This window comes from Streptococcus parasanguinis, assembly GCF_901875555.1.
GTDB classification, from domain to species: Bacteria; Bacillota; Bacilli; order Lactobacillales; family Streptococcaceae; genus Streptococcus; species Streptococcus parasanguinis_H.
Genome location: NZ_CABFMD010000034.1, coordinates 1 through 57671, shown reverse-complemented (window position 1 = coordinate 57671; position 57671 = coordinate 1). Strand labels below are relative to the sequence as shown.

The 57671-nt window shown below is 44.1% G+C and carries 50 protein-coding genes, 1 pseudogene and 1 riboswitch (1 of these 52 running past the window's edge); of the genes and pseudogenes, 20 read left to right on the top strand and 31 right to left on the bottom strand.

What is annotated here, in order from left to right:
- On the top strand, positions 1–419 hold the 3' portion of the coding sequence (locus JX304_RS08760) for an ABC transporter permease (protein WP_205012142.1). 334 nt of this gene lie to the left of the window's left edge; the window shows 419 of its 753 coding nt (coding positions 335–753); its start codon lies off the left edge, out of view; the stop codon is at positions 417–419.
- 19 nt (positions 420–438) lie between these two features.
- On the opposite strand, the gene JX304_RS08755 is transcribed toward JX304_RS08760, so the two are convergent.
- Both JX304_RS08755 and JX304_RS08750 read right to left on the bottom strand, forming a co-directional pair.
- Complete coding sequence (locus tag JX304_RS08755) at positions 439–1326, bottom strand: sensor histidine kinase (RefSeq protein WP_205012140.1); 888 nt, start codon at positions 1324–1326, stop codon at positions 439–441.
- Positions 1326–2015: a response regulator transcription factor gene (locus JX304_RS08750; RefSeq protein ID WP_205012139.1), complete on the bottom strand. Its 690-nt coding sequence runs from the start codon at positions 2013–2015 to the stop codon at positions 1326–1328. Before JX304_RS08750 ends, JX304_RS08755 begins: the two co-directional genes overlap by 1 nt.
- 204 nt (positions 2016–2219) lie before the next feature.
- Between JX304_RS08750 and JX304_RS08745 the strand changes: the two genes are divergently transcribed.
- Positions 2220–2753 carry a hypothetical protein gene (locus JX304_RS08745; protein WP_205012137.1) on the top strand — a complete coding sequence of 178 codons (534 nt, stop codon included), beginning with the start codon at positions 2220–2222 and terminating at the stop codon, positions 2751–2753.
- 126 nt (positions 2754–2879) lie between these two features.
- Here the strand turns inward: JX304_RS08745 and JX304_RS08740 are convergent, their stop codons facing one another.
- The 6 genes from JX304_RS08740 to JX304_RS08715 all read right to left on the bottom strand — a co-directional run bounded on the left by JX304_RS08740 (position 2880) and on the right by JX304_RS08715 (position 10283).
- Complete coding sequence (locus tag JX304_RS08740; protein ID WP_205012134.1) at positions 2880–4319, bottom strand: 6-phospho-beta-glucosidase; 1440 nt, start codon at positions 4317–4319, stop codon at positions 2880–2882.
- A 207-nt stretch (positions 4320–4526) separates the two neighbouring features.
- Entirely contained in the window at positions 4527–4874 is a 348-nt protein-coding gene (locus JX304_RS08735; protein WP_205012133.1) for a VOC family protein, read from the bottom strand.
- 253 nt (positions 4875–5127) lie between these two features.
- Positions 5128–6903 (bottom strand): pyruvate oxidase, encoded by a 1776-nt coding sequence (gene spxB, locus JX304_RS08730; RefSeq protein ID WP_205012132.1) that lies wholly within the window; start codon positions 6901–6903, stop codon positions 5128–5130.
- Between the two features lie 361 nt (positions 6904–7264).
- Complete coding sequence (locus JX304_RS08725; RefSeq protein WP_239649427.1) at positions 7265–9487, bottom strand: heavy metal translocating P-type ATPase; 2223 nt, start codon at positions 9485–9487, stop codon at positions 7265–7267.
- 10 nt (positions 9488–9497) lie between these two features.
- On the bottom strand, positions 9498–9869 hold the full coding sequence (locus JX304_RS08720; protein WP_187538784.1) for a cupredoxin domain-containing protein: 372 nt from the start codon (positions 9867–9869) through the stop codon (positions 9498–9500).
- A gap of 18 nt (positions 9870–9887) precedes the next feature.
- Entirely contained in the window at positions 9888–10283 is a 396-nt protein-coding gene (locus JX304_RS08715) for a CopY/TcrY family copper transport repressor (RefSeq protein ID WP_205012130.1), read from the bottom strand.
- Between the two features lie 325 nt (positions 10284–10608).
- On the opposite strand from JX304_RS08715, the gene JX304_RS08710 reads away from it, so the two are divergent.
- Positions 10609–11130, top strand: coding sequence for a hypothetical protein (locus JX304_RS08710; protein ID WP_205012129.1), 522 nt, complete (start codon positions 10609–10611; stop codon positions 11128–11130).
- A gap of 51 nt (positions 11131–11181) precedes the next feature.
- Positions 11182–11814 carry a TipC family immunity protein gene (locus JX304_RS08705; RefSeq protein WP_205012128.1) on the top strand — a complete coding sequence of 211 codons (633 nt, stop codon included), beginning with the start codon at positions 11182–11184 and terminating at the stop codon, positions 11812–11814.
- 163 nt (positions 11815–11977) lie between these two features.
- Here JX304_RS08705 and JX304_RS08700 read toward each other — a convergent pair whose 3' ends face one another.
- The 8 genes from JX304_RS08700 to JX304_RS08665 all read right to left on the bottom strand — a co-directional run bounded on the left by JX304_RS08700 (position 11978) and on the right by JX304_RS08665 (position 20754).
- Complete coding sequence (locus JX304_RS08700) at positions 11978–12595, bottom strand: SGNH/GDSL hydrolase family protein (protein ID WP_205012126.1); 618 nt, start codon at positions 12593–12595, stop codon at positions 11978–11980.
- Positions 12596–13444 carry a Cof-type HAD-IIB family hydrolase gene (locus JX304_RS08695; RefSeq protein WP_205012125.1) on the bottom strand — a complete coding sequence of 283 codons (849 nt, stop codon included), beginning with the start codon at positions 13442–13444 and terminating at the stop codon, positions 12596–12598. It lies immediately after the preceding gene.
- Between the two features lie 136 nt (positions 13445–13580).
- Complete coding sequence (locus tag JX304_RS08690; RefSeq protein WP_205012219.1) at positions 13581–14159, bottom strand: HD domain-containing protein; 579 nt, start codon at positions 14157–14159, stop codon at positions 13581–13583.
- Positions 14160–14493: 334 nt separating this feature from the next.
- A complete protein-coding gene (locus JX304_RS08685) occupies positions 14494–15210 on the bottom strand; it encodes a DUF554 domain-containing protein (protein ID WP_205012123.1) in 717 nt (238 codons plus the stop codon).
- 23 nt (positions 15211–15233) lie between these two features.
- Positions 15234–16898, bottom strand: coding sequence for a MutS-related protein (locus JX304_RS08680; protein WP_205012121.1), 1665 nt, complete (start codon positions 16896–16898; stop codon positions 15234–15236).
- 3 nt (positions 16899–16901) lie between these two features.
- Positions 16902–18245, bottom strand: coding sequence for a CapA family protein (locus tag JX304_RS08675; RefSeq protein ID WP_205012119.1), 1344 nt, complete (start codon positions 18243–18245; stop codon positions 16902–16904).
- A gap of 515 nt (positions 18246–18760) precedes the next feature.
- On the bottom strand, positions 18761–19696 hold the full coding sequence (gene msrB, locus JX304_RS08670) for a peptide-methionine (R)-S-oxide reductase MsrB (RefSeq protein WP_205012117.1): 936 nt from the start codon (positions 19694–19696) through the stop codon (positions 18761–18763).
- A 122-nt stretch (positions 19697–19818) separates the two neighbouring features.
- Complete coding sequence (locus tag JX304_RS08665) at positions 19819–20754, bottom strand: dihydroorotate oxidase (RefSeq protein WP_205012115.1); 936 nt, start codon at positions 20752–20754, stop codon at positions 19819–19821.
- 306 nt (positions 20755–21060) lie between these two features.
- On the opposite strand from JX304_RS08665, the gene gdhA reads away from it, so the two are divergent.
- Positions 21061–22407: an NADP-specific glutamate dehydrogenase gene (gene gdhA, locus JX304_RS08660; RefSeq protein WP_187538757.1), complete on the top strand. Its 1347-nt coding sequence runs from the start codon at positions 21061–21063 to the stop codon at positions 22405–22407.
- A 266-nt stretch (positions 22408–22673) separates the two neighbouring features.
- A complete protein-coding gene (locus tag JX304_RS08655; RefSeq protein ID WP_205012112.1) occupies positions 22674–22991 on the top strand; it encodes a hypothetical protein in 318 nt (105 codons plus the stop codon).
- Positions 22992–23060: 69 nt separating this feature from the next.
- Here the strand turns inward: JX304_RS08655 and JX304_RS08650 are convergent, their stop codons facing one another.
- A complete protein-coding gene (locus JX304_RS08650; protein ID WP_205012111.1) occupies positions 23061–23909 on the bottom strand; it encodes a mechanosensitive ion channel family protein in 849 nt (282 codons plus the stop codon).
- A 138-nt stretch (positions 23910–24047) separates the two neighbouring features.
- Here JX304_RS08650 and sstT point away from each other — a divergent pair, with 138 nt between their 5' ends.
- Entirely contained in the window at positions 24048–25265 is a 1218-nt protein-coding gene (sstT, locus tag JX304_RS08645; protein WP_187538751.1) for a serine/threonine transporter SstT, read from the top strand.
- A 42-nt stretch (positions 25266–25307) separates the two neighbouring features.
- Here the strand turns inward: sstT and JX304_RS08640 are convergent, their stop codons facing one another.
- The 5 genes from JX304_RS08640 to JX304_RS08620 all read right to left on the bottom strand — a co-directional run bounded on the left by JX304_RS08640 (position 25308) and on the right by JX304_RS08620 (position 32249).
- Positions 25308–26639 (bottom strand): alanine/glycine:cation symporter family protein, encoded by a 1332-nt coding sequence (locus JX304_RS08640; protein ID WP_205012109.1) that lies wholly within the window; start codon positions 26637–26639, stop codon positions 25308–25310.
- 98 nt (positions 26640–26737) lie between these two features.
- Positions 26738–26832: riboswitch (glycine riboswitch) on the bottom strand.
- A gap of 130 nt (positions 26833–26962) precedes the next feature.
- On the bottom strand, positions 26963–28381 hold the full coding sequence (locus JX304_RS08635) for a C69 family dipeptidase (protein WP_205012107.1): 1419 nt from the start codon (positions 28379–28381) through the stop codon (positions 26963–26965).
- 598 nt (positions 28382–28979) lie between these two features.
- On the bottom strand, positions 28980–31319 hold the full coding sequence (locus JX304_RS08630) for an endonuclease MutS2 (RefSeq protein ID WP_205012106.1): 2340 nt from the start codon (positions 31317–31319) through the stop codon (positions 28980–28982).
- A 74-nt stretch (positions 31320–31393) separates the two neighbouring features.
- The gene (locus tag JX304_RS08625; RefSeq protein WP_205012104.1) at positions 31394–31948 is read right to left on the bottom strand and encodes a CvpA family protein; all 555 of its coding nucleotides are present in this window, start codon (positions 31946–31948) and stop codon (positions 31394–31396) included.
- A gap of 10 nt (positions 31949–31958) precedes the next feature.
- The gene (locus JX304_RS08620) at positions 31959–32249 is read right to left on the bottom strand and encodes a hypothetical protein (RefSeq protein WP_200772738.1); all 291 of its coding nucleotides are present in this window, start codon (positions 32247–32249) and stop codon (positions 31959–31961) included.
- Positions 32250–32384: 135 nt separating this feature from the next.
- On the opposite strand from JX304_RS08620, the gene rnhC reads away from it, so the two are divergent.
- The 3 genes from rnhC (at position 32385) to recD2 (ending at position 36437) form a co-directional block, all read left to right on the top strand.
- Entirely contained in the window at positions 32385–33284 is a 900-nt protein-coding gene (gene rnhC, locus JX304_RS08615; protein ID WP_205012102.1) for a ribonuclease HIII, read from the top strand.
- A 3-nt stretch (positions 33285–33287) separates the two neighbouring features.
- On the top strand, positions 33288–33938 hold the full coding sequence (gene lepB, locus JX304_RS08610) for a signal peptidase I (protein ID WP_205012100.1): 651 nt from the start codon (positions 33288–33290) through the stop codon (positions 33936–33938).
- Between the two features lie 66 nt (positions 33939–34004).
- Complete coding sequence (recD2, locus tag JX304_RS08605) at positions 34005–36437, top strand: SF1B family DNA helicase RecD2 (RefSeq protein ID WP_205012099.1); 2433 nt, start codon at positions 34005–34007, stop codon at positions 36435–36437.
- An 8-nt stretch (positions 36438–36445) separates the two neighbouring features.
- Here the strand turns inward: recD2 and dinB are convergent, their stop codons facing one another.
- Positions 36446–37552 carry a DNA polymerase IV gene (gene dinB / locus JX304_RS08600; protein ID WP_205012097.1) on the bottom strand — a complete coding sequence of 369 codons (1107 nt, stop codon included), beginning with the start codon at positions 37550–37552 and terminating at the stop codon, positions 36446–36448.
- Positions 37553–37813: 261 nt separating this feature from the next.
- Between dinB and pflB the strand changes: the two genes are divergently transcribed.
- The 6 genes from pflB to JX304_RS08570 all read left to right on the top strand — a co-directional run bounded on the left by pflB (position 37814) and on the right by JX304_RS08570 (position 44733).
- Positions 37814–40129: a formate C-acetyltransferase gene (gene pflB, locus JX304_RS08595; protein ID WP_205012096.1), complete on the top strand. Its 2316-nt coding sequence runs from the start codon at positions 37814–37816 to the stop codon at positions 40127–40129.
- A gap of 417 nt (positions 40130–40546) precedes the next feature.
- On the top strand, positions 40547–41305 hold the full coding sequence (locus tag JX304_RS08590) for a threonine/serine exporter family protein (protein WP_205012094.1): 759 nt from the start codon (positions 40547–40549) through the stop codon (positions 41303–41305).
- Positions 41306–41309: 4 nt separating this feature from the next.
- A complete protein-coding gene (locus JX304_RS08585; RefSeq protein WP_205012218.1) occupies positions 41310–41777 on the top strand; it encodes a threonine/serine exporter family protein in 468 nt (155 codons plus the stop codon).
- A 104-nt stretch (positions 41778–41881) separates the two neighbouring features.
- Positions 41882–42112: a hypothetical protein gene (locus JX304_RS08580; RefSeq protein ID WP_205012093.1), complete on the top strand. Its 231-nt coding sequence runs from the start codon at positions 41882–41884 to the stop codon at positions 42110–42112.
- A 186-nt stretch (positions 42113–42298) separates the two neighbouring features.
- Complete coding sequence (locus JX304_RS08575; RefSeq protein WP_205012092.1) at positions 42299–43471, top strand: hydroxymethylglutaryl-CoA synthase; 1173 nt, start codon at positions 42299–42301, stop codon at positions 43469–43471.
- The gene (locus tag JX304_RS08570; protein ID WP_205012090.1) at positions 43471–44733 is read left to right on the top strand and encodes a hydroxymethylglutaryl-CoA reductase, degradative; all 1263 of its coding nucleotides are present in this window, start codon (positions 43471–43473) and stop codon (positions 44731–44733) included. The genes JX304_RS08575 and JX304_RS08570 overlap by 1 nt, the downstream gene beginning before the upstream one ends.
- Positions 44734–45004: 271 nt before the next feature.
- Here JX304_RS08570 and JX304_RS08565 read toward each other — a convergent pair whose 3' ends face one another.
- The 8 genes from JX304_RS08565 to JX304_RS08530 form a co-directional block, all read right to left on the bottom strand.
- Positions 45005–45832, bottom strand: a complete 828-nt coding sequence (locus JX304_RS08565) for a PrsW family glutamic-type intramembrane protease (protein WP_187538724.1) — start codon at positions 45830–45832, stop codon at positions 45005–45007.
- Complete coding sequence (locus tag JX304_RS08560; protein WP_200772747.1) at positions 45825–47486, bottom strand: C69 family dipeptidase; 1662 nt, start codon at positions 47484–47486, stop codon at positions 45825–45827. Before JX304_RS08560 ends, JX304_RS08565 begins: the two co-directional genes overlap by 8 nt.
- Before the next feature lie 435 nt (positions 47487–47921).
- Complete coding sequence (gene fni, locus JX304_RS08555) at positions 47922–48926, bottom strand: type 2 isopentenyl-diphosphate Delta-isomerase (RefSeq protein WP_205012089.1); 1005 nt, start codon at positions 48924–48926, stop codon at positions 47922–47924.
- Positions 48923–49930 (bottom strand): phosphomevalonate kinase, encoded by a 1008-nt coding sequence (locus JX304_RS08550; protein WP_205012088.1) that lies wholly within the window; start codon positions 49928–49930, stop codon positions 48923–48925. Before JX304_RS08550 ends, fni begins: the two co-directional genes overlap by 4 nt.
- Positions 49920–50870: a diphosphomevalonate decarboxylase gene (gene mvaD, locus JX304_RS08545; RefSeq protein ID WP_205012087.1), complete on the bottom strand. Its 951-nt coding sequence runs from the start codon at positions 50868–50870 to the stop codon at positions 49920–49922. Before mvaD ends, JX304_RS08550 begins: the two co-directional genes overlap by 11 nt.
- Positions 50852–51730: a mevalonate kinase gene (mvk, locus tag JX304_RS08540; RefSeq protein WP_205012086.1), complete on the bottom strand. Its 879-nt coding sequence runs from the start codon at positions 51728–51730 to the stop codon at positions 50852–50854. Before mvk ends, mvaD begins: the two co-directional genes overlap by 19 nt.
- 172 nt (positions 51731–51902) lie before the next feature.
- Entirely contained in the window at positions 51903–52844 is a 942-nt protein-coding gene (locus JX304_RS08535; RefSeq protein ID WP_205012085.1) for a serine hydrolase domain-containing protein, read from the bottom strand.
- Positions 52845–52854: 10 nt separating this feature from the next.
- Positions 52855–53622: a CppA N-terminal domain-containing protein gene (locus JX304_RS08530; RefSeq protein WP_205012084.1), complete on the bottom strand. Its 768-nt coding sequence runs from the start codon at positions 53620–53622 to the stop codon at positions 52855–52857.
- A gap of 221 nt (positions 53623–53843) precedes the next feature.
- On the opposite strand from JX304_RS08530, the gene JX304_RS08525 reads away from it, so the two are divergent.
- From JX304_RS08525 to JX304_RS10970, 4 genes and pseudogenes are all read left to right on the top strand, one after another.
- Positions 53844–56132, top strand: coding sequence for a Xaa-Pro dipeptidyl-peptidase (locus JX304_RS08525; protein ID WP_205012083.1), 2289 nt, complete (start codon positions 53844–53846; stop codon positions 56130–56132).
- Between the two features lie 104 nt (positions 56133–56236).
- The gene (locus JX304_RS08520; RefSeq protein WP_003008835.1) at positions 56237–56731 is read left to right on the top strand and encodes a DUF536 domain-containing protein; all 495 of its coding nucleotides are present in this window, start codon (positions 56237–56239) and stop codon (positions 56729–56731) included.
- Between the two features lie 54 nt (positions 56732–56785).
- On the top strand, positions 56786–57379 hold the full coding sequence (locus tag JX304_RS08515) for a 3'-5' exonuclease (RefSeq protein WP_205012082.1): 594 nt from the start codon (positions 56786–56788) through the stop codon (positions 57377–57379).
- Positions 57380–57468: 89 nt separating this feature from the next.
- Positions 57469–57608 (top strand): annotated as a pseudogene (locus tag JX304_RS10970) (helix-turn-helix domain-containing protein); the annotation flags it as partial.
- Between the last annotated feature and the right edge of the window lie 63 nt (positions 57609–57671).

The following is a 57671-nucleotide window of genomic DNA, read 5'->3' as shown; positions in this document are numbered from 1 at the left end:
CCGTTGTTCTGACCATTGCTCTTTTCCAATTTCTTGTTTCTTATGGTCTCGTCTTCTTGATTGCGACCCTCTACAATGGACTTGGCACCATGCCAGAACACTTCTTCGCTCATTTTGGACTGACCCTTCTGATTCAGTTCCTCTCCACCTTGGCTTGGGTCAGCATTATTTCCTTCCTCCTTTACGCCAGCCAATCCATCACCTTGGCCTTCGTTGGCTACTTCGTTGGAAATATCTTCTTAAGCCTTCCTGCGCTCTTCTTTAAAGACATCGATATTTTCCACTATCTAAACTTGGAATTCCAATATTCCATGGTCCAAAGTACGACAGCAACAACCAACACCCTCTCGATTGCCCTTGGCTTCATCCTTGTTTTCGGCTTCTTGGGACTCGCTACCTTTAAACACAAAGATTTATAAAAAAAGGCTTGAGCACTGCTTAAGCCTTTTTTCTTAGTGTAATGGTTAAGATAAACCAGTCTGCCTCTGTCGCCAGTTGCAAGTCGCCCCCTAAGATCTCTACAAAATTTTGAATGATGTAGAGCCCCAAGCCAGAAGACTCTTCTGTATCCGATAGATTTTCTGAGTAGAATCGACTAGCCAGTTGGTCTAAGTGCTGAATCGGTTGTTGCACAATATTGCGCAGCTCGACCCGAATCTTCTCCTCATCAGAAGTCAGGATCAACCGCGCCTGATCCTTTCCATGCTTGAGAACATTGCTGAGCATATTTTGCAAGAGGCGCTCCCAAAGCTCCGGATCGGTAGCATAATGGAGATGTTCTTCTAACTCTACCTCTAAGGCAATCCCCGCCTCAGACAAGCTATCATAATACTGGAACAACTGCTGGGTTAGGACTTGGCTGAGATTAACGTCTGAAAGCCGAGGCTGAATGGCTCCCTCCATCAAGCGTCTGTATTCCAAGAGAGATTCCAAGCGTTTTGAGACGACTTGGAGATTGGAAGCAATTTTCTTCAGTTTTTCCTCTTCTTGCGTCCCGCTCTTGATAATTTGTTGGGTATAGCCCGAAGCAATGGTCAAAGGCGTCCGAATATCGTGAGCAATATTACTGATGGCCATATCCAAGGTCTTCTTCTCTTGAAAGGCAATCCGATTGGTCCGCTCGATTTGGTCAAAGAGATCACTGACCTGCTTGGTCAAGGCGACCAATTCTTTTTTTGAAACACGAGACGTTAACCTTACCCCACTCCCATTTTGGAGCTTCTTTTGGATTTGTTCTTGCAAATCCTCTAAGGAAGAAAGCAAGCGAACATAGCCCAGTCCCAAGAGAAGGACAAGGACGACTAAAACTAGAACCAATCCCCACATTACTGGTATCCTTTCAAGCGAACTCCCAAGCCCCAGACGGTTTCAATATAGTCCTCATCTGGATCAAGCTGAGCAATTTTCTTTCGGAGGTTGCTCAACTGGGCATTGAGCGTATTGTCTCCAGGCAGATATACTTCTTCCCAGACCGCCTCATACAATTCTTCTTTGGTAAAAATCTTCTTTGGATGCGCCAATAAAGTTTCAAAAATTTGAAATTCTTTTTTGCCCAATCGAAGTGTTTTTGCTCCAGACTCCAGTTCAAAGCTTTCTGGATTCAGGACTAGATTTTTAAAGGAAAGCTTTTGCGACGCTTGAGCTTCCTGTGCTACCGTCATTTGATTTCGCAGCTGCACCGTCACCCGAGCTGCCACTTCGTCCAGATTAAAGGGCTTGACGATATAATCATTGGCACCTGCAAGGAGATACTGACTAATGAGGTGTTTGTCTCCAAGAGCGGTCATCATGATGATCGGCACTTGACTCTGCAAACGGATCTCCTCCAGAACCTGATCGCCATTTTTCCCAGGAAGCATGATATCGAGAAGAACCAAATCAATGGCTTCTTGCTGGAAAAGCCGCAGCCCTTCTGTACCTGAAAAAGCCTGAAGGACTTCATGGTCTTCACTTAAGAGACTATACAAAATTTCTTGGATATCACTATTATCCTCAATTAATAAAACCCGTGCCACTTGCCTCACTCCTTTTTTCCTTTGAACTCCAAATCATTTCTATTCCTCTAGCCTATCAAATAAAGGGACCTTCGTCAATGAAAATCTGATAAAATCCTATAGTACCCCTACAATTCTGCATGTTAGGTCACCACAAGATGAACTTGACTATCCTTTCTTTCAAAGGGTATAATAGGACCAATGACAAAATAGGGAGACCAGTTTATGAAAAATAATGCTAAAACTAAAATCAGCCTTGTATCCATCCTCGTCATCCTGGGCGTTGCTGCAAGAATGATGCGAGTCATCCACCACCAGCAAATCAGGGAGCAAAACAGACAAACCATTCAAACGACTAAAAAGGTTGCAGAGTTTCAGAAAACACTAGACGAGGAAGAAACGAAGAAACGGAACGAAAACTTCAACAAGATTTATAATGAATCCCTTGTTCAGAATAAGTTTGAGCAGTGGCAAAAAGTCGATGAACTTCATGGTTTGGGACAAAGAACTGGGCAATTTTATATCTATAACTTTGAAAAAAAAGAAGAGATTCTCTTAGAGAATACTGATCAAGCATTTGTTCTACCTATTCGAGACAAGAGTCATAACGTCACATTTCAGGCTATCTTTGCCCACAAGGACGGTCAGTGGCACATCATGAAACCAGACGGAAGTTCGCAGTTGCAACTAGGAGAAGCTAGCATTACCGCTGAATCTAAGTTTGTCATCGAAAACAATGTCTTAGATTACGACCAGTAAATCAGTAAGGACTTGCCTTAACTACATACAAAAAGCTTAGGACCCCAACTTGTGGTTGGAATTCTAAGCTTTTTAGTTTGCTGCCAGAGAGTCATCCAGAAGATGGTTTAGCTCTAGAGGAGACTTTTAATTAACAGAAGCTCCATTGGTCGCAATGACTTCTTTGTACCAATAGAAGGATTTCTTGCGCGACCGGGCTAAGGTTCCTTTTCCTTCATTGTCCCGATCAACATAGATGAAGCCGTAGCGCTTCTTCATTTCTCCAGTCCCGGCAGAGACCAGGTCAATACAGCCCCAAGTCGTATAGCCCCAGAGGACGACGCCGTCTTCATAGATGGCATCTCTCATGGCCTTGACATGGGCGGCCAGGTAGTCAATCCGGTAATCATCAGCTACATAGCCATTTTCATCTGGAGTATCCACTGCTCCAAGCCCATTTTCCACGATAAACATTGGCTTTTGATAACGATCCCAGATGGTATTGAGGGTAATGCGGAGACCAAGAGGGTCAATCTGCCAGCCCCATTCCGAGCTTTCTAGGTAGGGATTTTTCAGAGAGGCAAAGATATTGCCCGCTGTTTTTTCGTTTTCAGCTGGATCACCCGAAGCGACCCGACTAGCATAGTAGGAGAAGGAAATAAAGTCCACCGTATGTTCTTTCAACAACTGCAGATCCTGTTCGGTCATCTCAACTGTGATTCCCTGACGCTCCCACTCTTTCTTGGCATAGTTTGGGTATTCCCCACGCGCCTGCACATCGATGAAGAAATAGTTCTTACGGTCTTCTTCTAGACCAGCCCAGACATCTCGCGGAGCACAGGTATGGGGATAGTTTTGCCCTGCTGCCAGCATACAGCCAACCTTGTTGTTCGGATCAATCTCATGGGCCAGCTTAGTGGCAATGGCTGAAGCAACCAACTCATGGTGAGCCGCCTGGTATTTGACTTGTTCCTCATTCTCCCCTTCTTCAAAGCAGAGGCCCGCTCCCATAAAAGGTGCATGAAGGATCATATTGATCTCATTAAAGGTCAGCCAGTAGTTGACCAAGCCCTTGTAACGAGTGAAGAGCGTTCTGCAGAGACGTTCATAAAAGTCCAACATCTTGCGGTTACGCCAGCCTCCATACTCAGTAATCAAATGCATGGGGCAGTCAAAGTGGGTAATGGTCACCAAGGGCTCAATGCCATACTTGTGACATTCCTTAAAGAGATCTTCATAGAACTGGAGACCCGCTTCGTTTGGTTCCAATTCATCTCCTTGTGGGAAAATCCGTGACCAGGCAATGGACAAGCGATAGGTTTTAAAGCCCATTTCTCCAAAGAGCGCAATATCTTCCTTGTAGCGGTGGTACATATCAATACCATCTTGAGCCGGGTAAAAATAGCCCTCTTCAAAGTCGAACATCTTTTTCTGACCCGTAATAATCGCATGACGATCAGGCCCAATCGGTACCACATCCACATTGGCCAAGCCACGGCCATCTTCCTTATAAGCCCCCTCACACTGGTTGGCAGCCGTCGCCCCACCCCAAAGGAAACCATCTGGAAATTGAAGTTTATCGGTCATCTCTCTACCTCACTTGATTTGATAGTTCTATTATATCCCTCTTTAACCCGAAAGTCTTACAAGATCCTAGGAAAAACTGATACTATTCTAAGAAAACTCCTATACATGCGCAACAGAAAAAGACCGGATGGCTCCGATCTTTTAATAGTTCATATTCTCATATTCTGTTTTAAGAATCATTATGGTTAACTTCAAATGACTAGCGTCCTATTTCATACGATAAAAATCAATGACTAGACCAGCAGGGCCTTCAACTAATAGGGATTCGGTTCCCCAATCAGTTACAACTGGCCCATGTAAAATCTCAATCCCTAATTCTTTCAAACGCTTTTGATTCTGTTCCAAATCTTCAACTTCAATGTGTAGGATGATTCCTGACTGAAAATTTTCCAGAGGTATCAAATGGCTTTGTGAGAACATAAGACAGTGACTGCCAATCGTGAACTGAGCAAAACCATCATCAACATAGTCCGCCTTTTTATCCAAGATATGCTCCAATTCAGCACAGACTTGAGGAACATTTGAAACGATGATATCCAATTGATTTAAATTCATTTACTATCCTCCAGAAAAAGACCGAATAACTCCGGTCTTTTATGTTTCTCTCTAAGAAAATCAAAGAATAAACAAGGCGGAACCAAGTTTGATGGCAAATCCTTGCTCATCAAACTACGAAAAATCCTTTGGGACTTTTTCTAGGCTCCGCACTAGATTCCATCATTGAAAATTACAGTTTCAATGATGGAATCGTCGGCAGCAACCTAATAAAGAAGTCTACAAATTTATCTTTGATTTTCGACGAGAGGAATTATTTGATTGCGCGTGATTGCAATCCTTCTTCTTCCAAGAAGAGGCGGAATGGTACGAGTTCTTCTGCTTCGTATTTTTCCTTGAAGGCTTTGATGGCTTCTTCTGAGTGTTGTTTTGGATCCAACTCAAGTACTTCTACTGGAAGTGGACGGTGTTGTGTGATGCGAGCATCGATCACAACTGTCTTACCTTCTTTGTTGAGTTTCACAGCTTCTGCAACGACTGCATCGATATCTTCGATACGGTCAACTGTAAATCCAACAGCTCCTTGAGCTTCAGCGATTTTCGCATAGTCAGCATTTGTGAAGTCACAACCAAACAAGTGTTTGTTTGTGTCTTCGTATTTGTCCTTGATGAAGGCATATTTACCATTTGAGAAGACAACGTTGATAACTGGAAGGTCGTATTGAACGTTTGTGATCACGTCTGGGTAGCACATGTTGAATGCACCGTCACCCATGATGTTCCATACTTGGCGATCTGGATTGTCTTTCTTAGCAGCGATACCACCAGGAAGGGCAATACCCATTGTCGCAAAGAGTGGAGATGTACGCCACATGTTCTTAGGTGTCATGTGAAGGTGACGAGTAGATGTTTGAGTAGTGTCACCTACGTCGATTGAATAGATAGCGTCTTGATCAGCATGTTTGTTGATTGCATTGTAAACTTGATACAATTGCAATTCACCCTCAGTTTTACCTTCGAGTTTGTTCATGTAATCACGCCAGTTTTGGTTGTTCTTCACGTTTGCACGCCACCATGGAGTAGATTCAACTGGGTTCACTTTGTCGAGGATCGCTTGTGCTGCTTGACCTGCGTCACCAAGGATTGAAGCGTCAAGGGCGTGACGTTTACCAAGTTTGTAAGGGTCAATATCCACTTGGATGAATTTTTCAGTGTTCTTGAAGGCTTCGTAAACTTCAGCAAATGGGAAGTTTGAACCAAGGAAAAGAACTGTGTCTGCTTCAAAGACCACTTCGTTGGCTGGCTTCCAACCAACACGGTAAGCAGAACCTGTCAACCCTTCGTAGTTCCATTCGAAAGCTTCGAAGTTTTTACCAGTCGTAATGATTGGTGCTTTGATTTTACGAGACAATTCAGTGATGACATCACCAGCACCAACTCCACCGAAACCAGCATAGATCACTGGGCGTTCCGCATTGTTCAAGATTTCAACTGCTTTGTCAATTTCAGTTTCGTTCAAAGCAGGAGCGATGAAGCGGCGTTCGTATGAACCTGAACCGTAGTATGAGTTTTCGTCGATTTCTTGGAAACCGAAGTTTACTGGGATTTCAACAACAGCTGGACCTTTTTTAGAAACGGCAGCACGGCAAGCTTCGTCAATGACTTTTGGCAATTGTTCTGCGTAAGCTACACGTTTGTTGTAAACAGCGATACCGTTGTACATTGGGTTTTGGTTCAATTCTTGGAAGGCATCCAAGTTCAACTCATTCACTGGACGTGATCCAAGAATCGCAAGGAATGGAGTGTTATCCATCGCTGCATCGTAAACACCATTGATCAAGTGAGTCGCACCAGGTCCACCTGAACCAACTGCAACCCCGATAGAGCCGCCAAATTTAGCTTGCATAACCGCTGCAAGAGCACCAGTTTCTTCGTGACGAACTTGCAAGAAGCGGATATCTTTGTCTTCAGCCAAAGCATCCATCAATGAGCTAAGTGTTCCTGATGGGATTCCGTAGATCGTGTCTACGCCCCATGTTTTCAATACGTTCAACATTGCTGCAGATGCAGTAATTTTCCCTTGAGTCATTCTAACTCTCCTTTATTTCTAATTTGATCCTGAAAAATGAAGCACAGCGCTTCTACTTCATCTTTGCGATCAAAGCTCGTCTTGAAAATGAATTTATTCTGACTATTCTCATGAAAACGATTTACAAAACGATTACAGTACTAATTTATCACAAAGAGATTCACATGTATAAGGATCTGCTCAGAGATGCTCAATCCCTATTACATAACAGATGCCGAATTTGATAAATTTTCACAAACTATCTTATAATAGGATATTTTGTTATAAAATATATGCTTCCGTTTTCCCTTGTGGCTGTAAGAAAAGATAAAAAAGTGGTACAGAATCTTAAATGAATTCTGTACCACTTTTTTTGTTGAGTCTAATCAATTTTCACAACATTGAGAAGCAGAGAGCTAGTCAAAACAGACAAAGAACTAAGGGCCATGGCAAGACCTGCTAGTTCTGGATTGAGGGTCAATCCCAGTCCTACAAAGACTCCGGCAGCAATTGGAAGCCCAAGAATATTGTAGATAGAGGCCCAGAAGAGATTGAGTAAGATCCTGCGGAAGGTCTTTTGACTCATGTCAAAGGCGCGCACAACGCCAAGCAAATCATTTTGCGTGAGCACGATGCCACCGGACTCGATCGCAATATCCGTTCCAGATCCCATAGCGATCCCCACATCTGCGATCGAAAGAGCAGGAGCATCATTGATACCATCTCCAACGAAGGCTACCTTACTGCTTTCTTGCAGTTTTTGGATGGCGCTAGCTTTTTCTTGAGGAAGGACATCAGCAATGACGGTGTCAATTCCCACTTGCTTAGCAATAGCTTGGGCCACCCGTTCATTATCCCCCGTTAACATGACCGTTTTCAAGCCCCGTTCTTTGAGCTTTTTGATCGCTTCTTTTGAGCTGGCCTTCGGAGCATCTTGAATGGCAATCAAGCCAATCACTTGCCCATCCACAGACAAACTGATAACAGTTTTGGCCTGCTCTTGCAACTCTACCATCCGTTTTTCAAGCTCCGGATCCATCGCTGTCCCGTCATGAAGTTTGCCATTTCCCAAGGTCACCAACTGCTGGTCGATCTGACCTTGGACCCCTTTTCCTTCAATCGCTTGGAAGTTTTCCACAGGGGATAACACCAAACCTTTTTCTTCTGCTTGGGATAACACCGCTTGGGCTAGTGGATGTTCTGAAAAAGTTTCAAGACTAGCAGCCAGTGTCAAGACACGCGCTTCATCTCCTACAACATCGGTTACAAGTGGTTGGCCAATGGTAATAGTCCCTGTCTTATCAAACACAACGGTTTGAATCTTTTGCACTTCTTGAAGAACTGTTCCATTTTTAATCAGAACCCCCATCTTGGCACTACGGCCGGTTCCGACCATCAGAGCTGTTGGGGTTGCTAAACCAAGGGCACAAGGACAGGCAATAATGAGGACAGAGACTGCATAGAGCATGGCCTCTTGAAGCGATGCGCCCAGAAGCACGGACCAAACCCAGAAAGTCGCAATGGCCAAAATCGTCACCACTGGAACAAAGATACCTGAAATCTTATCCGTCAAATCTTGAATAGGAGCACGACTGGATTGGGCCATTTTGACAAAGTCCACAATTTGAGATAAGAGGGTCTCACTACCGACTTTTTCAGCCTTAAAGAGAATGGTCCCATTGCTGTTGATAGTGGAGCCGATAACTGCATCACCAACTGATTTTTCCACAGGCAAGCTTTCACCTGTCACCATCGACTCATCAATGGTCGTACTTCCTTCTACAATCGTCCCATCAACCGCAATCTTTTCCCCAGGACGGACACGAATCAAGTCATCAATTTGGATATCTTCTGCCGCCACCTCGACATAGTTCCCATCACGGAGAACTTGAGCCGTTTTTGCCTGCAAATCCAACAACTTTTCCACAGCCTCGGAGGCATTGTTACGCATCCGTTCTTCAAAGATTTGCCCTAAGAGGATAAAGAAGATGATAAAACCCGCAGCCTCAAAGTATACTGGCTGACCAGTAAAAAGTGCAAATACACTATAGACATAGGCTACCAGGGTTCCAAGAGCTACCAAGGTATCCATATTGGAATGGTGCTTCTTAAATGAGGCCCAGGCACTCTTGATAAAAGGTACTCCTGCTACCAACATGATCGGCGTTGTCGCTATAAAGTTTCCCCAGCGATTGACTGGATGGGATACAAGTCCTGCCCACATCCCGATCATCAAGATCAATAAAGGAAGGGTAAAGATACTAGTAATCCAAAAGCGACCCAGTAAACTTAAGACACGACGGCGTTTTTCCACAACCGTGTAGGAACCCTTTTGCATCTTCATTCCACATGAAAACTCAAAGTCCCCTGTTTCTGTCGGGGTAAAGGATATCACCTTATCCACACCGACTTCCAAAGGCTCTAAAATCCCTTGATCTTCAAATAAAATCTCCTTGTAACAGCCGGATGGATTGATCCGATGGAAGGTGATTTCAGCAGGGATCCCTTTTTGAAGTTGAAATTCTTTGGGACTATAGCCCTTTTCTGCTGTAATACGGATCTTTTGCACTCCGTTTTCCACAACTGCTTTTTGTTTTTCTACCATACCTACTCCTTTATTCCACAATCATTTGACCATGCATCATGTTCATTCCACATGAAAACCCATATTCGCCCGCTTTTTCTGGCGTAATTTCAATGACATGTTTTTCACCTAAAGGCAAATCTTCATGAACGCCAAAATCCGGAAAGATCACTTGAGCCAGACATGAAGATGGATCCTTGCGATGAAAGATGATCCGAGCTGGAACATTCTTTTTCAGGACAATGGTTTCAGGCGAATAGCCCCCCATGACTTCGACTTCAATTTCTTGATAACCTGATTTCTGACGAGCTTGGCCGCTGACCTTTTCATGCTCTGCAAAGAACCACCAAGCAATAAAAGCAACCCCAAGTAAACAAACAATACTAATTAACAATCCAAACATTGAAATTCCTTCTTTCTATTACATACAATTGCAAGGGACTGTTTCAACAGCCTCTGCTTTCTTTTCTTCCAGGACCTGCTGCAGCTGATTAAGATCTGCAAGCGTAAAGTCACTCGCCTGAATCAAGTTTTCAAGCACCTGGACAATTCTTTTTGAGCAAACCTTGTCTTTCACCTCCTCAACCACCAAGTCTAAACTCTGGTTCTGCTTCAACAAAGCCGAGTAGACAAAGGCTTTGCCAGATTTTTCTCTGGTCAGACAGCCTTTCTCCACCAAGCGCGTCAAGAGGGTCTTGATGGTCGACTTCGACCAGTCAAAGCGCTCGGACAAGACGGCGATCAAATCCGTGCTGGTCTGCTTGCCTTCCATCCAGATAATCTTCATGATGCGCCATTCCGCATTGGAAATTTGCATGACCTCTCCTTTCTAAATCTACATTTGTAAATCTTATGATGCTATTTTACACCTGAGATTTACATTTGTCAACAAAAAGTTTTAAAAAAAACAAATCTTCAAAGGAAGATTTGTCTGGTTGGGCTTTTTGCTATATCATTCGTATCTCTTCTACATGGAATTTAGAAGGGATTTTCGGAAGATTCTTGAAGTGAATACAAATATAATTATTTCAAAATGGGACAAATTATGATATAAGTTTATTAATGGGCAATATGGAGACAATGAAGGTGATGCGGTGGCAATTCAAGATGGTATGGATGATTATAAGAAAGAAAACAATTAAATGATAACACCATTGATATTTATAGTAACACTCATTCTACTTCTACGTCGTTTTAAAAGCAAGCGTTCTAGAATGATCATTGGATTATTATATGCTTCATTTGCGGTTTGGTTTGTTTATTCGATCCTTACTTATGGGAGCTATACACTCCAGCCTGGTCAAAGTGTTCAATTGAAAGTTTATCCTAATACGGACCAGGTAGAGTATAGCTCGGAATTGATTTTAGAAAAGAAGGATGATCAAAAAATCAAATTATCTGGAATGACTGTTTGGTCTGAACAATTTGGTGATGTGTTATTTGAAGTAGAAGGACATAAGGTCGTGAAGATAGGTGATACTGAAAATGGTTCTAAGGAGATTCCTAACAATCAGCAGGATATTCAATTGGTAGAAGATGGGATTGTGGTTACCTACCTAGGTGAAAAAGTTTTTGATGTCACGAATAATAAGAAATTCACCATCACCATCACCAATGTAGACGATAAGCCATCCCACTTTAAAGCGCGAGTAGTGGATCGGTAAACGGAGAGATCCGTAATTTGCCAGAACAGTTGACACGTGAGATAAGAAAAAATGAAGAAGAAATTACTAATTTCACTGTTTATAGTCTTGTGCCTATCCTTTTCTGGTTTTCAGTACTATAAGCATCAGCGGATTCACAATATTTTTGATGAAATATACTATGAAGAAAGTGATTATCATAATTATACTTTTCTCTGGAATGGTCGAGCTTTTTATCAGTTAAAAGGTTTAAAAATTGTCGATAATGGATCTCAAGAAATTTCCATTCATTCTATTGATTATGAAAGTGAAGATTTACCAAATGATATTCAATTTCTAGGTTATTATTTTTATTTTGGATTTCAAAGGATGACGAAAGTTGGGGTAGAAATGCGTTTGAGAATTCCAGATACAGAGACAACTATAAATGTAGAGTACCTGTACGATGTAAACAATCAACAATTAGAACGCTTTATGTGGTATCAGGATGAGAAACATGTGAGATATTATCATCAGTCTCAAGTGGAAGCATTTCTTACGAAACATGGAAAGACTGTTGAAGACATTCGCAAGGAAGCAGATGACGTACTCCGTAATAAAGTCCTGAAAGATTGGACCTCCATCTACTCTAGTCGCTTTAGCCCAAAGAACTGGGGCGATGTGACTGTCAAGGATATTTGGAGAGAGGATTTATCTAGAAACTAGAAAATAAGTTATTTCTTTCATAACAGAAAAAGCGAGCTTTGTCATGAAGCTCGCTTTTTTGTATGCATAAAAAATTGGGTTAACTCTAATTATAGACAAGGCAAAAACCATGTAAACCATGGCTTTTACTGTTAACGCTAGTTGCCCGTTACAGAGCCTATCTCTATACTATCTCCTGCAGAGCTTGAGCTAGGATGCGGTAACCGGCCACACTTAAGTGGAGGCCATCTGTCGTATAGGCTTCTGCTAACTGCCCCACTTCATCCAATAAAGACGAATACACATCGACATAGCTGACCTGGTGGTAGGCTTGGGCCAATTCTCTGTAGGCCTGATTGAGGGCCTGAATTTTTTCATTGGACCGGATAGAGACTTTCTGCTTGTAGCGCTCTTCTTGACTGACTGGTAGAACCGAGATCAGGTTGATTTTCGTCAATGGAAAATCCCGCATGATCGCTTGTAAGACCGCTTCTACATTGTCCAAGGTTTCCTTTTGAGGGATTTCTTTTCCAATATCATTGGTCCCAATCAAGAGAAAGATCTGCTCCAACTCCGTTCCAAAGACATGGGCGTCTAGATGCGTTCGAAGGAGTTCTGTCCGATAGCCACGCACCCCACGATTGACCATGTATTTCGGACTTTGGAGTAGTTCATGGATAGGGAAATACTCTACAATAGAGTCTCCGAGGAAAATCAAGCCTGGCTCCTTCAAAGGAGCTTGATTGAGCTTTCGGTAAGTCATTAAAATATTCTCTTGCTCTTTTGAGAGTTGTGGAAGCATCTAGTTCTTTCCTTTCACTTGTTCCCAGGGCGTCAATCCCAGATACTCTTCAATCACCTGGTAGACACCGCCTTCTTGATGGCTCGGTGCTAGGTGTTTGGCAACAGCCTTGACAGCTTCTTCTGCATTGGCCACAGCATAGGAGTGACCCACCATTTCAAGCATTTCGATGTCGTTTCCGCTATCCCCAAAGGCCATAACTTGACTAGCATCAAGCTGCCATTTCTCCATTAATTGAGCCAGTCCCCAGGCCTTGTGAATGCCTGCTTGTAAGAGATCCATGCTCCCAAAACCGCTCGAAACCGCCATGAGCTGATCTCCAAAAGCCTGCTGGACTTCCTGACTCACATGATCAATACGATCCAAGCCAACCACCAAGCTCATTTTAAGCACCTGGTCAAACAAATCGGCTGTCAATTCCGGAACAAACTTCATTCGCTTGTACAAGGCTTCAATCACTTCCGGCTGCATGAATTTTTCGACTTCTGTAAAGACCGTTCCTTCCTTGGCAAAGCCCCCATTAACAGCTGATACGACCAACTGATCTGAAATTTCCCGGCCCTTAAAATAAGCAAGAACCGCCTCCACCAATTCTCGATCCCAGAATTTTCCTAAAACCATCTGGTCATTCTCAAAAATCCGAGCTCCGTTGGCAACGACCAAGGTCACCCGCTTGACCAAGGGGCCTAAAAGCTGGCGCATGCGATGGATTTCATTTCCCGTCGCAATGACAAAGCGAATCCCTTTTTGATCCAAGCGGTCCAAAAGCCTTTCCAGACGCGGAAGGTCCACCTCTCCTCGTTCATCTAATAAGGTTCCATCCATATCTGTTGCAATCAACTTAATCATACAATCTAACCTTTTCCCTTTCATAGGGTGCAAACTATCTGTTCCCATTATACCACAGATCAAGCAAGTCAAAACCACCCGTGAAAACAGGTGGTTTACTTTTAGTCTAAAAGTTGCTACTAAAGACTAAGGGATATCATGAATATAATCCCTTTTCTACACTTTCCTGAACCAACTCTTCCGTCAGTTTCCACAACTCTTTGGACTCACTTTTTATAAATTTTTTCTTTTCTAATACCATCTCTGAACGAATGTGATCGGGATTATAATTTACTTCTGATACTTCCAAGTGATTGATCAGTGGTACCAATGCATCAATCACTCTTGCATATCTTGCCTCAGGACTCTGACCTTTTTCAAATTCCAACCAAGAATTTTTTATTTGTAAATATTTTTCTTCTGGAAGGATACTCATTGTTTTTTCTATAGATTCTAGCTCTCTATCATGAGCATGAAGCTTTTTTTCATCATCAAACACCCAAGTATCTCCAGCATAAATCTCACCTAAATCATGAATCAGTAACATAGAAATCACTTTTTCCATATTCAATTTTTCAGGATAATAATCTTGAAGAACCATCGCAGCTATGGCACCCTGCCAGGAATGCTCGGCACTATTTTCAAACCGTCCATCAAGGGTTCTATTAAACCTTGTTACCGACTTTAATTTCTCGATTTCTTTAATAAATTCAACTGTCTGATTCAAATCACTCATGGCAACTCCAACCTCCCTATTCGAAATTACGACTATCATACCAAAAATCAGGGTTTCCATAAATGAATTCCCATATTTGCAAAAAGAAAACTCCCTCCTTTTTCGGAGCATCTTCATTTTTCTAACAAGACTACAAGGGCAAGTAAAAAAGAGAGTGGGACAGAAATCGGTCATTCGTTAGAATTCGATTTCGTCGTCCCACCTCCGCACAGTTGAGTAGGGCTGTAAAAGCTGATGAAATCAGCGCAGTAGAGCCCACTCAACCACTGCGTCTTGCTCGACAATTCAAAGACAATTGAGAGGCTAGGACTTTTGTCCCAGCCTCTTCTATTTTTCACCCAACAAAAGCCCAAATAATGGCAATCAGCACTGCTGGCAGGAGATTGGCGACCTTGATTCGTTTACCCCAGATGAGATTGATCCCGACACAGAGAATGAGGCTGGAGCCGACTAGTGATAGATTCGATAGGGCTTGTGGAGTCATGATCGGTGCGATCAAATGGGCTAACAGCGTAATCGCACCCTGAAAGATCACTAGTGGGACCACCGCAAAGATGGCACCCTTTCCTTTCGAAACAGTCAAGACCAGAACAATGACCATATCCAGAATAGCCTTGGCCAACAAGGTCGAAGTGTCACCTGTCAAGCCATCCTGGACAGCTCCGACTACCGCCATAGCCCCGATACAGATGGTCAGGGCCGTGGTCATAAAGGCATCGACAAAACTGGTATCCCCTTGATTGCCCGTCTTTTCCTTCAGCCAGGTTCCCAGGCGCTCAAAGCCTTCCTCAATCTTCAAGAGTTCCCCGATAACGGTCCCGATTACTAGACTCAGAATCAACATCATACTGCCGTGACTCTCCACATGACTTCCATGCACCACCAGCATCTTTTCCAAGGTCCCTGCAATACCCAAGACAAAAACAGCAACTCCTGTCACTTTCAGAAGGGTCTCATGAAAATCTTCTGATAAACGTTGACCAATGAGCAATCCTAAAAGCCCACCAAATACAACCCCTAAGGCATTATAGAAGGTCCCTAAACCAAGCATTCACAAACTCCTTCGTTCATTTTTCATTCTTTTTCAATTTCTTTCAAAGACCAGTGACCCGTCTCTTCATACTGGTCAATCAAGTCCTTGGCTGTTTGCGTAATCTCCTCTGGATAATGCAAGCTTTCTAGAGTATTGACCGCATTCTTGGTTACGGCCGATCCTGGCTTGATCTGGTAGTCAAAGACGATCTTGCCATCCACATAGCGACTGTCAAAATGGTAATTATCATTGACCTCACCAGAGGCTGCGACCAGCTCAATATCATGACTGGAGATCATGTAGAGACAATTTTGGGCAGCCAACCAGCGGACAATTCCAAGGCCTGATCCGATCCGCTCGATGGTATTGGTCCCCTTAAAGAGCTCGTCAATAAAGAAATAGTGAAAACCAGGCTCGTTCAAATGCTGAATCATACGCAAAATAGCTTTACTTTCGGTGATGAAGTAGCTATCTCCAACTTCAATATCGTCGCTCACATCCATAGCCGTTAGGACATGACCGTAAGGCAGAACCAAGCTTTCTCCATAGGCAAAGCCCAGCCCTTGAGCCAGAATGGCATTGATGGCGACGGTTTTCAAATAAGTCGATTTCCCGGACGCATTGTCCCCACTGATGACCATATTTTTTTGGAAATGCACATCATTGGCAATCGGATTAGAAAGTAAGGGGTGATAAAGTGTCTCGCCCTCAATCCCACCCGTCTCCGTAAAGACGGGCTGACAGACTACTTCTAGGTCCCGTTTGTGGCGCAAGAGACTAATAGCAACTTCCATCTCTCCAAGCAGGTCCAGAAGTTTTTGGGCCTCTTTTTGATGAGCCTTCACCTGATTGTAAATATAAACCTGAGCGATCTGCGGGAGTAAAAAGAGGACGTTGAGGTAGAGGAGAATAATTTCCATCTCAGAGGTCCCCGTTGGACTCTGCAAGACACTGGCAAGGATCCGCGTTTTCTTAAAGGATTTGACTACCTGCTTGAGTTCTTCTTGTTGTGGCAAGGTTAGATGGCTCAAGCGTTCTGCCGAAGCAAAGATGCGGACCAGATAGCTAACATTGTCCAGACGGATTTTATTGGACCAATTGCGCAAACTTGAAAAGACGATATTAAAGACCACACTGATCACCAAGAGGGTGATCGCCCCAACTGGCTCAAAGGGGATGGCAAAGAGACAGAGGATTGGAAGACAGGCCAGAGCTATATAAAGAGGCAAACCTGCATAATGCTTGCCAGGATTTGCGACAATGCTTCGTGCCATGTTGTGATTTTTCTTGCCCAGTTGGTTGAAAATGACCTGGACCTTGAGCCGCACGTCAGGATGTTCTTCAAAGAAGGTTTCTAAGTCATGAAGCTGGTCCTGGGGCTGGAATTCCAGCAGGCGCATCTTTTGATAGAGGGCTTCTGCCCCAAGGCTCGATTGGGTGTAATTGAGCTGATCAAAGACAGCATCCAAAGCCAAATCATGCCAGGTCTGATCATCCACTTGGCTATCGATCGTCCTTCCCTTAGCTGGATAAGCCAGACTGTCGGTCAAACTTTCTTCCGTGTCTTTCTTACGAAAGAAAGGCGCTCCATCCCAAGCTTTTTTCAGCTTTTGCTTGAGGCGGATAGCCGTTAGAAATTTGGTTGCCCAAATCACCACCATCAATCCTAGGATCCCAAGCGGGATCCAGTTCACATTTCCTTCCATACTTTATTCCTTTCCACTCTGAGGCCAGTCCAAGTGAACGTGTTCCTTCATTTCTCGGTAAGCTATATCCACTCTCTCCTTGGTCTCTTCATCTAGCTTATCGCGGTATTTGCCACCTTTGATAAAATCTTCCAAAATATAGGTCTGGTACTTGTACAAGTCATAGCCTTCAGGAGAATAGGTCCCCTTTGGAGTTCGACTAACCCAGGTTGGATGAGCAGTAGCCGTCTTAATTCGTGTCTTGCGTCCAACCTTTTCGATGGTCACATCCATCAAGACCCCTCGCTCTGTCCACTGGGCAGTCTCCACGTCCCCCATGGTTTCCAGACGCTGATTGGAGAGAAAATTCCCCATCGAGTAAATGATCAGCTTGTTTTGGCCATCTTTATTGACCACTTCAGCAGGCTCTACAACATGAGGATGCCCGCCAAAGATAATATCAGCTCCCCATGAAATCATCTTATGGTAGAGCTCTTTTTGCTCTTCTGTCGGCTCCAACTGGTACTCAACTCCCATCTGGGGCATAACAATAGTGATATCAGCCTCTTGCTCCGCCTTTTGGATCTCCGCCTTCATCCGTTCTTCATCCAGGTCAGACAAGACATTTGCTTGCTCCTCTGGAGTGAGCGTCGTTTCCATCCCATTAAAGCCGTAAGCATAGGCTAGAATAGCAATCTTGATGCCATTGACTTCCTTGATCACCAAGGGGGCTTGCCCTCTCTTTTCATGCGTGTAGACACCGACAGGTGTGATGCCTGCATCTTCAAAGGCCTTGGCTGTTGAATAGACCCCATCTAGGCCTGAATCCAAGATATGATTGTGCCCCAAATCCATGACATCATAGCCCGCATCCTTGATGGCTGGCACAACTTCACTTGGTGCATTAAAAAGGGGATAACCTGCTAAATAATAGTTGGGATCGATCGTTCCTTCAAAATCGCCCAAGGCCAGATCCGCCTTTTGTAGCCAAGGTTTAACATACTCATAATTTTCATGAAAATCATAGCTTCCATCTTCTTTTTGTGCACTCATATAGACCAGATCATGGTAGAGTTGGTCTCCATTCGCCATGATCCGAGCTGTATGAGGAATCTGATCAGCCGGTGTTGTTGCCTTGTACACAACTTCCGGTCGTTTCGTCGCAGTGATCGGAAAGCCTTGGAACTTTTGTACCCAAAGGACGGCGTTTGCAGCCATAAAAACGACGGTCAAGAGTACATAGACAAACTGTTCATTGGTCAGCTGGATCCTTGAAAAGAGACGATCAAAAACCCAATCAAAGGCAGCCGATAGCTCTTTCCCTATTCTTTTGATGGTTTGCTTCACTTTCTCCCACTTCTCTAGCATGCCTACCTCTTCTTCGCATTTGGTTTTTCCAATGATCCGCTAACAGATTAAGCTGTCATTGAACTACTTTCTCTTCATTGTATCACAATTTTTAAGAAGAGAAAAAAGAGAGTGGGACAGAAATCGGTCATTCGTTAGTATTCGATTTCGTCGTCCCACCTCCGCACAGTTGAGTAGGGCTGTAAAAGCTGATGAAATCAGCGTAGTAGAGCCCACTCAACCACTGCGTCTTGCTCGACAATCCAACATCAAAAAGAGGCTAGGACTTTTGTCCCAGCCTCTTAAATCATTGGATGGTAAAACAATAGCTTCGTCACACCAAAAAACATCATAATTCTCTATACTGATGCAAGTATCTACTGAAACTTTCCGCTGTGAGAAAAGTGCCTGAAACAATACAGTTTCAGGCACTCGGAATTATTGAGACCTTAGGCTCAATAATTAGTCATGGAACTTCTTCGAAGTTCGTTGACGTCCGTACTCACCTAAGGAAAGTTTCTAAGATGCTTTTTCTCTTATTTCAAAGCTTTTAACAAATAACCATAACCTTCTTGTTCCATCTCTTCTTTTGGAATAAAGCGCAGAGAGGCCGAATTGATACAATAGCGAAGACCACCCTGGTCTTTTGGACCATCGGTAAAGACATGGCCGAGATGGGCATTGCCGGAACGGGAACGAACTTCGATCCGCTCCATCCCGTGGCTATGGTCCTGGTAATAGTGGACGACGTCTTTGGCAATGGGACGGGAGAAACTTGGCCATCCACAGCCAGACGCAAACTTATCCTTGGCAAAAAAGAGAGGTTCCCCCGTCGTAATATCCACATAGATCCCCTCTTCAAAGGTCTGATCATAGACATTGTGGAAAGGACGTTCCGTCGCGCTTTCTTGAGTGACTTGGTACTGCTCTGCTGTCAGTTTCGCCTTTAGGATTTCTTGATCTGGCTTCTGATAAGCTGCTGGATCAATCAAGGGCTGCTCAGCATCTGTCACATCGATATGGCAATAACCCCCTGGATTCTTCTTGAGGTAGTCTTGGTGGTAGTCCTCAGCTAGGATGTAGTGGCGCAAGGGTTCCAACTCAACCGCGATTTTGCGGCCCAGTTGCTTCTCTTCTTCCGCAAACACTTGGGTGATCACTTCACGATCTGCCTCGTCTGTATAATAGATACCCGTCCGATATTGGCGGCCTCGATCATTTCCCTGTTTGTTAACGGACAAGGGATCAATCACACGGAAATAGTAGAGCAGAATCGCACGGAGAGTGATCTTGTCTGGATCGTAGACGACCTGAACGGTCTCTGCATGATCCGTTTCCTTAATCAGTTGGTAATTGGTCGTTTCTACCTGGCCATTGGCATAGCCCACTGTCGTTTGTTCTACACCAGGGATCCGTGAAAAATACTCCTCCAAGCCCCAAAAACAGCCACCTGCTAGATAAATTTCTGCCATCTTTTTTCCTCGCTTCCTGCATTCCCTACAAGGAACGCTTGACATTTATTAGCTCCATCATAATCCAAGAGCCTCAGATTTTCAAGGATTCTGCCTGCCCCCTCCATGAAAACAGCTAAGATTTAGTCAATGTAGTGCAATTTCCCACGGAAATCTTCCAAGCTTTGGTAGCCTTTTTCTTCCATGATAGCTTTGAGCTCAGCAGTGATGCGTTCAAAAGCTCCCACTCCTTCTTTATGAAGCGTGGTTCCGATTTGCACCATACTAGCCCCACATAGAATATGTTCAAAGGCATCACGACCGGTCAAGACACCACCAGTCCCTATAATTTGAATTTCTGGTTTTAAGCGTTGGTAGAAGGCATGGACGTTAGCAAGGGCAGTTGGTTTGACATACTCTCCACCAATTCCTCCAAAACCATTTTTTGGTCGAATCACAACGGTTTCATCCTCAATGTAGAGACCATTCCCTACGGAATTGACACAGTTGACAAACTTGAGCGGGTATTTGTTAAAAATCGCTGAAGCTTGATCGAAATGAACGATATCAAAATAAGGGGATAATTTGATACCAAGCGGTTTGGTGAAATAGTCAAAGACTTCTGACAAGATGCGAGCGGTCGTATCAAAGTCATAAGCAATCTGAGGTTTTCCAGGGACATTAGGGCAAGAAAGGTTCAGTTCTGTCAAGCCTTTAAAGTCGCTGTCTTGCACCTTTTTCAAGATGGTATGGGTCTCTTCAGGAGACATGCCGACAAGAGATAAGAAGAAAGTCCGGTCTGGGTCGGTTTCTTGCAACTCTAATAGGTAATCCAAATAATAATCTAAGCCTTGGTTAGGAAGACCCATGGAATTGATCGAGCCAAGCGGCACATCATGGTAGCGTGGTTCGGGGTTTCCAGCACGGAATTCCAAGGTCGCTGTCTTGGTCACAAAGGTCCCAGCAGCCGAATTCTTCACTTCCTCCAACTCTTCCTTGGTCATACAGGCCACTCCTGCCGCATTCATCAGGCAGTTGTCAAATTCAAAACCAGCAATTTGTGTCTTTGTCGATACCATCTTGTACTCCTTTATGCTCCCCCAAAACAGAGATGTTTGGGAGGTTGATTTTCTTTCTTTCATTATACCATTCCTCGGGAAAGTCTGGAAAATCAAAGCCAACATTTCTGTTAAACATTCGGACTTTCCAGCACTTCTAAAGAAGCTAACAAAATTTTCAGAAAATTCAACTTTTTTCTTTACAAGCTGAAAAAAGTCTGTTATAATGATCCACGTAATAAAACATGACATTGTTTGTCAACTGTCTCAAAGCCACTCCCTTCAAGAGGTTGCTGGTTTTCGTTTCATTCACAAAGGAGAATTAACATGACAACTGCTAAAGAATATATCCAAAGCACTTTTGAAACTGTAAAAGCTCGTAACGGCCATGAAGCTGAATTCCTTCAAGCTGTTGAAGAATTTCTTGGTACCTTGGAACCTGTATTTGAAAAACATCCTGAATACATCGAAGAAAATATCTTGGCTCGTATCACTGAGCCCGAACGCGTGATTTCTTTCCGTGTTCCTTGGGTAGACCGTGAAGGAAAGATCCAAGTTAACCGTGGATACCGTGTTCAATTCAACTCTGCTGTAGGTCCATATAAAGGTGGTCTTCGTTTCCACCCAACTGTTAACCAAGGGATCTTGAAATTCCTCGGTTTCGAACAAATCTTCAAAAACGTCTTGACTGGCCTTCCTATCGGTGGTGGTAAAGGTGGATCTGACTTCGATCCTAAAGGAAAAACAGACGCTGAAGTGATGCGTTTCTGCCAAAGCTTCATGACTGAATTGCAAAAACACATCGGACCTTCTCTTGATGTCCCAGCTGGTGATATCGGTGTGGGTGGACGTGAAATTGGTTACCTTTATGGTCAATACAAACGCCTTCGCCAATTCGATGCTGGTGTCTTGACTGGTAAACCTCTTGGTTTCGGTGGTAGCTTGATCCGTCCAGAAGCAACTGGTTATGGTTTGGTCTACTACACAGAAGAAATGCTCAAAGCAAATGGCGACAGCTTTGCTGGTAAGAAAGTCGTTGTCTCTGGTTCTGGTAACGTTGCTCAATATGCAGTTCAAAAAGCAACTGAGCTTGGTGCAACTGTTATCTCAGTATCTGACTCAAACGGTTATGTAATCGACGAAAACGGAATCGACTTCGATCTTTTGACAGATGTGAAGAACAACCGTCGTGCTCGTTTGACTGAGTACGCAGCTGAAAAAGCAACAGCTACTTACCATGAAGGTTCTGTATGGACTTACGCTGGTAACTACGATATTGCCCTTCCATGTGCGACTCAAAACGAAATTGATGGCGATGCTGCAAAACGTTTGGTCGCTCAAGGCGTGAAAGTTGTCTCTGAAGGGGCAAATATGCCAAGTAACTTGGAAGCCATCCATGTTTACAAAGAAAATGGTGTTCTTTACGGACCTGCCAAAGCTGCCAATGCCGGTGGTGTTGCCGTATCTGCTCTTGAAATGAGCCAAAATAGTCAACGCCTTTCATGGACACGTGAAGAAGTGGACGGCCGTTTGAAAGACATCATGACCAACATCTTCAACACAGCAAAAACAACTGCAGAAGCATACGGACTTGGCAAAGATTACTTGGCCGGTGCCAATATCGCTGCCTTTGAAAATGTCGCAGATGCGATGATTGCCCAAGGTCTTGTATAATTATTAGATAATTTCTTTCCGGCCTTCGGGTCAAAAGCTTCCTAACTCCTGAAATCTTGCCTTTCAGGAGTTTTTTTGTAGCTACTGATTTCTGTTAGGGCAATCGGTCCCAAGCGAGGAAAGCCATTGTTAAAGAAGGAAATCTTGACCATCATTCGTGATAAGATTTGAGCCCTGAATTTTTTTTAAAAAATTTTATTTTTTTACTTTACCCCCTTGCATTTTGAATAGATTAGTATTAAACTATAGCACAAGGAGGTGCGCTTATGTTTCTAATCTCTCAAAACGAATATTATTCCATTGAACATACCAAATCGGAACTGATCAAATTGCTGTCTCAAATGCGGCAAGAAATCGCAGCGAGTCGCCAATCTCAAACAAGCATGGCTTGTAGCCATATTGAATATTGTTTAGAGCATTTACGCAATGCCAGAAGCACTATCGCTGTCAGCCTCCCGGTCAAATCACTTGACCTTGAGATCACCTCCATGCTTGTAAAGCACATCCTGGTCCTACCACCAGAAGCGCGCAAAAGCTGGGATCAAGTCAAAACATTGACCCATCAGTATGGTTATTTTAAATAGAAAAACTAGCAAAAAAAGGGAATGCGACAAAACGAATCTTCTACAACATTCGTTCTGTCACACTCCCTTTTAGTTTAGGCCATTTTTACCAGTTGGCAAATTGATGCCTGCTTCCATAAGAGCATCGTGATAGAGTTTATAATAAGTGTGGTAGACAGTGGTTTGGGTACCATTTTGAGCGGTCATGGCAATGCGGAAAGAATAACGACCATTTTTTTCGATCTGCGGTCCAATAATAGTCGGACCTATCAATACTTCTGGATGGTTTTCTTGCTCTGCTTGATTGACCTGAGTGATGACTTGGTAAATCTTGTCAAGATCTGTATTGGCATCCAGTGGAATATCGACCAGCACTCGCATATCCCCGCGCGAAAGATTGCTGACGACGGTAATATTCCGATTCGGAACAAAGTGGAGTGTCCCATCAAAATCACGAACCTGGGTCGTCCGAATCCCAACACTGCTGACAATCCCAGCAATTTTGATAGAACCGTTGGTCAGGCGAACATTATCTCCTACATCTAGCTGCCTTTCCAAAAGGATGAAAAATCCATTGACCAAATCTGAAAGAAAACCCTGGGCTCCCATCCCAATAGCAACCCCAGCGATCCCCGCACCGGCAAGCAAACTCGAGACTGGAAGACCTAAAATCGACAAAATCCAGTAGATCAAGATGAAATACAGACAGTAGTTTAACAGGCTCTCCACCAACCGTAGAATGGTTTTTTGGCGTGCTTCATCCTGCCCAGCATATCTAAAGGAAGGAGCTAAAATCCTCTTGACCAGGCTGTGAATCACCTTTTTGGCGATATAAAATAAAAAAAGGAGAAAAAGGAGTGAAATGCACTTAGAAATCACCTCATCAGCGATTCTTGTCCAGTCGATGTTTTGAAAATACCGTTGAAATACTTGACTCATGAATACCGTTCTCTTTCTATTTCTGAATACTTTGATTATACCAAATATTCGGATTTTAAGCCATTTTTTCTAAAACACATTGCTTTTACACCCTTTCTAATGTATAATATTTCTTAATATTTGCATAGGAGGTCCTTTATGATTCATCATTTACTAGCTACTTGGAATAAAACCAACCTCATGAAGCGGATTGCGATTGGGATCGTCGTCGGGGTTATTCTGGCACTGGTTTTCCCTCAAGCATCTGGAATTGGTATTTTAGGAGAGTTCTTTGTTGGAGGTCTTCGTGCGATTGCTCCCCTCTTGGTCTTTGCTCTTGTTGCAAACTCCCTCTCCCAACACCAAAAAGGAACCCAGACCAATATGAAGAAGGTCATCATTCTCTATCTCTTGGGAACCTTTGCCGCAGCCTTTGTCGCCGTTATGGTGAATTACCTCTTCCCAGTGACAATTGATCTGAATACAAAAGCCGCGAAAGGGACTGGACCAAATGGAATTGGCGAAGTGATCAGTAACCTCTTACTTAAAGTGGTCGACAACCCTGTTAACGCCCTGCAACAGGCCAATTACATTGGGATCCTTTCTTGGGCGACTGTCTTTGGGATTGCCATGAGAGAGGCGAGCGACCATAGTAAGGAACTCCTTCAAACACTAGCGGATATCACTTCTAAGATCGTAGAATGGATTATTAATCTGGCACCTTTTGGAATTTTAGGCTTGGTCTACACGACCATCTCAGGAAAAGGCCTCAGCGCCCTCAGTAACTACGGTCTCCTTCTCGTCATTTTGATTGGGACCATGGCTTTTGTAGCCCTTGTTGTCAACCCATTGATCGTCTTTGTGATGATTCGCAAGAATCCTTACCCACTTGTCTTTAAATGCCTCCGTGTCAGCGGAGTAACGGCCTTCTTCACCCGAAGCTCTGCCGCTAACATCCCTGTGAATATGCGTCTTTGTGAAGAATTGGGGCTCAATCCAGACACCTACTCTGTCTCTATTCCGCTTGGTTCAACTGTGAATATGGCTGGAGCCGCTGTCACCATCAATATCTTAACACTTGCTGCAGCGGATACCTTACACATTCATGTTGACTTTGCAACTGCACTTGTCCTTAGTGTCGTAGCTGCGATCTCAGCTTGTGGAGCATCTGGAGTGGCTGGTGGATCTCTCCTTCTCATCCCCGTTGCATGTAGCCTTTTTGGAATTACCAATGATTTGGCCATGCAAGTCGTCAGCGTCGGATTTGTCATCGGTGTCCTCCAAGACTCCTGTGAAACAGCCCTCAATTCATCGACCGACGTACTCTTCACCGCCATTGCCGAAATGAGCAGTTGGCCCAAGGAAAAAAGATATTAAACCAATAGACAAGAAAACCCAGACCTCGCGATCTGGGTTTTCTCATTTCTTAAAGTAACGTTTGCTTTCTTTGATGATAATCGGTGAGAGAGCAAGTAAGGCGATCAGATTTGGCAGAGCCATCAGTCCATTTACGATATCGGCGATGACCCAGACAAGATCCAACTTAAGAAAACCTCCAAGTCCTACCATCAATACAAAGAAGATCCGATAGAGATTGATATGTCTGACGCCAAAGAGGAATTCGAAACACCGTTCTCCGTAATAAGACCAGCCAAGGATGGTGGTCGTGGCAAAAAGCACTAGACAAAGGGTCAAGATAATCCCTCCTATCGGTCCAAAAACACCTGTAAAGGTATCATGCGTCAGCGTATTGGAATTGCCACTTGCCATCCATTCACCGGATACCAAGATCGAAAGTCCTGTCAAACTACAAATAATAATCGTATCAATAAAGGTCCCTGTCATTGAGATTAATCCCTGCTCGACCGGTTCATTGGTCTTCGCTGCAGCTGCAGCAATCGGAGCAGATCCAAGACCTGATTCATTAGAGAAGACCCCACGCGCCACCCCTTTTTGGATGGCCATCTTGACCGTAGCACCAGCAAATCCTCCCATGGCCGCTGTCCCTGTAAAGGCTCCTGAAAAGACAGCTTTTAAAGCAGGAAGCAATTGATCCCCATGAAGGGAAATAATGATCACGGTGACCAGAATATAGGCTGCAGCCATAAAGGGAACCACTTTTTCTGAGACTTTTGAAATCCAGTGAATCCCACCAAAAATGATGGCAGAAACAATCAAAGCAATCACAACACTAGCAACTTCAGGGGCGGTACCAAAACTGGCTTTTAAAGAAGCTGTAATGGAATTGACCTGGGTCATAGTCCCAATCCCAAAGAGGGCTACGAGAACACCTGCTACGGCAAAGAAACTTGCAAGCGGGCGCCATTTTTCACCCATTCCATTCAAGATGTAATACATAGGACCACCTGAAATATAGCCCTTATCATCCTTGGTCCGATATTTAATGGCTAAGAGACCTTCTGCATACTTAGTGGCCATCCCAAAGAAAGCAGCCATCCACATCCAAAAGAGGGCACCTGGTCCACCCGTCTGGATAGCGGTCGCGACCCCGACGATATTTCCTGTCCCGACAGTTGCTGCTAGAGCGGTCGCAAGAGCTCCAAAGCTTGAAATATCCCCATGCCCTTTATCTTCCGTAAAGATTAACCGGAAAGCCTTGGGCAAATAGCGAATCTGAAGCAGGCTCAAACGGAGAGTCAGGTAAATCCCCGTCCCCACCAGAAGCACCAAAAGCGGAGCTCCCCATACCAGATTGTCTAGATTTTGAAAAAACTGCAATGCATGATCCATTTTCTATCTCCTTTTTCATCGACCGATCGACTGAAAAGTGAAAAAGAAAGAGCACATGTCAAACATGTACTCTGGTTTGCTAAAATAGGGGCCCTCCCCATTTTCGCTCTGTCCTTTTACCTGAGAGTTTGAGTAGCTGTTCCATCTACCTTGCCCCTTCGGTGCCATGACTGGTCTCTCCAGAGTTCCGTCCATTCACAGTTATAGATATTCCTGCAAACTTCATTCGGTCGTATTGAATTGTCCTTATTTTATGTCTTTTTCATGAAAATGTCAACTATTTTCCGAAAATAAATGACTTTTTCATGAAAAAGATTCGTTTTTTAATCACTCAAGGAGAAGTGATTGGTCATGAGGTTGCTAGCATCGAGCAAAATCTTGTCCAAGAGTTGATCTGTCGCTTCCTGGATTTGATCACTCATAGCTTGGTTTTCCGCTTCAAAATCAACGGTTTCACCTGCTGCAAGGGCACGATCGACTTTATTGATGCGTGCATGTCCCCAAGCCATTGTCGATTCTTGGTAGTCATCTAGATCCCCAACATGATGAGCATAGTGAGGGTCAGCTAGTCCTGCAATCAATCGGTTGGCCCAATAGAAGGAATCCGTTGTCACCTTAGCCGTAGTATTGGCAAAGTAGTCCGGTGTTGTATCCACTTGGGTAAAGAAAGGAACGGCTGTATTGTATGGCATGGAGCCATAAGAAATCCATTGAATCCCTGTCGTTTCTTGTGGTTTATTGGGACGCAATTGCAGAATCGCTGTCTGGCTGGTCCGGTTGATCCCGATCGTTCGGAAGGTCCGCTGACTCACCTGATCTCCTTCCGGTCCATAAGGATCGTAGAGGGTATCTTGGTAGTGATTACTCAAGACATATTTGACATCTTCAATCGTCACCTTGCGATAGGGCTTTTGACACCAAGGAATCTCAAAGCTCCGTGGATCCTGCTCAATTTCAGGATTAAGGAAACGCTGAATGGCCCAAGCCCGCGGTGTATTGTAGTGACGGTCCTTGTCTTTTTGGCTACCAAAGGCATAGCGTGGATTAAACCCTTTTCCTTCTTGATCCAGAATCAAATGGTGCTCTGAGACAAAATGTTCAAGATCCGGGTCACAAAGGAATTGGTCTGGATTTCCAAATTCAAAATAATCACTTCCCAGTTGGTTTGGGTTGGTCACATAGGCATCATCTGGGACACGGCGCGCCATCCAGTGGTGACCTCCGATGGTTTCCAACCACCAGATTTCATGGACATCTGAAATCGCAATCCCATTAGATTCATAAGTTCCATACTCTTCCAAGAGCTTTCCAAGACGCAAAACCCCTTCGCGGGCGGTCTTGACATAAGGCAAGACCAAGGTCAGCATATCTTCTTCACCGATCCCACTCGCTACAAGAGGATCTGCTCCTAGCACACGGCTATTGGTCGTAATGGTCTCGGTCTCACTCATGGCTACATTATAGACATTGATCCCAGCTTCTCCCCAGATCCCGTCTTTGGGAATAGCATCTGGAACAGCTGTATAGCGAACCGGATTGTCTGGCAAGTCGATTTCAAAAGTGGATAAAACCGATTTATAATGGCCGGGTTGATCTTCTGGTTTCACCACAATATATTTCTTGGGCGTAAAGACACCATTTTGAGAATCCTCTGTCCGTGCTACAATGGTTGAACCATCATAGCTCGCATGTTTTCCGACTAAAATTGTTGTACATGAATCTGCACTTTCACGTTTCCGCATACCTATCCTCCAAAATTATTCATTGCCTCTATTATAGCACTTTTAAAAAACAGGACCTACTGAAAATCAGATTGAGAGTGGGACAGAAATCGGTCATTCGTTAGAATTCGATTTCGTCGTCCCACCTCCGCACAGTTGAGTAGGGCTGTAAAAGCTGATGAAATCAGCGTAGTAGAGCCCACTCAACCACTGCGTCTTGCTCGACAATTCAAAGACAATTGAGAGGCTAGGACTTGTGTCCCAACCTCAATGTTTTTTAATCAGTTTCATTTTTCGAAGGATTAAAAGACCTAGCTGATAAACAGCTAGGATTTAGAATGTAGATAAAATTTTTTACTTAAAACAACTTAAGTGATATAGAATAATTAAAACTGATACATACTAATAGGCTCATTCAAACATACACTGAAACTTTCCGCCGTGAGAAAAGTGTCTGAAACACAATTGTTTCAGACACTCGGAAGTTTTGAGACCTTAGGCTCAAAACTAAGTCATGGAACTTCTTCGAAGTTCGCTGACGTCCGTACTCACCTAAGGAAAGTTTCTAAGATAACTTTTTCTTTAATCTGAATCTAGCTGATAAACAGCTAGGATTCGATTATCCTTTAAACGTGACAATGGTTGCGCCGCTTCCACCTGCATTTTGTGGGGCATATTCAAAACTCTTGACATGTTTGTTGCGGCGGAGGTACTTGGTTACCCCTTCACGGATGACACCCGTCCCGATCCCATGAATGATATCGACTTGGACCATGTTGTTGAGCAGGGCCTGATCAATAAAGCCATCTAGCTCTTGCATAGCCTCTTCATAGCGTTTCCCACGAAGGTCCAGACGCGCTCTGGGGCCACTGGTGTTCGAGCGTTTGACGACATTGACCTGGCGTTTCTTAGGTTGAGCCGCTTCTTTTTCAACCTTGATAAGGTTGAATTCTTTTTCTTCCAAGGTCATCTTGATCAATCCGACTTGGGCCTCCCAGCGGCCATCTTTGAGCTGCTTGACCAGGCTTCCGCGTTGGCCATAGCTGATAACCAGGATCTCATCTCCCACCTTAGGAGCACGCGCCTTCTTGGCTTTTTTCAAGACCTTATTTTTAGACAGGTCTACAGTCTCAGGAGCTAGTTTTTTCAACTGAGCCTTGGCTTCAATGATCTCATGCGGTTTCAACTGAGATTTAGCGTGAAGGCCTTGAAGAATCCGATCACTCTCTGAAAGGGCCATGTCCACAATTTCCTTGGCCTCTTCTCTCGCCTTGTTAAGCTCTGTTTCTCTCTCCCGAGTCAATTCGTTATAGAGTTTTCGAAGAGCACGATTGAATTTGAGATTTTCTTGCTCCACTTCTTGGATGGTATCCAAGCGCTTGCGACTCTCTAAAGTCTGTGCCTCTAATTTTTCAATAATCTGATTGACATCATTGTCCGTATTGGTCATGTTCATAGCATCCTGGATAATGGTCTCAGACAAGCCCAATCGGCGAGCGATCTCAAAGGCATTGGAACGACCAGGGACTCCTTGCATGAAGCGATAGGTTGGGCGCAGACTCGCTGTATCAAACTCCATGCTGGCATTTTGCACTCCGACAGTCTCAATTCCGTAGGCCTTGAGCTCTGGATAGTGGGTCGTCGCCATGGTCTTAATCCCACGTAAGCGCAGGTCTTCTAAGATGGCGATGGCAAGACCAGCCCCCTCTTGGGGATCCGTTCCAGCACCCAACTCATCCAGAAGGATCAAGGAGGCTGTATCCACTTGATTTAAAATAGACACAATATTGGTCATATGACTGGAGAAGGTCGACAAGCTCTGCTCGATCGATTGTTCATCTCCAATATCCGCAAAGACCTGTGAGAAAATTCCCACGCGACTGCCTGGATCCGCTAGGATGGGAAGACCGGACTGGGCCATAATTTGCGCCAATCCCAGCGTTTTTAGCATGATGGTTTTACCACCTGTATTGGGACCAGTAATCACGATTTCAGTCAAGTCCTCGGTAAAATGCAGGTCATTTGCGACAGCATTTTCAATCAAGGGATGACGTAGTTGCAAGAGCTGAATAGAGCGATTACTGGTCACTTCTGGAACCACTGCCTTGAAATCGCGCATAAACCGATACTTGGCCTTGATCAAGTCCAAGTGGCCGATAATCCAGGCATTATTGGCAATCTCTGCTGCATGAGGACGCAGGGTATCGGATAATTCTTCCAAAATCTGAATGATTTCATAGCGCTCATCTGCGCGATGGTTGGCAATTTCTTCGTTCAGATTGACCACTGCACGTGGCTCTATATAAACGGTATTCCCACTGGCAGAGATATCATGAACCACCCCTGCAATCCGGTTGCGATAGGTATTTTTGACCGGTAGGACATTGCGTCCATTTCGGCTAGCAACTACCGTATCTACCAGCATGTCGGACTTGCTTTTCAGTAGCTCCTGGAGAATCTCTCTGACCTGGTGCTCATTTTCCTGGATGCGGCGACGGATTTTAGCCAATTTTTCACTGGCAAAAGACTCGACAAAGCCTCCTTCGTTGATAGCTTGTAGCCCTCCTTGTAGGCGTGGCAGATCCACCAAGTTGTCAAAGAGACGATCGAGCCTCTCCAGACGGATATTTTCCAAGTTATCGTAGAAATCCTTGAGTTCATGTGTGACTCGAAGGACAGCTTTTAGCGAAAGCAATTCATCGATATTGAGAGCCGCCTCCATCTCTAAGCGCTTGGTCACAGCGCGAACATCTTGGATGGTCGAGACGGCAAAGCGAGGCTCTTCCATAAGGATTTGCTCCATATCTTCTAGCTCCTTAAAAGCCGTTTCGATACTTTCTGGTTTGTCAGTTGGAGCTAGAGCAGCTAGCTCCATCTCCCCTTGTTCTGTCTGTAGATAGGGTTCAAAGAGTTGCTTGACCTTGTCAAACTCCAGAATATCTAAGATTTTCTTGTTCATGTTTCTCCTACAAAAAAAGTGAGCGTCCTTCCTAGAGTCGGACTTGTCTCACTCCTTTCTTTCTGTCATCGTCCTTAAGCCCCGATAATCGCCGTCACCCACAAATTGTGGAAAATGCTTGAACTGATCGGAGTATGAAGGATAATCAAGCGGACCAATCCACTTGCATTTAGTCTGTTTTGAATGGTCGGCATCGGAATGGTTGAGAGCACCGTCAAGCCCATCTGGATGACCAAGAGAGTGATCACAACTGCAATCACACCAGCACCAATTTGATACTTGCGATCCTCAAGCTTTTCCGGTTGGGGGATCAGATGCATAAAGATCCCAATCACGCGGCCAATGAGATAGACCAGCGCAAAAATCAAGCCATAAGCTAAGCCCGCATAAAAGATGTCATCTAATCGGAACAAATACGAATTGGAATAAAAATAATTGACCGATTGCTGGGTGGGACTTGAAAAAGGAACCCACAGCGACAAAACCTTAGCCAGTCCCTTGTAGCTACCTGCTGCAATCAGCATGGCTACCAAGGTCACTAGAAAATAATAAGACTGAAAGATGATGCCCCTTGCATACCCAATATAAAAGCTCCATGCCAAAATCAATAAGATTAAGAAAGTTAACATGTATCTCCTCTTATTTAGATGATTTATCCTTTAAGTCGTCTAAAGCTTTGCGACGAAAATCATCTAATTCTTTTTCTTTGTCGTCAAACTCAATCTCGCGATTCAGCTGCATGGACAAACTGTTTACTGCCAATAAGATGGCGATGGTTTCATCATCAGCCTCTGGCATTTGTTCTTTAATTGCTTGGTATTTTTCTCTTGCTACACGTTCGACTTCTTCCATAAACAAATTATCATGGTTGGTTGTTAAAGTGAGCACTTTGTTTCCAAATGTAAATTTATATCTATTTAAGCTCGCCATAAAAATCACCTCACGGTATTATACCAAAAAAGGCTAGCTTTGTCAGTAGCAAAGGCCCTCTTCACAAGGATTTTCCTTACGATTTCTTCTTTATTTTGCTCCCTCTCTCTTTGAATTTGTGGTACAATAGAAGTTATGGAAAGTATGACACTCACTCCAACACAGGAGCAAATCCTTGATTTTGTCCAGACCTATCGTACCTCTCTTGCTCAAAGCAAGAACCCTCATATGGACTACTTCTTTCGACTAGAGGGTGCGACCGTTTCGATCTACAAGTCTGGGAAGGTCTTGCTTCAAGGCAATGATCTGACCCCTTACTTGGCCTTTTTCGGGCAGGGCGCTGGCAAAGCAGCAAGTGCCAGCCCTGTAGCTGGTCGGGCAGATCTTGCCATGATCGGAACTGACGAGGTTGGAAACGGCTCTTATTTTGGTGGGCTTGCCGTTGTTGCATCTTTTGTCACTCCAGATCAGCAGGACTGGCTTCGAAAACTGGGTGTTGGGGACTCAAAAACCTTGGACGATCGAAAAATTCAGCAATTGGCTCCTCTCCTTGAGGAAAATATCCAGCACCAAGCACTCTTATTGTCTCCAAAGAAGTACAATGAGGTGATCGCTTCTGGTTACAATGCGGTTTCGGTCAAGGTTGCCCTACACAATCAGGCTATCTATCTTCTCTTAAACAAGGGAGTCCAGCCTAAACGCATTGTGATCGATGCCTTTACGACTGCAAAAAACTACCAAAAATATGTGAAGGCTGAGAAAAATCAAGTCACACAAGCCATTGATCTGGAGGAAAAAGCAGAAGGCAAGTATTTGGCTGTTGCGGTTAGCTCCATCATCGCCCGCAATCTCTTCCTTCAAAATCTGGAAGATCTGGGCAAGGAACTGGGCTTTAATCTCCCTAGCGGGGCAGGAGCTAAGTCCGATCAAGTAGCTGCTTGGTTGATCCAGACCTATGGGATGAAAGCACTGGATTATTGTGCCAAACTCCATTTTAAAAACACTGAAAAAGCAAAGAAATTACTAGAAAGATAAGTTATGTCAAAAAGAAGTTCAAAACACAAATCTAGCTCACCCGTGGTGAGATTCCTGAAAGAATGGGGCTTGTTTAGCATCATTGTAGGCCTCATCGTTGCCTCCCGTATTTTTCTGTGGGCTCCTGTTAAGGTAGACGGCCATTCGATGGATCCGACTCTAGCTGATAGCGAATACCTCCTTGTGGTTAACCATCTCTCGATTGATCGATTCGATATTGTCGTTGCCAATGAAAAAGATGACAATGGGAAGTCCAAAGACATTGTCAAACGGGTCATCGGTCTTCCTGGAGACACCATCCAGTATGACAATGATACGCTCTACATCAATGGGAAAAAGACCGACGAGCCTTATTTGAAAAACTACATTGCCCGCTTCAAAAAAGATAAATTACAATCCACCTACACTGGAAAAGGCTTTGAAGAAAATGGCGAACTCTTCCGTCAATTGGCCAATACAGCCCAAGCCTTCACGGTAGACAAGGATGGCAATACAACATTCACCTTGAAGTTGCTTGACGATGAATATCTCTTACTTGGAGATGACCGGATTGTTTCAAAAGATAGCCGTCAAGTCGGAGCCTTTAAAAAAGAACAAATCAAAGGGCAAGCCGTCTTTAGACTATGGCCTATCTACCCTTTCAAAACTTATTAGTATAGATAACAAAACTAAGGCTGAGGCAAACTGTCCCAGCCTTGCTTTATAAAAAGGAAAGAAATGATGGAATATTATTTTTCTGGTACTATTGAGCGGATTATTTTTGAAAACCCCAGTAGTTTTTTTCGAATCCTCTTGCTCGACATCAGCGATACAGATGCCGAAGATTTTGCTGATTTTGAGATCATTGTAACGGGAACCATGGCCGATATTATGGAAGGTGAAGACTATACCTTCTGGGGCGAGCTGGTCCAACATCCTAAATATGGTGAGCAACTCAAGATTAGTCGTTATGAACGGGCTAAACCCTCTAGTAAGGGCTTGGTGAAATATTTTTCCAGCGATCACTTCAAAGGAATCGGTCTCAAAACAGCCCAGAAGATCGTGGACCTCTATGGGGACGAAACCATTGACAAAATCTTAGAGGCCCCTGAAAAATTAGAAGAAATCACAGGTCTCTCCAAGAAAAACCGCCTAGCTTTTATAGAGAAACTCCGGCAAAATTACGGAACAGAGCGCATCCTCGCTCAGCTCGCTAATTATGGGATTCCCAATAAGTTGGCCTTTCAGATCCAAGATTACTACAAAGAAGAAACCCTCCAGATCGTGGAGCATCATCCTTACCAATTGGTCGAAGATATCCAAGGGTTGGGCTTTAAAATCGCAGACCAACTGGCTGAAGGGTTGGGGATTGCAAGTGACGCCCCCGAACGTTTCCGTGCAGGTCTGATTCACAGTCTCTTTAGCTACTCTATCGAGACGGGAAACACCTATATCGAAGCCAAGGATCTCTTGCGCTATGCCATTGACCTTTTGGAATCCGCAAGGCCTGTAGAGTTAGATCCAGCAACTGTTGCCCAAGAATTGGGAGGCCTCATCGAGGAAGATAAGGTCCAAAACGTAGACACCAAGATCTTTGACAACAGTCTCTTCTTTGCGGAAGAAGGCATTCGCAGTCATATCGGTCGATTACTGGAGAAAGGAAAGCAAGCTTCATTTGACCCAGAAAAAATCAATCAGGCTATTGCACAGGTTGAAACTGACCTAGGGATTCACTACGATGCTATCCAAAAAGAAGCCATTCACCAAGCCATTCAAAACAAGGTCTTTCTCCTCACTGGGGGACCTGGAACTGGAAAAACCACTGTTATCAATGGGGTGATCAGTGTCTATGCCCAGCTTCACCAGCTGGATCTTCGGAAGAAAAAAGACTTGCCGATCCTGCTGGCTGCGCCAACTGGTCGGGCAGCAAGGCGCATGAATGAGCTGACAGGGCTTCCAAGCGCGACTATCCACCGTCATTTGGGCATGACAGGAGACGATGATACCAGCCACTTAGAGGACTATCTAGATGCAGATTTCATCATTGTGGATGAGTTTTCCATGGTCGATACCTGGCTGGCCAATCAATTGCTCAGCAACATCGCTACCGATACCAAACTCTTAATTGTGGGAGATGCCGACCAATTACCATCCGTCAGTCCTGGTCAGGTCTTAGCTGATCTCTTGCAGATCCCTCGCATCCCTCAGACCAAACTCGAACATATTTTCCGCCAGAGTGAAGACTCGACCATTGTCTCACTGGCGGGTGAAATCCGTCAAGGGAAACTTCCTCAAGACTTTACAGAACGAAAAGCTGACCGCTCTTATTTCGAAGCCGCAAGCGAACATATTCCTAAAATGATTGAGCAGATCACTTCAGCCGCTCTTCGCAGCCAGATCCCTGCTCGGGATATCCAAGTCTTGGCACCCATGTACAAGGGGCAGGCTGGCATTGACAATATCAATACGCTCATGCAAGACCTTCTCAATCCAGCTGTTAAAGATCAGGTTGTCTTTGACACGCCGGACTGCCAATACCGCGATGGAGACAAGGTCATCCACCTAGTCAATGATGCGGAAAGTAATGTTTTTAATGGAGACATCGGCTACATTACTGACCTTCTTCCAGGTAAATATACAGAATCCAAGCAAGATGAATTGACCATCCAATTTGACGGCAATGAAGTCGTCTACCCGCGCAATGAATGGTACAAGATTCGCCTAGCCTATGCTATGAGTATTCACAAATCACAAGGAAGCGAGTTTCCGGTGGTGATTTTACCCATTACCAATCAAAGCCACCGCATGTTGCAGCGCAATTTGATCTATACCGCCATCACGCGTTCAAAAAGCAAGCTCATTCTTTTAGGGGAATACAGCGCCTTTGATTACGCCACTAAAAATACTGGCACTGCGCGCAAAACCTATTTGGTTGAACGCTTTAAGAATATGGACGGAGGCGAAGCAACCACAGACTATTCTTCATCCATTGCAACGGCTTCCCCTACAGTTGAATCCACAAAAAGCAAGGAAGGGACTGTAGAAAGTAAGACTGAGACTGATAAACCTACTGTCTATCGACTGACTGAAGACAATCTCCACGCCATCTCGCCTATGATTGGACTAACAGAAGAAGAGATTGCAACCTTCTTTGATATCAAAAAAGACGACTAGTGAATAGACTAGTTGTCTTTTTCTTCCTCTACCAGAGGCAGTTCAGTATGATCAACAAAGTTGGTCATGGTGACTCCCAAGAGGCGGATTCCCTGTTTTCTTGATGCGATCTCTTGGTAAATGTGGCGAGCAGATCGGTTGATGCGATTTGCATCTCGTGTTGGCTCTGTCAGGGTAAGGCGCTTGGTCAAGGTAGTAAAATCTCCATAACGCACTTTTAAGACCAAGGTCTTTCCTTGCTTACCATGTTTTTCCAGCGATTGGGCTACCTTGCTTGAAAGATTAGCAATTTCTTCTAGAGCATCATCTTCTCCATAGAGGAGCTTGCGGTAGGTCCGCTCTTTTCCAATTGATTTCCGGATCCGATGACTCTTAACTGGGCTATTGTGAATCCCTCGCGCTTTACGAAAGAGATCATAGCCAAAGCGGCCAAACCGATCGATCAAGGTCATCTCCGGGATTGCTAAAAGATCCGCGCCAGTATAGACCCCCATCTCATGGAGTCTCTCTACTGTCTTTTTCCCCACCCCATGAAATTTGGCAATGTCCATTTGGCTCAGGAAATCCTCAGCATCCTCCGGTAAAACCACCGTTAGGCCACGGGGTTTCTGATAGTCACTCGCCATCTTAGCCAAAAACTTATTATAAGAGACCCCAGCAGAGGCTGTCAGATGTAGCTCTTCCCAGATAGCGTGCTGAATCAAGCGGGCAATTTTGACAGCTGATTTGCTCTGGATTTTATTTTCCGTCACATCCAGATAGGCTTCGTCAATACTCATGGGCTCGATGAGATCCGTATAGCGCCTAAAAATCTCACGGACCTGCTCACCCACCTCCCTGTATTTCTCATAATTCCCAGAGATAAAGACGGCTTGGGGACAAAGGTCCAGCGCTTCTTTGGAACTCATGGCTGAGTGAATTCCATATTTCCTAGCTTCATAGTTACAGGTTGAGACTACGCCTCTCCCTCCTGACTGACGAGGATCCTGGCCGATCACGACAGGTTTTCCCTTCAAACTAGGGTTATCTCTTTCTTCGACGGCAGCAAAAAATGCATCCATATCAATATGAATAATCTTGCGACTGGTATCATTCACTAATGGAAATATCAGCATTTTTCATCCTCCTTTTTCTATTATAAGAAGAAACTTCTGGAATTGCAAAAATCGGATCTCCACAGAAAAATGGGTCATTTTTTGAAAGTCCTTAGCTGTTTTTCAAAAATATAGTACAGATTTAGTATATTTTAAAAACTGTTTTATAAAAGAATCTCTTTTATTTCGCAACTTCTCTTTGTGAAACCGGTTACTGTGTGGTATACTACTAGTGTAAATGCAACAGATACAGTTGCTAGAAAGACAATAGAGGAAAAACAAATGGTTGTTAAAACAGTCGTTGAAGCACAAGATATTTTTGACAAAGCCTGGGAAGGCTTCAAAGGAGAAGATTGGAAAGAGAAAGCAAGCGTTTCTCGCTTCGTTCAAGCTAACTACACACCATATGATGGTGATGAAAGTTTCCTTGCTGGACCAACTGAACGTTCTCTTCACATTAAAAAAATCGTAGAAGAAACAAAAGCTCACTATGAAGCTACTCGTTTCCCATACGACAACCGTCCAACATCTATCGCTGATATTGATGCTGGTTACATCGACAAAGAAAACGAAGTGATCTTTGGTATCCAAAACGATGAACTCTTCAAGTTGAACTTCATGCCAAAAGGTGGTATCCGTATGGCAGAAACTACTTTGAAAGAAAATGGATACGAACCAGATCCAGCTGTTCATGAAATCTTCACTAAATATGTGACTACTGTAAACGATGGTATCTTCCGTGCTTACACTACAAATATCCGTCGTGCCCGCCACGCTCACACTGTAACTGGTCTTCCAGATGCATACTCTCGTGGACGTATCATTGGGGTTTACGCTCGTTTGGCTCTTTACGGTGCTGACTACTTGATGGCTGAAAAAGCAAGCGACTGGAACTCTATCACTGAAATCGATGAAGAAGCAATCCGCCTTCGTGAAGAAGTAAACCTTCAATACCAAGCTTTGAAAGAAGTTGTTCGCTTGGGTGACCTTTATGGTGTAGACGTTCGTCGTCCTGCCTTCGATACAAAAGAAGCAATCCAATGGACAAACATCGCCTTCATGGCTGTCTGCCGTGTCATCAACGGTGCTGCTACTTCTCTTGGACGTGTTCCAATCGTTTTGGATATCTACGCAGAACGTGACTTGGCTCGTGGTACTTACACTGAATCAGAAATTCAAGAATTCGTTGACGATTTCGTTATGAAATTGCGTACTGTTAAATTTGCTCGTACAAAAGCTTACGACGAATTGTACTCAGGTGACCCAACCTTCATCACAACTTCTATGGCTGGTATGGGTAGCGACGGTCGTCACCGTGTTACTAAAATGGACTACCGTTTCTTGAACACATTGGACAACATCGGTAACTCTCCAGAACCAAACTTGACCGTTCTTTGGACTGACAAATTGCCATATAGCTTCCGTCGTTACTGTATGCATATGAGCCACAAACACTCTTCTATCCAATACGAAGGTGTGACAACAATGGCTAAAGATGGATACGGTGAAATGAGCTGTATCTCATGTTGTGTATCACCACTTGACCCAGAAAATGAAGAACAACGTCACAATATCCAATACTTCGGTGCTCGTGTAAACGTACTTAAAGCTCTTCTTACTGGTTTGAACGGTGGTTATGACGATGTTCATAAAGACTACAAAGTATTTGACATCGAACCTATCCGTGATGAAGTTCTTGAATTCGAATCTGTTAAAGCGAACTTCGAAAAATCACTTGACTGGTTGACTGATACTTACGTAGATGCTTTGAACATCATCCACTACATGACCGATAAGTACAACTACGAAGCAGTTCAAATGGCCTTCTTGCCAACTCACCAACGCGCGAACATGGGATTCGGTATCTGTGGATTTGCCAACACTGTTGATACTTTGTCAGCCATTAAATACGCTACTGTTAAACCTATCCGTGACGAAGATGGCTACATCTACGACTACGAAACAATCGGTGAATACCCACGTTGGGGTGAAGATGATCCTCGCTCTAACGAATTGGCAGAATGGTTGATCGAAGCTTACACTACTCGTCTTCGTAGCCACAAACTTTACAAAGATGCTGAAGCTACTGTATCACTTCTTACCATCACTTCAAACGTTGCTTACTCTAAACAAACTGGTAACTCACCAGTCCACAAAGGGGTATACCTCAACGAAGATGGTTCTGTGAACACTAGCAAATTGGAATTCTTCTCTCCAGGTGCTAACCCATCTAACAAAGCTCGTGGTGGATGGTTGCAAAACTTGAACTCACTTGCTAGCCTTGACTTTGGTTACGCAGCTGATGGTATCTCACTTACTACTCAAGTATCTCCTCGTGCACTTGGTAAAACTCGTGACGAACAAGTTGACAACTTGGTAACAATCCTTGATGGTTACTTTGAAAATGGTGGTCAACACTGTAACTTGAACGTTATGGACCTTAAAGATGTCTATGACAAGATCATGAATGGTGAAGATGTTATCGTTCGTATCTCTGGATACTGTGTAAACACCAAATACCTTACTCCAGAACAAAAAACTGAATTGACACAACGTGTCTTCCACGAAGTTCTTTCAATGGATGATTCATTGAGCTAAGATTCAACTAGATTCTAAAAACCAGTCGGAAACGGCTGGTTTTTTGGTGTAGCTCGAACAGTCTTTCTCAAGACAATTCAGAATATTGAAAGAGTTTTTTCTCCTACACATAAGTCTTTGACAGCGTTTTCTTTAAGTGTTATAGTGATCTTGTAAAGAATCTAGAAGGGGTGATCTTATGTTTTTAACCTTTATATTTCTCACTATCTGGCTCTTTAGCATGATTGCTTTGCTCTTTTTAGCAACCCTTCTCGTCCAGGATATCACCATCCAGCACCATCACATCAGTTAAAGCATTTTCTTATGAAGCATTCAAAAAATCAAGGACAAGAAACACACTAGAATTGCAAAATTTTAGTTCTGTCTCTCGTTCTTTTTTGCTATAATAGAAGCAGATTATTTAGTAAGAAGGAAATTATGGAAGAGTCAAAAGAGATCAACCAAGTGATCGATGTCCTGATGATGGCAGGAACCCTTCTGTTGGAAAGTGGCTCTGAGATCCACCGGGTTGAGGATACTATGATCCGTATTGCTCACTCTCAAGGGATCACTGATTGCAATGCCTTAGCAATGCCAGTTGCTATTTTCTTTTCAATTGAAAATGCCAATATCACGAGGATGAAACGGATTTTGCGGACCAATTACAATATCGAAAAGGTCTGTGATGTCAATCAAATTTCTCGTCAATTAGTGTCTGGTCAAATCAATCTTGAAGAGGCTTACCAAGCCCTACTCCACTTAAAGAGCAAATCGGTTCCATATACCAATCTGCAATTGACCCTTGCAGCAACCTTGAGTGCTCCATTTTTTTCCATCATGTTTGGTGGAAATTTCTATGATGCGATTGGAGCAGGAATCGCCACAATTTTTGCCTTTGCTTTCTCTCTTGTAGTGGAGAAATACGTTCGCATTCCCTTTGTAACTGCCTTTGCTGCTGCCTTTATCTTTGGTTTTTTGGCCCATATTTGGGCGCGCTATAGTGGGCTTCCCTCTAATACGGACCTGATTATTGCAGGTTGCGTTATGCCGTTCGTTCCTGGAATTGCAATGACCAATGCTGTCCGAGATCTCATGAACAATCACCTCAACTCTGGAATGAGTAAGCTTTTTGAAACATTGCTCATTACCCTTGCTCTCGGTGCCGGTACCACTGTCGCCCTCGTCCTTATGAAATAACATGATGAACCTAACAGAATTCTTTATCCAAGCGGTGGCTAGTTTGATTGCCATCATCACCTTTTTAATTGTCTTAAATGTCCAACGTTCCATGCTCATCCCTGGTGGTGTATTGGGCATGAGTATTTGGTTGCTCTACTATGTCCTAAAGGGGCCTACCAATGTCATCGTTGCCACCTTTATCGCAGCCATTGCGGGTTCCTGTATCAGTCAGATTTTAAGTATCGTTTACAAGACCCCTGTTGTTGTCTTTATGCTGGCCATTCTCGCTCCCTTGGTCCCTGGATATATTTCCTATCGGACCACCTCTTTCTTTGTCAGTGGTCAATACCGCCAAGCTGTTACGAGCGTCACCCTGGTTGTCATTCTGGCCTTGGTCATCTCGATCGGGATGGCTAGCGGATCTGTCGTCTTGAAACTCTACCATTCCTACCAACAAGCCCAAAGCAGAAAACTAACCAATGCCAAATAGCATTGGTTTTTAATTTTTATAGATGTAATCGCTTGCATTTTTACTTAAAAAGACTACAATAAAAGTGAAAAACATATCTTTTAAAGGAAGCGGGGTGCTGTAGGATGGTACACAAGTATGTCAAGTATCTTCCTTGGGTGATTCTAGGAGCGATGAACTCTTATCAGTCGGCTTGTCATTATGCCCGTAATTCATTTGACTTGTTCTATTTGACCTTGAACTTTCTGATTGTGTACATCGCTTTAATCGTCTTCTACGAAAAAGTTCTAAGAGACAAATGCAAAGAACTCTTCATACGAATCATGAGCAACCCTAAAAAAGATAAGCAAACATAAGAGTTGAAAAGCCATCTGAGGATGGCTTTTTCTGATCGATTCTTTATTTTTTCTTTGAAACTTTGCAAACTCGGTCCTAAGAATGATTTCCAATCCGATCTAGCTTTTTCAAAGGAGTTTTCCCTCAAATATGGTAAAATAGTAAGGAAATATACTAGTAGATATCAAATAAAAAAGAGGTTAAGAATGACAATTGGGATTGATAAGATTGGTTTTGCGACGAGCCCTTATGTCTTGCGTTTAGAAGATTTGGCTGCTGCTCGTGATACCGATCCTGAGAAATTAAGCAAGGGTCTTCTCTTAAAAGAACAAAGTATTGCACCGATCACCGAAGATATCGTCACACTGGCTGCAACGGCTGCAGATGATATTTTGACAGACCAAGATAAACAAGCGATCGACATGGTGATTCTTTCGACGGAATCTGGGATTGACCAGAGTAAAGCTGCGGCTGTTTTTGTCCATGGTTTGCTAGACATCCAGCCTTTTGCCCGTTCTTTTGAGATGAAAGAAGCCTGCTATGCTGCAACGGCTGCTTTGGATTATGCTAAACTCCATGTTGAAAAATTCCCGCATAGTAAGGTCTTGGTCATTGCCAGTGACATTGCTAAATATGGAATTGGAACTCCTGGTGAACCAACACAAGGGGCTGGGGCGGTTGCTATGCTGATCAGCCAAAATCCTCGTATCTTAGCTTTTCATGATGACAATGTGGCTCAAACACGTGATGTCATGGATTTTTGGCGCCCGAATTACGCTACAACGCCATTTGTCAATGGGCTCTATTCAACCCAGCAATACCTAGATTCCTTGAAAACAACTTGGTCTGAATACCAGAAACAGACAGGTCTCGATCTAACAGATTTTGCGGCTGTTTGTTTCCATTTGCCTTATCCAAAATTGGCGCTGAAGGGCTTGAAAAAAATTTTGGACAAGTCCCTATCTGAAGAGAAAAAAGCTCAGTTACAGTACAACTTTGATCAATCTATTTTGTACAGCCAGCGTATCGGAAATATTTACACTGGCTCCCTCTTCTTAGGTTTGCTATCTCTGTTAGAAAATCATCCACGGCTAAAAGCTGGAGATCGGATTGCTCTCTTTAGTTATGGAAGTGGGGCTGTCTCTGAGATCTTTAGTGCGGACCTCGTTCCTGGTTTTGAACAACTCTTAGATCACAAACGTATGGAAAAACTGGATCAACGAACCGTCCTTAGTGTGGCTGAGTACGAACAGATATTCTATGAAGAAGTGAATTTAGATCGTCATGGCAATCAGGTCTTTGAACCTAATTTCAGACAAACCTATGCTTTGACGGAGATTAACGAACACCAGCGTATTTACCAGAAAGTAGAAAAATAATGGCACGATTACCAGGTTTTGCAAAACTTTCGCCCACAGAACGAATAGAGGCCTTACTGAAGGAAGGCCTCTTAACTTGGGACGAAGCTCAGATTTTAAAAGAACAACAGGGACTTCCTCTTTCCATTGCAGATCAACTGACGGAAAATGTTCTGTCTACATTTGATCTCCCTTTTAGCTTAGCCCCTTATTTTCTGATTAATGGCCAAGGCTATGTGCTTCCTATGGTCACAGAGGAACCATCTGTCGTTGCTGCAGCTAGCTATGCAGCGAAGATCATCCAACGATCAGGTGGCTTCACCACTAAGGTTCACCAACGCCAAATGATCGGTGAGATTGCTCTGACAGATGTTAAGGATGTGGAAATGGCTAGCAAGCGCATCCTAGAAGACAAGGAAACTCTTCTTCAGCTGGCTAATGAAGCCTATCCTTCTATCGTCAAGCGAGGAGGTGGAGCGAGGGATCTCTGGGTCGAAAACAAGGGGAACTTTCTCATTGTCTACTTGGCGGTCGATCCCAAAGAAGCCATGGGAGCCAATATGCTCAACACCATGTTGGAAGCATTGACGGATCGCATCCAAGAACTCTCTGGAGGGCAGGTCCTGATGGCGATTTTATCTAACTTGGCCACGCGCTCTTTGGTGAGTGCACGGTGTGCCATCGATTTTAAAGCATTGAGTCGGGATCCTGAGGAAGCCACTGCTATTGCCCAGCGTATGGAGTTAGCTAGTCAACTGGCTCAAGTGGATCCTTACCGCGCAGCGACCCACAACAAAGGGATTTTTAATGGAATTGATGCCCTGGTCCTTGCAACAGGAAATGACTGGCGAGCCATCGAAGCAGGAGCCCATGCCTATGCCGCACAAAGCGGTCCATACAAGGGCTTGAGTCACTGGAAAAGTCAGCCAGAAGAGAAAAAACTCTATGGAGAGATTACCCTGCCAATGCCGGTTGCGACAAAAGGAGGCTCGATCGGCCTTAATCCTACGGTCCATGTCAGCCATCAGTTGCTTGGGGAGCCTACTGCTGTTGAATTAGCGGGTATCATCGCATCACTAGGTCTGGCTCAGAATTTTGCTGCCCTGAAAGCCCTTGTCACCACAGGAATTCAGGCTGGACACATGAAATTACAAGCGCGTTCTCTAGCTCTCCTAGCAGGCGCTAAAGAGGAAGAAGTTCCCCGTCTGGTCAGCCAACTCCTTGAAAACAAACCCTTTAATTTAGAAAAAGCACAAACACTCTTACAAGAACTGAGAAAATGAAAGAACTAAGACGTACGTCTTAGTTCTTTTTTAAATAAGTTATATGATTTTGAAAAGAAAAAATGAGTTCCAATATTTAAAATAAGTCAAGAGAACACCGAAATTTTCTGCCGTGAGAAAAGTGCTTGAAATGCGATCATTTCAAGCACTCAGGAGTTTTGAGACCTTAGGCTCAAAACTAAGTCATGGAACTTCGAAGAAGTTCGCTGACGTCCGTACTCACCTAAGGAAAGTTTTTAAGATGACTATGTCTTAAATCTGAAAAATTTCCTTATTGTTTTAAGAACGGCAAATCCGGCTTTTTCTTGGTATAGAGCACCACTTCAATAAAGGTTCCTACTTGGACTGCAAAGAGAAGTCCTACAAGAAGATTGATCCGATGGTCTGTTTCATAAAATGGGGAATTCCACAAGAAATGATTCACTACTGTAGATACCACACACCAGAGGCCAAAGATTTTTTCTTTTTTCTGAGTAACCTGTGAAAGCATGAGGAAAATACCTACAGACACAACAGCTGTATAGAGAGTATGTGAAGCTAAGCCTCCAGATATGCGGTTAATAGTCTCGGTGATGGCTGCCAATTGACTGCTTTGGGTTTGGCGTGCAACATAGCCTAAATCCTCAATAATCTGAAAACCGAAACCTGCGCCCAAACCTGCAATGAGAACTGATTTCAAATCTTTTTTACCAACCATTAATACGACCCAAAAAGCAACCAGAGCTTTAAAGAATTCCTCTGAGAATGGAGCTGTCAGAGCATCCGTCCATTTGTTGAAGATTGCAGGGTCTTTTATAATATGGCTATTTAGGATATCAATTAGACTATTTCCTGCGAAGCTTAACCAACCTGCTATAAAGGCGCCTCCAAACATCGCAATCCACAATATGTATCGTGAAACCGTCAAAGAAATGGCCAGGTGTTTTGAAAAGAGATAAAGCGGAATGATAATAGCAGCTAAAACGGATAAATTTAAGACCAGATCTCTTCCTGCTGACTGAGTAAATTCTTCCTGGGAAAGATGACCAAGTTCAAACTCCAAGCCGATTCCTGCAAATAGTAAAAAGAGATAGATAGAGGCTCTTTGAATTTTAGTCATCTTGTTTTCCTCCCTTTTGTTTCTTTGAGCGAATCAGATAAACAATGATCGCGATAAGAGTTGCGCCAAATAAGCTTCCAGCGATGAGGAAGTCGTAGTCAAATTTTTCTAAATCAATTTTCTCTTCGTAGGCTGCATCTTCTTCATCATCTAGGTCTTGAATGGCACTATTTCCGTGCTCATCAGCGACTCTCTTTTCTGCTTCTTTTCGAATTTCCTGTAGACGCTCAAAGGTTTTCTCTGCCCTATCTATACTTTCCTGCGTTGCCTTTGCACTAGCTTCATCAGGCTGAGAAGCAAGAGCTATCTGCTCTTTATCGCTCAGATTTTGTTCCTGCATCCACTGAGATTCTAGTCGTTCCATTTCGGTCCGAATAGCCCCATCCTCAAACAAGTCCGGATACTTAGCTACAAGATCATTAATTCTGGAAATGGTCCAATACCAAGACTTCTCATTGTAATGATCACCTAATTCTTGGTAGGCTTGATAGGTATTGGTAATATTCCCATAATAAGGTAGGTAAGGTGCATTTCGTGGGCTTCCCATGGATAACCACATGGTTCCACCACCAGCACTAGCAGGTATCTCATCTTTCAATTGGAAAATATGAGCTTCCATAACATTTGGATTGGAGATAGGATACTTATAGACAGCATCAAACTCACCTTTTTTCGGAATACCTTTGCCATCTAACTCCATTTGATCAAGTGGTTTGTATTTGGTTCCTTCCAAACGGTTACGTTGGAGATTCATAGCGTCTCGTAGAGTCAACTTTCGATCCGTTGTATGAAGTAGATCAAAGGAAGCATCATCATACTTAACAGGAGAACTTGGGTCTAGAGATTTGATACCTGACCAAACCCGCGAACGATCTGCCTCTTGTAAAGGAGGATTGTAGGATTGTGACACATGAAATTGTCCATCCACTTCCTTATAGCTCCCTGCTTCTTTGGCGACTTTTTCGAGGTCTTTTGAGGCAATCGTACGTTCGGTATCCGATAGATCGACATGTCCTAAGAAGAAGGTATTTGGAAAGACCGCATAGCGATCTTCTGGAAAGAGAATGGCTGCATATTGGTGGCCGGATAAAATCTCCATATACCAGACGCCTTCTTTATCCGCAATGGTGACAATATTTCCTTCAGCCGCTCCTTTTTCTTCGACGATTTTAGCAATGAGTTCCACCCCTTCTCTTGCAGTTTTCACACTAGGGAGAACGATACTGGTTAAGCCTGATTCAGCGAGGCCATCCTTGACATAGGGGTCCACTTTTTGGATCTTGTCATTTGCTGAAGCAGATACAGTAGCGGAAATGGAAACACCATATTCATTAAATCCGGCTTCATCAAAGATTCCCTGGTCTGGCGTTACATCTGGGACCGCTGTATACTTATAGCTGATTTCTGGCAAGGGATATTGAAAACCGTTGGCGGCATCCTCAAAGATAGCCCCCTTTTTATTATAGCGTCGCTCTCTGACCACAAAATTTTTATTGTGGTTGGGCTCTAAATCCTCGGTACGCCCTACCAAGGTAGAGCCATCGGCAGTCAGTTTCTTCCCGATGATGAACCCTGTACAAGCCTCAACAGGTTGAGCAATCAACAAAAGCGGAAGCAAGGCTGCTACAGCTGATCGAAAATAGTGCTTCTTCATCCTAAACTCCTTTTTTATAAAATCTTTTTACTTATTTAGTATACCCTTTTACAGTTATTTATTGCAAGCGTTTACATCATTTGTAAACAACTAGTAAACTATCAGAATTTTTGAGGGAAAATACTTTTTCAAAAATAGGATCGGTTTTACAAAGTCAATCATTAGAATATAGATAAACTATTTTAAAGTAAAATAAGTTAAGCGATTCTGCAAGGAAATAAAAATGCATTCCAATTTTTAAATCGATTCAAAAATACTGAAACTTTCCGCTGTGAGAAAAGTGCCTGAAACGTTTTTGTTTCAGGCACTCGGGAGTTTTGAAACCTTAGGTTCAAAACTAAGCCATGGAACTTCCTGGATTGCTGAAATCATCCACTGGATAATTTCACCTAACGTCCGTACTCACCTAAGGAAAGTTTCTAAAATGATTTTTCTTCATTTTCTCTGTTGCTTCGCTTGCCACAATTTTCCATAGAGGAGATAGTCAACATCTCGGACTTCTTTCAGGTTCCGACAACCGAGAGCACAGAGGATCAATTTGAGGTCTTCTTTCCATCCTTGAACAATAGCAATCACTTCTTCGATGCTCTTGGTCTCTACCATCTCAAGAAAAACGCGGGAAAGTCCTATGCCACGCGCTCCAAGGACCAAGGCCTTGACCATATCAAGAGGATGACGGATGCCACCACTAGCGAGGATCTCAACCCGATCTATCTGATCTTGTAACTGTAAGAGACACTGCGCAGTTGATTGTCCCCAATCGTTTAGATAAGCACGATTGCCACCACGACGATTCTCAATATAAGCAAAGCTAGTGCCACCCCGTCCTGAGATATCAATCGTTTTGATCCCGGCTTCAAGTGCCATCTGAACCGTTTTGGGATCCATACCAAAGCCAACTTCTTTCAGGACAACCGGTACGGGAAAGTCCTTTCCATAAGCCTTCAGATGGTCTTGCCAAGTATGAAACATCCGCTCTCCTTCTGGCATGAGCAACTCTTGCATCAAATTCACATGAACTTGAAGAAAGAGAGGTCGCAGCTCTTTTACTGCTCTCACGCCCAGCTCAGGCTCTTTATCGATTCCAATATTGGTCGCTAATAGGAGATGGGGATGGTCTTTTTTAACGGCATACGATTGATCGCCCGGATCCTTCAGTGCCGCACTGTAAGAGCCGGTTACAAAGAGAATCCCACAGGCTTCTGCCACTGTCGCTAACTTTTGATTGATCTCTTTGGCCCGCTCACTCCCGCCTGTCATGGCATTGATATAAAAAGGGGTCTCCCAATCACGTCCTGCGAAATGGGTCGTCAAGTCAATCTCTGTCAGATCGACCAGAGGCAGGGATCGATGAATCAGCTCGATCTCATCAAAGCTGTTATATGAGGAGCTTTGCTCCAAGGCATAGCGAATATGTTGGTCTTTTCGATTTTCGCTCACGAATCTCCTATCCTTTCTTGGTAAATGATCTCGATCTTCTTTTCTGTCCAGCGGTCGATCAGAGTCTGAGTCTCTAGGCGATTAAAACTGAGGGCAATCCCACAGTCTCCCCCTCCAGCACCACTGGATTTGGCACATGCTGACAGTCCATCTGTCGCCTGCTGCAGTTCTTTTAGTGCTGGTGTATAGATCAAGGGATTCAAGGCCTTTAAGTTCTGATCTGCACGTTCGATACTGGTCTTTATCCCCTTTTGATTTCCTTCAAGGAGGCCTTTTTCAAGTTTCTCCACTGCGGCCTGACTCTCCTTTAGAAAGGCTTCATTAATCGCGCCCTTGACCCGATGGATCAAGTCACTTGAAATGGCCGGTTCTTTGGTCCAACCGACTAGAAAATCATAAGAGATTGCTGGTTGAATTACTCGGATCTGGTAATGCCAATCCAAAGCTAAAACTTGTGAAAGGGGCTGGGAAGTCAAGACTTCATGCAACCAAGCTCGATCAAAGGATTGGTAATAAATCAAGTCCTCGTTGGCGATACAAGCCAGATCCCCCATGGAACCATTGTCCCCTCTTTGCACCAAGACAACTGCTGCTAGGCGAAAGAGCAGATCCGGACTGAGGTCTACTTCATACAGAGCGGCCATAGCCCTGATGACAAGTAAGACCACACTCCCGCTAGAACCAATTCCATATTTCTTACCCTTTTCTCCTAGCGTTCCAGCAATGTGAAGTGCTATGGGCTTTGGATCTAGGCCTTGGTCTTTCAGCCACTCTTCCATGAGCTGGATAGTCTCTTGAATCAAGGCGTAGTCCTTATTTGGGGTCAAATCCACCTTGTAACCAAAGAGGTCGGAGACCAACTGGTAAGTGTTAGCTTCTTGAATGGTAGCTGACAGATAAATAGGGATAAACTGAATCACTGCCCCACACCCAGGCGTTAGCACCGCGTATTCTCCGGCTAGATAGAGCTTGCCTCCAGTCTGTACCTGATACTTAGTCTTCATCTTGAGGGTCCTTTGTCTTCGATACGATGGTCCGATAGCGGGCGTCAAACAAAGGCACCAGCTGATCCAAGTCTTCTTCTAGACAGAGGACTTTAACATTCGGCCCTGCATCCATGGTAAAGTAACAAGCATGGCCCGCTGCGCGAAGCTCACAGACAAAATCCATGGCTTTGTAACTTTCTTCTGTCAAATAGTTAAAGGCTGGAGTGGCTGTCCTGGTCGTTCCATGCATGGCAAGGGCATTGCGCTCTGTCAAGTGACCAACCCGTTCAAAATTATTGGCAGCTAGATAGGCCAGCATGTTCTTGTAATCTTGTCGAGAGTCTTCCACCCATTCTTTGAAATTGGTCGAGGTCTCCATGCAGCGTTTCATCCCTTCGCGGCTAGAAACGGGCTTTTGTTTGTCATTCAGGACCAGCATAATCATAGCCAGTTTTAGGTCTGTCTGAACCTTATAAATGTCGCCACTTTCTTTGTCCCAGGCTGCTAAGGGACCAAAGAAAGACCGTGAAGAAGAGCCCGAAGCAAACTTGGCTTTTTGAGCTAATTCTTCCTGGCTCAAGCCCAAATCATAATACCGATTGCAGGCCTTGACGAGAGCAGAGAGGCCACTTGAGCTAGAGGATAGACCTGCTGCGGTTGGCATATTGTTGGTCGTATCCACCCGGACAAAGCCTCCTTCATCTGCTGGTTTCAAGTCATCAATCACAGCTCCAATTTTGGCCTGCTCAGCTGGATGTTGGAATTCCCCATCGATATAAAATTCATGTGCTGTCGCATCAGCTGGCAAGGGAGAGAGACTCGTCTCTGTATACATATTCTCTAAGGTCAACGAAATCGAACTGGTCGAAGGAACCATCTGTTTGGCATCTTCTTTTCCCCAGTATTTGATAATCGCGATATTGGCATAGGACTTAGCCTTTACAGGTTTTCTATCCATGTATGGTGTGCTCCTTCTTTTTCTAATGCATGAGCAATGGTTTCTGCTTCACGAGCATCCTTAACGAGGACAATCACACAGCCTCCAAGACCGCCCCCACTCATTTTAGCCCCTAAAGCCCCATTTTCAAGGGCAACGGCGACCAGGTGATCTGCTTCTTTACAGCTGACACCGACGGCTCTCAAGTGGTCATGACAAGCCGTCAGAGCCTGCCCAAGGCCAATGAGATCTTTTTCTTTCAGAGCCCCCTCTACCTGCTGGGTCAACTGACCAATCTCATGGAAATGGGACAAAACTTCCTGCCCTTTAGCTTCAACCTTTTGAATCGCCTCACGGGTATTGCCGTGAATCCCCGTATCCGCAATCACCAAACTCGCTTCTACATTCAGCTCCATCGGATAAAAACCGACATTTCGGATGAATTTAATCGCTCGATCACTCAGACAGGTCTTGGCGTCAAGCCCACTTGGATTCATATGGGCAATGGTTTCTGCTCGATTGACCAGGATTTCTAAGGTCTCATCATCCAGCTCCTCTAGATAATAGTCAAAAACTGCACGAATAGCTGCGATACTGACCGCGGCAGACGATCCCATCCCCCGTTTTTCCGGAACCATAGACTGAATCCGGCAGCGAATCCGAGCCTCACGAATTCCGAGGTGCTCCAGAGACGAAAAAACTGCCATGGACAAGGTGTCGTCTTCAAACAAAATCCATGGACTGTCTGCAGGAATGATCTGGCAGGTCACTTCGATTTGATGGAGGGGCAAAGCAATGGCTGGATAGCCATAGACCACCGCATGCTCTCCAATTAATATAATTTTACTATGCGCCTTTCCGACGCCTATCTCTTTATGCATATTCATCTCGCTCTATTAAGGTCATTACTATTTTAATATAAATCATCCAAAAAAGCGATGCTTTTGAAGGAAATCCAACCTAAGACGGAGTCCAAAAATGAATCACCCAGAAGAGCTCCTTTTTATGGACAGACAAGAAAAGGCCGGGATCCGTCATCCCAGCCATCCATTTCTATTTCTCACTTTCTTGCTTGATCAAGTCCATCAAAGAGTTGCGGTCCAGGATCCATTGGGCCCGTTGGTCCTTCTCATAGGTCCGATTGGACAAAAAGATCACAGCTTCCTGCTTCTTTCGATTGTACATGATAAAGGTTCCTGTATAGCCTGTATGATCCAACCAGTCCCCCTCTAGATTCCATCCGAGAGCGCGGGTCTTACCCTCTTTAGGCGCAAAATTCTGAGACAAGTTACGCGCAAAATCATCCTTCAGATAATGCTCTAAAAAGCGCTCTAGATCTGGAACCGTTGAAAAAAGTCCAGCACTTCCCGCATGACAGCCCAATACTCTCGCTTTTGGATCATGGACACTTCCAGAAGCAACCCCACGGACCGTTGGTACCGCCTGTTCGACCGGTCCAAACCGTGTTTCCGTCATCTTCCAAGGCACAAAAATCTTCTCTTCAAATAAGCGATCCAAGGGCTGGTGAAACCTTTCTTCTAACCAAAAACCTAGCAAAAGAAAATTGACATCGGTGTAATGAAAACTCTTGTCTTCTTTCAACTGCAAATTTTCAAGAGCTTCTTTCAATTGTCTGGCATCCAACTGATCCCGATTGGGGATAAAAGGATCCAGTCCAGAAGTATGGGTCAACAGTTCCCGGATGGTCGTCTTCTCATGAGCAAAATGTGGGTAAAGCTCTTTAAAGGGGCGATCGAGCGGAAGCTCCCCTTTTGCATACAAAAAGGCACAGATGGTAGCGACTCCGACGACCTTACTGACACTGGCCAAATCATAGACCAGATCAGCCACTACTGGCTCTCCTTTTTCAGGATTTGCTAGTCCCAGATAGTGCTCACTCCACTGACCATTTCGGTAAAGCGCAAGAGAGGCACCTGGATAGATGCCTTCTTGGATTTGTTCGGTGATTTTTTCGATGATTGCCTTCACGCTCATCACTCCATTCTTATTCTTCATAAGAAATATGGACCTGATCTTGATTGGCTTCAAACCAGAGTTCGATTTGGCTCGGATCCTTAGCAATCAAGAAAGTTCCCTTACGGTGCACAAAATCGACAGCTTCTCCTAAGCTTTCTTTCAGAACTTCTACATCAAAAGGAGCCAATTCGACCTTGATCATACTCAAATCCCAAGTCACATGGTTTCCCACTTGGAGATCTTCTCCTTGAGCTTCCTGCAAATGGATAAGATGTGCCAAAATTGGCAAGCTGCTATAGAACTTCTCAGCCTCCGCAAGATCAGCCACGTTTACTTCAAGAAAGTCCACATCAAAGCTGGTCAAACCTTTGAAATCTTCGGGAGCTTCTACAAGAGGAGCACTGTCTAAAGGTGCTAGGCTTTTAAGATTTTCTTCAGCATGCACGAAAATGGTATCTCCTTGAGGAGACACAACTTCAAAGGCGCGACCATTAGCTCCTTGGTAAAGGGCGCTTGTTTCTGACTGGCGGGCCAATAAGTAATCAATTTCTTGAGCTTGTGCCACTTTCACCACGATGCGTTTCAATTTTTTAGGTCCTTCAACCTTGCGCGAGCGCATGCTTGGTGATTCTTCCAAGACGATTTTTTCCACGTTTGAAGCATCCCCCAAGGATAAAAGGGCACCTTCTTCTACCAATACTTTCATTCCCAATGTTTCTTCATAAAAGTCTTGATTGACATTGCGGTTGTTTACTTTTAAGACTGGGATCACTCTTACGATCTGATTTGTTGTCATAACTTCCTCCACGCTCATTTTATTGTAAAAGATTTTCTAACTTTTTACAAGAAATTTTGCGCAAATGAGAGCAGATTTCTGAAAATTGCTTTTGATCCGCTCTTTCCCTATTTTCTTTAGACAATCCCTTTTTGATCCAGTATAATAGAAATTGGAACGATGACAGTGCTGATGCGACTGCTCACTCACATCGAGATATGATTTAGATAGGAGAATCTACGATGAAATTTAATCAATTTAGCTATATCCCTACGGCCACTGCTACCATGAAGGAAGAGCTGGCGGGGCTTGGCTTCACCTTCCAAGAAGAGCCTGATCCAAAGGCCCTGCTGGAGGCCTTTGTACGCCAAGTGTCTTTCCAATACAAGGACACAGACTACGTCTTATCCACTCTTGTGGCAGATAAAGAAACCGATTTGCTAGACTTTTTCAACTCTGAAACACCCTTAAGAGCAGATGTCTTTTATACCATTGCCTTCCAATTACTAGGCTTTAGCTTTTTTGTGGACTTTGATGATAGCGAGGCCTTTCGCAAGGAAACAGCTTTCCCCATCACCTATGGCACGCTCCTTGAAAATCTCTACCAACTCCTGAACACCCGCACCAAACGAGGCAATACCTTGATCGACCAGTTGGTCAGTGATGGCTTAATCCCTGAGACCAATCAGTATCACTATTTTAACGGCAAGAGCCTCGCCACCTTTACCAGCCAGGATGCCATCCGCGAGGTCGTTTATGTCGAAAGTCGGGTCGATACCGACAAGGATGGCCTGCCCGATCTGGTCAAAGTCAGCATCATCCGTCCTCGCTATGAAGGCAAAATTCCAGCTGTTATGACCGCAAGTCCCTATCACCAAGGGACCAACGACAAGGCCAGCGACAAGGCCCTCTACAATATGAATGTCGACCTGGAGGTCAAAGAACCTCATACTATTCAACTAGAAGAACCTCAATTAACATTAGTCGAACCGGTCGGTCAAGCTCAAGAGGTGAATGAGGCTGAAGAGCTCTTAACCCATATCAACTCCAGCTACACCCTCAATGACTACCTGCTGCCACGCGGGTACGCCAATCTTTACGTATCTGGAGTTGGAACAAAAGATTCGCAAGGACTGATGACCAATGGAAATTACCAACAAATCGAAGCTTACAAGAATGTGATCGATTGGCTCAATGGCCGTTGCCGGGCCTTTACAGATCATACACGCAAGCGCCAAGTCAAAGCCGATTGGTCTAATGGAAAGGTCGCAACGACAGGAATCTCCTACCTTGGAACCATGTCTAACGGCCTAGCGACCACAGGCGTGGACGGCCTAGAAGTCATCATTGCAGAAGCAGGAATTTCTTCTTGGTACAACTACTACCGTGAAAATGGTCTCGTCACAAGCCCTGGTGGCTATCCTGGTGAAGACTTTGATTCCCTAGCCGAATTAACCTACTCGCGCAACCTTCTAGGTGGGGACCATTTGCATCACAATGCTGCCCACCAAGCCGATCTAGACATGGTGAAAAAAGAACTGGATAGAGCTTCTGGAGATTACAATCAATTCTGGCACGATCGCAATTATCTCTTAAATGCAAATCGGGTCAAGGCAGAGGTGGTCTTCACTCATGGTTCGCAAGACTGGAACGTCAAACCGCTTCATGTCTTTAATATGTTCCAAGCTCTTCCGGCAACTATCAAAAAGCACCTCTTCTTCCACAATGGGGCCCATGTCTACCTTAACAACTGGCAATCCATTGACTTTCGTGAAAGCATGAACGCCCTCCTGTCGAAAAAATTGCTAGGCTATGCTTCAAGCTATGAATTGCCAACGGTCATCTGGCAAGACAATACAGGAGAACAAAGTTGGACTCCCTTGGAAGATTTTGGTAACCAAACAAATCAGCGGACCTTCTCACTGGGAGACAGCGAAAAAGTCATCCAAAACCGTTACGAAACAAAGGATTACGAGCGCTATGGCAAGGCTTATCCAACCTTCTTAACGGACCTCTACCAAGATAAGGCTCAACAAGTAACAATTGATCTTCCGATCGAAGAAGACCTGCACCTCAACGGGAAAGCTCGCCTTCACCTGCGGGTCCAATCCAGCACCAATAAAGGCCTGCTCTCAGCCCAACTCTTAGAGCTTGGAAGTAAGAAGTTCCTCCAACCTTATCCTGCTGTCTTGTCGGTCCGTACGCTGGATAATGGTCGCTACCACATGCTAGACAACCTGACAGAGTTGCCCTTCAAAGAAGCTGGCCAACGAGTGATTTCTAAAGGTTATCTCAACCTCCAAAACCGGCATGACCTCTTAGAGGTTGAGGCCGTAACGCCAGGCGAGTGGATGGAATTTGACTTTGAACTCCAACCAACCATCTACAAGCTCGAAAAAGGCACAACTCTTCGCCTGGTCCTTTACACGACAGACTTTGAAATCACCGTGCGCGATCAAACCGATTACCAACTGACCATTGATTTAGCACAATCCAGCCTCCATCTTCCTGAAATGACAGAGACCCGCTAATCGTGGTCTCAAGGCTTGTCCTCTCTTTGCTTCATTTGACAGCTTAGCCTACTTATGTTACTATCTAATAGAGTATTTCATAGAAAAAGATAGTAGAGGAAGTTATGGCGATTGAAAAAACTGTCAGCGAAATTGCTGAAATTTTAGGAGTCAGCCGCCAGGCGGTCAATAACCGTGTCAAGGCGCTGGCTCCAGAAGATACACAAAAAAACGAAAAAGGGGTTACCGTTGTAACCCGTAGTGGCTTAATCAAGCTCGAAGAAATCTACAAAAAAACCATTTTTGAAGATGAGCCAGTCAGCGATGATGTGAAGCAACGCGAATTGATGGAAATTTTGGTGGATGAAAAAAATGCTGAAATCGTCCGTCTCTACGAGCAACTCAAAGCCAAAGACGAGCAACTCGCTAAAAAAGATGAACAGTTGCGCGTGAAAGACGTTCAAATTGCTGAAAAAGACAAGCAATTGGACCAACAACAACAATTGACTTTACAAGCAATGAACGACCGCGATACCTTGAAACTTGAACTCGAACAAGCCAATGAAAAAGTTCAAGAGCAAGAAAGCAAAGGTTTCTGGGCACGCGTTTTCCGTCGATAATCTGGGGCTGGATTCCTACCAGTCCCTTTTCTTTTCTACCACAGGAGATTTTCCATGAAAGCATTAGACGATTATATCGCCTTCGATCTCGAATTTAACCAATACGAAGGTGCCTATCAGATCATCCAGGTGTCTGCCGTGCGTTTTACGGACGGTAAAGAAGTCGATCATTATGACTCCTACGTCTACACCGATAAGCCTCTAAAAAGCTTTATTAACGGCCTCACTGGCATAACCCAGGACAAGATCCAAAATGCTCCAGAACTAGAGCAGGTCCTCGGCGAATTCAAGGCCTTCGTTGGAGACCGCCCCTTGATCGGCTACAATGCCAAAAAGAGCGACCTTCCCATCCTACTTGAAAATGGCTTGGATTTAGAAGAGCAGTACGCTGTCGATGTCTTTGACCAAGCTTTCGAACGCCGTCCATCTGACCTCCATGGCATTAAAAATCTCCAACTCCACACCGTTGCAGAATTTTTGGGAGTCGCAGGAAAATCACACGATAGCTTAGAAGACGCCCGCATGACAGCTCTTGTCTACCAACAATTCCTCGAATTCGATCAAGGCCGTACCCTCCTTAAAGAGCAAGAGAACTTCTCCACCAACCCCTTTGGAGGCTTGGACTTATCCGAATTTTTTGATGAATAAATTGTAAAATATAGTGCAACAAAAAGACTCATAGCGTTTCATTGGTGTAAACTGTAAGTAACCACACAAACAGAACCTGAGGAAAAACTATGAGCTACTCCCATCTTACCAAAACCGACCGAATAAAGATAGAAACTTACTTGGAATTGGTTTGAAATCTTGCCAAATTGCAAGTAAACTTGGTGTCCATAAGTCTACTATTTCAAGAGAGTTAAGTCGATTGCCAAACGTCCTAAAGAGGTCCGAAATCGTGAGACCTTTGGTCACTGGGAGCTCGATACTGTGGTGTCTT

Coding starts and splice junctions, on each gene's coding strand:
- JX304_RS08755 (WP_205012140.1), bottom strand. CDS start 1,326: ATGTGGGGATTGGTTCTAGTTTTAGTCGTCCTTGTCCTTCTCTTGGGA.
- JX304_RS08745 (WP_205012137.1), top strand. CDS start 2,220: ATGAAAAATAATGCTAAAACTAAAATCAGCCTTGTATCCATCCTCGTC.
- JX304_RS08740 (WP_205012134.1), bottom strand. CDS start 4,319: ATGACCGATAAACTTCAATTTCCAGATGGTTTCCTTTGGGGTGGGGCG.
- JX304_RS08735 (WP_205012133.1), bottom strand. CDS start 4,874: ATGAATTTAAATCAATTGGATATCATCGTTTCAAATGTTCCTCAAGTC.
- spxB (WP_205012132.1), bottom strand. CDS start 6,903: ATGACTCAAGGGAAAATTACTGCATCTGCAGCAATGTTGAACGTATTG.
- JX304_RS08725 (WP_239649427.1), bottom strand. CDS start 9,487: ATGGTAGAAAAACAAAAAGCAGTTGTGGAAAACGGAGTGCAAAAGATC.
- JX304_RS08720 (WP_187538784.1), bottom strand. CDS start 9,869: ATGTTTGGATTGTTAATTAGTATTGTTTGTTTACTTGGGGTTGCTTTT.
- JX304_RS08715 (WP_205012130.1), bottom strand. CDS start 10,283: ATGCAAATTTCCAATGCGGAATGGCGCATCATGAAGATTATCTGGATG.
- JX304_RS08710 (WP_205012129.1), top strand. CDS start 10,609: ATGATAACACCATTGATATTTATAGTAACACTCATTCTACTTCTACGT.
- JX304_RS08705 (WP_205012128.1), top strand. CDS start 11,182: ATGAAGAAGAAATTACTAATTTCACTGTTTATAGTCTTGTGCCTATCC.
- JX304_RS08700 (WP_205012126.1), bottom strand. CDS start 12,595: ATGCTTCCACAACTCTCAAAAGAGCAAGAGAATATTTTAATGACTTAC.
- JX304_RS08695 (WP_205012125.1), bottom strand. CDS start 13,444: ATGATTAAGTTGATTGCAACAGATATGGATGGAACCTTATTAGATGAA.
- JX304_RS08690 (WP_205012219.1), bottom strand. CDS start 14,159: ATGAGTGATTTGAATCAGACAGTTGAATTTATTAAAGAAATCGAGAAA.
- JX304_RS08685 (WP_205012123.1), bottom strand. CDS start 15,210: ATGCTTGGTTTAGGGACCTTCTATAATGCCTTAGGGGTTGTATTTGGT.
- JX304_RS08680 (WP_205012121.1), bottom strand. CDS start 16,898: ATGGAAGGAAATGTGAACTGGATCCCGCTTGGGATCCTAGGATTGATG.
- JX304_RS08675 (WP_205012119.1), bottom strand. CDS start 18,245: ATGCTAGAGAAGTGGGAGAAAGTGAAGCAAACCATCAAAAGAATAGGG.
- msrB (WP_205012117.1), bottom strand. CDS start 19,696: ATGGCAGAAATTTATCTAGCAGGTGGCTGTTTTTGGGGCTTGGAGGAG.
- JX304_RS08665 (WP_205012115.1), bottom strand. CDS start 20,754: ATGGTATCGACAAAGACACAAATTGCTGGTTTTGAATTTGACAACTGC.
- gdhA (WP_187538757.1), top strand. CDS start 21,061: ATGACAACTGCTAAAGAATATATCCAAAGCACTTTTGAAACTGTAAAA.
- JX304_RS08655 (WP_205012112.1), top strand. CDS start 22,674: ATGTTTCTAATCTCTCAAAACGAATATTATTCCATTGAACATACCAAA.
- JX304_RS08650 (WP_205012111.1), bottom strand. CDS start 23,909: ATGAGTCAAGTATTTCAACGGTATTTTCAAAACATCGACTGGACAAGA.
- sstT (WP_187538751.1), top strand. CDS start 24,048: ATGATTCATCATTTACTAGCTACTTGGAATAAAACCAACCTCATGAAG.
- JX304_RS08640 (WP_205012109.1), bottom strand. CDS start 26,639: ATGGATCATGCATTGCAGTTTTTTCAAAATCTAGACAATCTGGTATGG.
- JX304_RS08635 (WP_205012107.1), bottom strand. CDS start 28,381: ATGCGGAAACGTGAAAGTGCAGATTCATGTACAACAATTTTAGTCGGA.
- JX304_RS08630 (WP_205012106.1), bottom strand. CDS start 31,319: ATGAACAAGAAAATCTTAGATATTCTGGAGTTTGACAAGGTCAAGCAA.
- JX304_RS08625 (WP_205012104.1), bottom strand. CDS start 31,948: ATGTTAACTTTCTTAATCTTATTGATTTTGGCATGGAGCTTTTATATT.
- JX304_RS08620 (WP_200772738.1), bottom strand. CDS start 32,249: ATGGCGAGCTTAAATAGATATAAATTTACATTTGGAAACAAAGTGCTC.
- rnhC (WP_205012102.1), top strand. CDS start 32,385: ATGGAAAGTATGACACTCACTCCAACACAGGAGCAAATCCTTGATTTT.
- lepB (WP_205012100.1), top strand. CDS start 33,288: ATGTCAAAAAGAAGTTCAAAACACAAATCTAGCTCACCCGTGGTGAGA.
- recD2 (WP_205012099.1), top strand. CDS start 34,005: ATGGAATATTATTTTTCTGGTACTATTGAGCGGATTATTTTTGAAAAC.
- dinB (WP_205012097.1), bottom strand. CDS start 37,552: ATGCTGATATTTCCATTAGTGAATGATACCAGTCGCAAGATTATTCAT.
- pflB (WP_205012096.1), top strand. CDS start 37,814: ATGGTTGTTAAAACAGTCGTTGAAGCACAAGATATTTTTGACAAAGCC.
- JX304_RS08590 (WP_205012094.1), top strand. CDS start 40,547: ATGGAAGAGTCAAAAGAGATCAACCAAGTGATCGATGTCCTGATGATG.
- JX304_RS08585 (WP_205012218.1), top strand. CDS start 41,310: ATGAACCTAACAGAATTCTTTATCCAAGCGGTGGCTAGTTTGATTGCC.
- JX304_RS08580 (WP_205012093.1), top strand. CDS start 41,882: ATGGTACACAAGTATGTCAAGTATCTTCCTTGGGTGATTCTAGGAGCG.
- JX304_RS08575 (WP_205012092.1), top strand. CDS start 42,299: ATGACAATTGGGATTGATAAGATTGGTTTTGCGACGAGCCCTTATGTC.
- JX304_RS08570 (WP_205012090.1), top strand. CDS start 43,471: ATGGCACGATTACCAGGTTTTGCAAAACTTTCGCCCACAGAACGAATA.
- JX304_RS08565 (WP_187538724.1), bottom strand. CDS start 45,832: ATGACTAAAATTCAAAGAGCCTCTATCTATCTCTTTTTACTATTTGCA.
- JX304_RS08560 (WP_200772747.1), bottom strand. CDS start 47,486: ATGAAGAAGCACTATTTTCGATCAGCTGTAGCAGCCTTGCTTCCGCTT.
- JX304_RS08550 (WP_205012088.1), bottom strand. CDS start 49,930: ATGAAGACTAAGTATCAGGTACAGACTGGAGGCAAGCTCTATCTAGCC.
- mvaD (WP_205012087.1), bottom strand. CDS start 50,870: ATGGATAGAAAACCTGTAAAGGCTAAGTCCTATGCCAATATCGCGATT.
- mvk (WP_205012086.1), bottom strand. CDS start 51,730: ATGCATAAAGAGATAGGCGTCGGAAAGGCGCATAGTAAAATTATATTA.
- JX304_RS08535 (WP_205012085.1), bottom strand. CDS start 52,844: ATGAGCGTGAAGGCAATCATCGAAAAAATCACCGAACAAATCCAAGAA.
- JX304_RS08530 (WP_205012084.1), bottom strand. CDS start 53,622: ATGACAACAAATCAGATCGTAAGAGTGATCCCAGTCTTAAAAGTAAAC.
- JX304_RS08525 (WP_205012083.1), top strand. CDS start 53,844: ATGAAATTTAATCAATTTAGCTATATCCCTACGGCCACTGCTACCATG.
- JX304_RS08520 (WP_003008835.1), top strand. CDS start 56,237: ATGGCGATTGAAAAAACTGTCAGCGAAATTGCTGAAATTTTAGGAGTC.
- JX304_RS08515 (WP_205012082.1), top strand. CDS start 56,786: ATGAAAGCATTAGACGATTATATCGCCTTCGATCTCGAATTTAACCAA.